Annotated in this window: 58 protein-coding genes and 1 tRNA gene (2 of these 59 cut by a window edge); 36 read left to right on the top strand and 23 right to left on the bottom strand. The window is 71.5% G+C overall.

The features are described from left to right. The 4 genes from AC1MBW_RS00565 to AC1MBW_RS00550 all read right to left on the bottom strand — a co-directional run. Window positions 1–526 carry the beginning of a hypothetical protein gene (locus tag AC1MBW_RS00565; RefSeq protein ID WP_054146513.1) on the bottom strand. It extends 725 nt beyond the left edge of the window, so only the first 526 of its 1,251 coding nucleotides appear in the window; its start codon is at window positions 524–526; the stop codon falls past the left edge of the window. Next, entirely contained in the window at window positions 523–1,680 is a 1,158-nt protein-coding gene (locus tag AC1MBW_RS00560) for a sensor histidine kinase (protein ID WP_054146514.1), read from the bottom strand. Before AC1MBW_RS00560 ends, AC1MBW_RS00565 begins: the two co-directional genes overlap by 4 nt. Before the next feature lie 175 nt (window positions 1,681–1,855). Then, entirely contained in the window at window positions 1,856–3,055 is a 1,200-nt protein-coding gene (metX, locus tag AC1MBW_RS00555; protein ID WP_480025103.1) for a homoserine O-acetyltransferase MetX, read from the bottom strand. Window positions 3,056–3,157: 102 nt separating this feature from the next. Then, the gene (locus AC1MBW_RS00550; protein ID WP_480025102.1) at window positions 3,158–4,489 is read right to left on the bottom strand and encodes a bifunctional o-acetylhomoserine/o-acetylserine sulfhydrylase; all 1,332 of its coding nucleotides are present in this window, start codon (window positions 4,487–4,489) and stop codon (window positions 3,158–3,160) included. Between the two features lie 206 nt (window positions 4,490–4,695). Here AC1MBW_RS00550 and AC1MBW_RS00545 point away from each other — a divergent pair, with 206 nt between their 5' ends. Further along, entirely contained in the window at window positions 4,696–5,472 is a 777-nt protein-coding gene (locus tag AC1MBW_RS00545) for an SDR family oxidoreductase (RefSeq protein WP_480025101.1), read from the top strand. On the opposite strand, the gene AC1MBW_RS00540 is transcribed toward AC1MBW_RS00545, so the two are convergent. After that, complete coding sequence (locus AC1MBW_RS00540) at window positions 5,459–6,049, bottom strand: hypothetical protein (protein WP_480025100.1); 591 nt, start codon at window positions 6,047–6,049, stop codon at window positions 5,459–5,461. The two genes, AC1MBW_RS00545 and AC1MBW_RS00540, sit on opposite strands and share 14 nt — an antisense overlap. 622 nt (window positions 6,050–6,671) lie before the next feature. Between AC1MBW_RS00540 and AC1MBW_RS00535 the strand changes: the two genes are divergently transcribed. From AC1MBW_RS00535 to AC1MBW_RS00510, 6 genes are all read left to right on the top strand, one after another. Next, a complete protein-coding gene (locus tag AC1MBW_RS00535) occupies window positions 6,672–7,634 on the top strand; it encodes a glycosyltransferase family 2 protein (protein ID WP_480025099.1) in 963 nt (320 codons plus the stop codon). A gap of 42 nt (window positions 7,635–7,676) precedes the next feature. Then, window positions 7,677–8,441, top strand: a complete 765-nt coding sequence (locus tag AC1MBW_RS00530; protein ID WP_480025098.1) for a YqjF family protein — start codon at window positions 7,677–7,679, stop codon at window positions 8,439–8,441. Window positions 8,442–8,475: 34 nt separating this feature from the next. After that, entirely contained in the window at window positions 8,476–9,024 is a 549-nt protein-coding gene (locus AC1MBW_RS00525; protein WP_055972081.1) for a phosphoribosyltransferase, read from the top strand. Further along, window positions 9,021–9,764 carry a Type 1 glutamine amidotransferase-like domain-containing protein gene (locus tag AC1MBW_RS00520; RefSeq protein WP_480025097.1) on the top strand — a complete coding sequence of 248 codons (744 nt, stop codon included), beginning with the start codon at window positions 9,021–9,023 and terminating at the stop codon, window positions 9,762–9,764. Before AC1MBW_RS00525 ends, AC1MBW_RS00520 begins: the two co-directional genes overlap by 4 nt. 80 nt (window positions 9,765–9,844) lie before the next feature. Beyond that, window positions 9,845–10,501, top strand: a complete 657-nt coding sequence (locus AC1MBW_RS00515; RefSeq protein WP_054146526.1) for a uracil-DNA glycosylase — start codon at window positions 9,845–9,847, stop codon at window positions 10,499–10,501. A 56-nt stretch (window positions 10,502–10,557) separates the two neighbouring features. Beyond that, window positions 10,558–11,151 carry an N-acetyltransferase family protein gene (locus AC1MBW_RS00510; RefSeq protein WP_480025096.1) on the top strand — a complete coding sequence of 198 codons (594 nt, stop codon included), beginning with the start codon at window positions 10,558–10,560 and terminating at the stop codon, window positions 11,149–11,151. Window positions 11,152–11,154: 3 nt separating this feature from the next. On the opposite strand, the gene AC1MBW_RS00505 is transcribed toward AC1MBW_RS00510, so the two are convergent. After that, window positions 11,155–11,751: a TetR/AcrR family transcriptional regulator gene (locus AC1MBW_RS00505; RefSeq protein ID WP_480025095.1), complete on the bottom strand. Its 597-nt coding sequence runs from the start codon at window positions 11,749–11,751 to the stop codon at window positions 11,155–11,157. A gap of 5 nt (window positions 11,752–11,756) precedes the next feature. Beyond that, complete coding sequence (locus tag AC1MBW_RS00500) at window positions 11,757–12,095, bottom strand: DMT family transporter (protein WP_480025094.1); 339 nt, start codon at window positions 12,093–12,095, stop codon at window positions 11,757–11,759. A 121-nt stretch (window positions 12,096–12,216) separates the two neighbouring features. Between AC1MBW_RS00500 and AC1MBW_RS00495 the strand changes: the two genes are divergently transcribed. After that, window positions 12,217–13,641 carry an amidase gene (locus AC1MBW_RS00495; protein ID WP_480025093.1) on the top strand — a complete coding sequence of 475 codons (1,425 nt, stop codon included), beginning with the start codon at window positions 12,217–12,219 and terminating at the stop codon, window positions 13,639–13,641. Between the two features lie 55 nt (window positions 13,642–13,696). Here AC1MBW_RS00495 and AC1MBW_RS00490 read toward each other — a convergent pair whose 3' ends face one another. From AC1MBW_RS00490 to AC1MBW_RS00470, 5 genes are read right to left on the bottom strand one after another with little or no spacing between them, the layout of a single operon-like run. Further along, the gene (locus tag AC1MBW_RS00490) at window positions 13,697–14,503 is read right to left on the bottom strand and encodes an ABC transporter ATP-binding protein (RefSeq protein ID WP_480025092.1); all 807 of its coding nucleotides are present in this window, start codon (window positions 14,501–14,503) and stop codon (window positions 13,697–13,699) included. After that, a complete protein-coding gene (locus tag AC1MBW_RS00485) occupies window positions 14,500–15,279 on the bottom strand; it encodes an ABC transporter ATP-binding protein (RefSeq protein ID WP_480025091.1) in 780 nt (259 codons plus the stop codon). Before AC1MBW_RS00485 ends, AC1MBW_RS00490 begins: the two co-directional genes overlap by 4 nt. After that, window positions 15,276–16,229, bottom strand: coding sequence for an ABC transporter permease (locus AC1MBW_RS00480; protein ID WP_480025090.1), 954 nt, complete (start codon window positions 16,227–16,229; stop codon window positions 15,276–15,278). Before AC1MBW_RS00480 ends, AC1MBW_RS00485 begins: the two co-directional genes overlap by 4 nt. Continuing rightward, the gene (locus tag AC1MBW_RS00475; protein ID WP_480025089.1) at window positions 16,226–17,179 is read right to left on the bottom strand and encodes an ABC transporter permease; all 954 of its coding nucleotides are present in this window, start codon (window positions 17,177–17,179) and stop codon (window positions 16,226–16,228) included. Before AC1MBW_RS00475 ends, AC1MBW_RS00480 begins: the two co-directional genes overlap by 4 nt. Next, window positions 17,176–18,675 (bottom strand): ABC transporter substrate-binding protein, encoded by a 1,500-nt coding sequence (locus tag AC1MBW_RS00470; RefSeq protein WP_480025088.1) that lies wholly within the window; start codon window positions 18,673–18,675, stop codon window positions 17,176–17,178. Before AC1MBW_RS00470 ends, AC1MBW_RS00475 begins: the two co-directional genes overlap by 4 nt. 285 nt (window positions 18,676–18,960) lie before the next feature. On the opposite strand from AC1MBW_RS00470, the gene AC1MBW_RS00465 reads away from it, so the two are divergent. Next, complete coding sequence (locus AC1MBW_RS00465; RefSeq protein ID WP_480025087.1) at window positions 18,961–19,389, top strand: SIP domain-containing protein; 429 nt, start codon at window positions 18,961–18,963, stop codon at window positions 19,387–19,389. Between the two features lie 13 nt (window positions 19,390–19,402). Next, entirely contained in the window at window positions 19,403–20,347 is a 945-nt protein-coding gene (locus AC1MBW_RS00460; protein ID WP_480025086.1) for a siderophore-interacting protein, read from the top strand. Between the two features lie 73 nt (window positions 20,348–20,420). On the opposite strand, the gene AC1MBW_RS00455 is transcribed toward AC1MBW_RS00460, so the two are convergent. Genes AC1MBW_RS00455 through AC1MBW_RS00445 form a run of 3 tightly spaced genes read right to left on the bottom strand, consistent with a single transcriptional unit; the run spans window position 20,421 to window position 22,992 of the window. Next, on the bottom strand, window positions 20,421–21,242 hold the full coding sequence (locus AC1MBW_RS00455; protein ID WP_480025085.1) for an SDR family NAD(P)-dependent oxidoreductase: 822 nt from the start codon (window positions 21,240–21,242) through the stop codon (window positions 20,421–20,423). After that, on the bottom strand, window positions 21,239–21,595 hold the full coding sequence (locus AC1MBW_RS00450; RefSeq protein ID WP_480025084.1) for a Fe-S oxidoreductase: 357 nt from the start codon (window positions 21,593–21,595) through the stop codon (window positions 21,239–21,241). Before AC1MBW_RS00450 ends, AC1MBW_RS00455 begins: the two co-directional genes overlap by 4 nt. After that, on the bottom strand, window positions 21,592–22,992 hold the full coding sequence (locus AC1MBW_RS00445) for a dihydrolipoyl dehydrogenase family protein (protein ID WP_480025083.1): 1,401 nt from the start codon (window positions 22,990–22,992) through the stop codon (window positions 21,592–21,594). The genes AC1MBW_RS00450 and AC1MBW_RS00445 overlap by 4 nt, the downstream gene beginning before the upstream one ends. A gap of 193 nt (window positions 22,993–23,185) precedes the next feature. On the opposite strand from AC1MBW_RS00445, the gene AC1MBW_RS00440 reads away from it, so the two are divergent. Continuing rightward, complete coding sequence (locus tag AC1MBW_RS00440; RefSeq protein WP_043595102.1) at window positions 23,186–23,356, top strand: CsbD family protein; 171 nt, start codon at window positions 23,186–23,188, stop codon at window positions 23,354–23,356. A gap of 80 nt (window positions 23,357–23,436) precedes the next feature. On the opposite strand, the gene AC1MBW_RS00435 is transcribed toward AC1MBW_RS00440, so the two are convergent. The 6 genes from AC1MBW_RS00435 to AC1MBW_RS00410 all read right to left on the bottom strand — a co-directional run bounded on the left by AC1MBW_RS00435 (window position 23,437) and on the right by AC1MBW_RS00410 (window position 29,574). Next, entirely contained in the window at window positions 23,437–24,273 is an 837-nt protein-coding gene (locus tag AC1MBW_RS00435) for a crotonase/enoyl-CoA hydratase family protein (protein WP_480025082.1), read from the bottom strand. Then, complete coding sequence (locus tag AC1MBW_RS00430) at window positions 24,270–25,097, bottom strand: arginase family protein (protein ID WP_480025081.1); 828 nt, start codon at window positions 25,095–25,097, stop codon at window positions 24,270–24,272. The genes AC1MBW_RS00435 and AC1MBW_RS00430 overlap by 4 nt, the downstream gene beginning before the upstream one ends. Before the next feature lie 13 nt (window positions 25,098–25,110). After that, window positions 25,111–26,217, bottom strand: a complete 1,107-nt coding sequence (locus AC1MBW_RS00425) for a DUF418 domain-containing protein (protein WP_480025080.1) — start codon at window positions 26,215–26,217, stop codon at window positions 25,111–25,113. Between the two features lie 29 nt (window positions 26,218–26,246). Then, window positions 26,247–26,969, bottom strand: coding sequence for a PspA/IM30 family protein (locus AC1MBW_RS00420; protein WP_054147486.1), 723 nt, complete (start codon window positions 26,967–26,969; stop codon window positions 26,247–26,249). A 93-nt stretch (window positions 26,970–27,062) separates the two neighbouring features. Next, window positions 27,063–29,060, bottom strand: a complete 1,998-nt coding sequence (locus AC1MBW_RS00415) for a TPM domain-containing protein (protein WP_480025079.1) — start codon at window positions 29,058–29,060, stop codon at window positions 27,063–27,065. A gap of 106 nt (window positions 29,061–29,166) precedes the next feature. Continuing rightward, entirely contained in the window at window positions 29,167–29,574 is a 408-nt protein-coding gene (locus AC1MBW_RS00410; protein ID WP_480025078.1) for a hypothetical protein, read from the bottom strand. Between the two features lie 50 nt (window positions 29,575–29,624). On the opposite strand from AC1MBW_RS00410, the gene AC1MBW_RS00405 reads away from it, so the two are divergent. From AC1MBW_RS00405 to AC1MBW_RS00395, 3 genes are all read left to right on the top strand, one after another. Beyond that, complete coding sequence (locus tag AC1MBW_RS00405) at window positions 29,625–30,515, top strand: EamA family transporter (protein WP_480025077.1); 891 nt, start codon at window positions 29,625–29,627, stop codon at window positions 30,513–30,515. A gap of 142 nt (window positions 30,516–30,657) precedes the next feature. Beyond that, window positions 30,658–30,873, top strand: a complete 216-nt coding sequence (locus AC1MBW_RS00400; protein ID WP_152970190.1) for a hypothetical protein — start codon at window positions 30,658–30,660, stop codon at window positions 30,871–30,873. 104 nt (window positions 30,874–30,977) lie between these two features. After that, entirely contained in the window at window positions 30,978–31,562 is a 585-nt protein-coding gene (locus tag AC1MBW_RS00395) for a recombinase family protein (RefSeq protein WP_480025076.1), read from the top strand. 90 nt (window positions 31,563–31,652) lie between these two features. On the opposite strand, the gene AC1MBW_RS00390 is transcribed toward AC1MBW_RS00395, so the two are convergent. Continuing rightward, window positions 31,653–31,727: transfer RNA gene (locus AC1MBW_RS00390), tRNA-Arg, on the bottom strand. A gap of 78 nt (window positions 31,728–31,805) precedes the next feature. Between AC1MBW_RS00390 and AC1MBW_RS00385 the strand changes: the two genes are divergently transcribed. Together AC1MBW_RS00385 and AC1MBW_RS00380 are read left to right on the top strand one after the other, a co-directional pair. After that, window positions 31,806–32,513 carry a pyridoxine/pyridoxamine 5'-phosphate oxidase gene (locus AC1MBW_RS00385; protein WP_480025075.1) on the top strand — a complete coding sequence of 236 codons (708 nt, stop codon included), beginning with the start codon at window positions 31,806–31,808 and terminating at the stop codon, window positions 32,511–32,513. 107 nt (window positions 32,514–32,620) lie between these two features. After that, on the top strand, window positions 32,621–33,448 hold the full coding sequence (locus AC1MBW_RS00380; RefSeq protein ID WP_480025074.1) for a gamma-glutamyl-gamma-aminobutyrate hydrolase family protein: 828 nt from the start codon (window positions 32,621–32,623) through the stop codon (window positions 33,446–33,448). Between the two features lie 54 nt (window positions 33,449–33,502). Here AC1MBW_RS00380 and AC1MBW_RS00375 read toward each other — a convergent pair whose 3' ends face one another. Continuing rightward, window positions 33,503–34,129, bottom strand: a complete 627-nt coding sequence (locus tag AC1MBW_RS00375) for a hypothetical protein (protein WP_480025073.1) — start codon at window positions 34,127–34,129, stop codon at window positions 33,503–33,505. 64 nt (window positions 34,130–34,193) lie between these two features. Here AC1MBW_RS00375 and argS point away from each other — a divergent pair, with 64 nt between their 5' ends. The 20 genes from argS to AC1MBW_RS00275 all read left to right on the top strand — a co-directional run. Next, window positions 34,194–35,855, top strand: a complete 1,662-nt coding sequence (gene argS / locus AC1MBW_RS00370) for an arginine--tRNA ligase (RefSeq protein ID WP_480025072.1) — start codon at window positions 34,194–34,196, stop codon at window positions 35,853–35,855. Window positions 35,856–35,938: 83 nt separating this feature from the next. Then, window positions 35,939–36,718, top strand: coding sequence for an LmeA family phospholipid-binding protein (locus AC1MBW_RS00365; RefSeq protein ID WP_480025071.1), 780 nt, complete (start codon window positions 35,939–35,941; stop codon window positions 36,716–36,718). 67 nt (window positions 36,719–36,785) lie between these two features. Further along, window positions 36,786–38,216: a diaminopimelate decarboxylase gene (lysA, locus tag AC1MBW_RS00360; RefSeq protein WP_480025070.1), complete on the top strand. Its 1,431-nt coding sequence runs from the start codon at window positions 36,786–36,788 to the stop codon at window positions 38,214–38,216. Window positions 38,217–38,285: 69 nt separating this feature from the next. After that, window positions 38,286–39,617 (top strand): homoserine dehydrogenase, encoded by a 1,332-nt coding sequence (locus AC1MBW_RS00355; protein WP_054145792.1) that lies wholly within the window; start codon window positions 38,286–38,288, stop codon window positions 39,615–39,617. Beyond that, window positions 39,617–40,699 (top strand): threonine synthase, encoded by a 1,083-nt coding sequence (gene thrC, locus AC1MBW_RS00350; protein ID WP_054145791.1) that lies wholly within the window; start codon window positions 39,617–39,619, stop codon window positions 40,697–40,699. Before AC1MBW_RS00355 ends, thrC begins: the two co-directional genes overlap by 1 nt. Beyond that, window positions 40,696–41,649 carry a homoserine kinase gene (thrB, locus tag AC1MBW_RS00345; RefSeq protein ID WP_054145790.1) on the top strand — a complete coding sequence of 318 codons (954 nt, stop codon included), beginning with the start codon at window positions 40,696–40,698 and terminating at the stop codon, window positions 41,647–41,649. The genes thrC and thrB overlap by 4 nt, the downstream gene beginning before the upstream one ends. A 290-nt stretch (window positions 41,650–41,939) precedes the next feature. Further along, complete coding sequence (gene rho / locus AC1MBW_RS00340) at window positions 41,940–44,231, top strand: transcription termination factor Rho (protein WP_480025069.1); 2,292 nt, start codon at window positions 41,940–41,942, stop codon at window positions 44,229–44,231. A 2-nt stretch (window positions 44,232–44,233) separates the two neighbouring features. Further along, window positions 44,234–45,316, top strand: a complete 1,083-nt coding sequence (gene prfA / locus AC1MBW_RS00335) for a peptide chain release factor 1 (RefSeq protein WP_480025068.1) — start codon at window positions 44,234–44,236, stop codon at window positions 45,314–45,316. Further along, window positions 45,313–46,203, top strand: coding sequence for a peptide chain release factor N(5)-glutamine methyltransferase (gene prmC / locus AC1MBW_RS00330; protein ID WP_480025067.1), 891 nt, complete (start codon window positions 45,313–45,315; stop codon window positions 46,201–46,203). The genes prfA and prmC overlap by 4 nt, the downstream gene beginning before the upstream one ends. A 39-nt stretch (window positions 46,204–46,242) precedes the next feature. After that, window positions 46,243–46,920 (top strand): L-threonylcarbamoyladenylate synthase, encoded by a 678-nt coding sequence (locus AC1MBW_RS00325; RefSeq protein ID WP_054145787.1) that lies wholly within the window; start codon window positions 46,243–46,245, stop codon window positions 46,918–46,920. Continuing rightward, entirely contained in the window at window positions 46,917–48,197 is a 1,281-nt protein-coding gene (locus AC1MBW_RS00320) for an MraY family glycosyltransferase (protein ID WP_054145786.1), read from the top strand. Before AC1MBW_RS00325 ends, AC1MBW_RS00320 begins: the two co-directional genes overlap by 4 nt. Continuing rightward, the gene (locus AC1MBW_RS00315) at window positions 48,194–48,619 is read left to right on the top strand and encodes a Cg1360 family ATP-synthase-associated protein (RefSeq protein ID WP_054145785.1); all 426 of its coding nucleotides are present in this window, start codon (window positions 48,194–48,196) and stop codon (window positions 48,617–48,619) included. The genes AC1MBW_RS00320 and AC1MBW_RS00315 overlap by 4 nt, the downstream gene beginning before the upstream one ends. 182 nt (window positions 48,620–48,801) lie before the next feature. Further along, window positions 48,802–49,608, top strand: a complete 807-nt coding sequence (gene atpB, locus AC1MBW_RS00310) for a F0F1 ATP synthase subunit A (RefSeq protein WP_043594504.1) — start codon at window positions 48,802–48,804, stop codon at window positions 49,606–49,608. Between the two features lie 54 nt (window positions 49,609–49,662). Continuing rightward, window positions 49,663–49,896: an ATP synthase F0 subunit C gene (gene atpE, locus AC1MBW_RS00305; RefSeq protein ID WP_043594505.1), complete on the top strand. Its 234-nt coding sequence runs from the start codon at window positions 49,663–49,665 to the stop codon at window positions 49,894–49,896. A 20-nt stretch (window positions 49,897–49,916) separates the two neighbouring features. Then, window positions 49,917–50,477 carry a F0F1 ATP synthase subunit B gene (locus AC1MBW_RS00300; protein WP_054145784.1) on the top strand — a complete coding sequence of 187 codons (561 nt, stop codon included), beginning with the start codon at window positions 49,917–49,919 and terminating at the stop codon, window positions 50,475–50,477. Window positions 50,478–50,479: 2 nt separating this feature from the next. Continuing rightward, complete coding sequence (locus AC1MBW_RS00295; protein WP_054145783.1) at window positions 50,480–51,274, top strand: F0F1 ATP synthase subunit delta; 795 nt, start codon at window positions 50,480–50,482, stop codon at window positions 51,272–51,274. A gap of 59 nt (window positions 51,275–51,333) precedes the next feature. Then, on the top strand, window positions 51,334–52,971 hold the full coding sequence (gene atpA, locus AC1MBW_RS00290) for a F0F1 ATP synthase subunit alpha (protein ID WP_054145782.1): 1,638 nt from the start codon (window positions 51,334–51,336) through the stop codon (window positions 52,969–52,971). Window positions 52,972–53,015: 44 nt separating this feature from the next. Next, entirely contained in the window at window positions 53,016–53,915 is a 900-nt protein-coding gene (locus AC1MBW_RS00285) for a F0F1 ATP synthase subunit gamma (protein WP_043594511.1), read from the top strand. Between the two features lie 41 nt (window positions 53,916–53,956). Next, window positions 53,957–55,417 (top strand): F0F1 ATP synthase subunit beta, encoded by a 1,461-nt coding sequence (gene atpD / locus AC1MBW_RS00280; protein ID WP_043594513.1) that lies wholly within the window; start codon window positions 53,957–53,959, stop codon window positions 55,415–55,417. A gap of 2 nt (window positions 55,418–55,419) precedes the next feature. Continuing rightward, a protein-coding gene (locus tag AC1MBW_RS00275) for a F0F1 ATP synthase subunit epsilon (RefSeq protein ID WP_043594515.1) crosses the window boundary here: on the top strand, window positions 55,420–55,607 show its 5' portion. It continues 73 nt past the right edge of the window; only the first 188 of its 261 coding nucleotides appear in the window; it begins with the start codon at window positions 55,420–55,422; the stop codon falls past the right edge of the window.

Here is a 55,607-nt window from a genome sequence, read left to right as displayed (position 1 = left end):
TCGAGAGCGCCACCATGACGACGAGCGCCACGAACAGCAGGGCGGTGGCGACGACCACCTCGCGCACGGGCCTGAGGGTGACGATCGGCAGCAGGCCGAAGCCGACGGCCACGCTCGAGGTGGCGTAGGCGCCCACGTCGTGCAGGGGCCAGATGGCGACGAAGTCGAGTGCGACGACGACGGCCAGCACGACCCCGATCACCGCGAACACCCCCGTGGTGAGCCTCTCGCCCCGCACCGTCACGAGCACGGCCGTGCCGATGAAGGTCGCCACGTACAGCAGCCACGAGATCAGGACGGGGGCGACGTCGGGATAGGCCGACAGGTGGCTGAGGAAGAAGGCGAGGCCGTACACGGCCTGGAGTGCGGCGACCACGGCCGCGCCGACGCCGAGGTAGCCGGTGCCGAGCGTCGCGCCGGCCGCGCGCGCCTGGCGCAGCGAGCGCGCGCCGGTCGAACTGATCGGCAGACCGCGGGCGGCCCGGCGGCCCCGGAGGACTCCGAGGGTGTTCTCGTCGATGCTCATCGCGGGGCCTCCAGGACGACGGTGGTGCCCGATCCGGGGGACGAGAAGAGGCGGGCGCTGCCGCCGACCTCGTGCAGCCGGCCGACGACGGACTCCTTGAAGCCCAGGCGTTCTTCGCTGATGCCGGCGAGGTCGAAGCCGACTCCGGCGTCGGTGACCATGGCGCGCACCATCGAGTCGTCGTGGATGATCGTGACGTGCGCCTCGGTCACCCCGGCGTGACGTCGCACGTTCTCGAGGCACTCGGCGAGGGCCAGCAGGAAGGCGTCGAGCACGTGCGTGGGCAGCAGCACCTGGCCGGTGCCGTGCCAGCTCACCTCGAGGCCCATGCGTCCGAAGCGCTGCTTGACCGACTCGAGGGTCTGGCCGAGCGGGGACTCCTCGACGGTCTCGAGGCTGTAGTCGCCCGAGGCCTGCGGCTGGGGGGTGCCGCCGAGACGCAGGTGGCGCAGCAGACGGGCGTCCTCGGCGGCCTGGTCCTGCAGAGCCTGGGGGGTGACGCCGAAGCCCGAGTGGGCGAGCAGGGTCAACGTGGCCAGCACGGTGTCGTGCAGCAGGCGTGCGCCCTGCCGACGTTGCGCCTCGGTCTCGCTGGCCTGGCGTTCGGCCCGGTGGGCGTTGCCGATGCTGTAGATGCGGCGGGCCGCCAGGGGCACGGCACGTCCGAGCCAGAGTCCCGTGACGAAACAGGAGACCCAGCCGAGCAACACGGCCGCGACCGGGAAGGTGAAGAGCGAGCCGGTGGCCAGGGCCACCAGGGCCAGCTCGACGACGAAGGCCACGATCGCCGTGGTCAACCGCGGTCGGCTCGACGAGAGCATCAGGCTGAAGGCGGCGGTCGCACCGCCGGCCAGGGGGATGATCGCGGTGGCGAGCGGGCCGTCGTCGGGGCCGCCGGCGGGCAGCAGGGCCACCACGGTCGCGGCGATGCCCGAGGCCAGCCCGACCGGGACCCAGACGCGGGCGCGCGGCCCGGTGACGAAGAGCAGCGACACGACGAGCAGCGCGACGAGCGGGGCGATGGCCGCGAGGTGCAGGGGGTCGGTGACGCCGGGGATCGCCAGGGCCACGATCGAGACCGCCGCGCAGGCGAGCCCCAGGGTGCTGGTCGTGCTGCTGAGCAGACGATCGCGCTCTTGGGCGAAGATGTCCATGATTCGTGAGTGGCTTCCGACGGTGGCGTCACGGCTGCCGGGTGGCTGGTGACTCCTCATGTTTTCACACCCAGCCCCCTCTCAGGGGGTCGTGCGGGGCCCGAATCGCCGATCGGCGAGGTAACGATCCGGTCGCGACGCCGAACTGTACCCCGTGGTGTCCACCGAACTGGGGTCAGTCGAACAGGCGACGCAACTGGGCGCCCACCGCGTCGCCCTCGATGAGGAATCCGTCGTGCCCGTAGGGGCTCTCGACCACGGCCACGTCGTCGCCGTCGAGCCCGTGCCGCAGGTGTCGTGCGATCACCCTCTGGTCGGACACGGGGAAGAGCCGGTCGCTGTCGACGCCGAGCACGAGCGTCCGGGCCGTGATGCGGTTCAGGGCCGCCGCCACGCCACCCCGGTCGCGCCCGACGTCGTGCGAGTTCATCGCGCCCAGCAGGGTCACGTAGCTGCCTGCGTCGAAGCGCCGGGTGAACTTGTTGCCGTGGAAGTCGAGGTAGCTCTCGACCTGGAACCGCCCCGGACCGCCCAGCGGTGAGATCTCGCTCTGCCAGCTGCGACCGAACCGGGCGTTCAGCTCGTCGGGAGAGCGGTAGTTGAGCAGGGCCATCCGCCGGGCGAGCGCGAGGCCGCGGTACGGGCCGTCGACCGAGTCGTAGTAGTCCCCGCCGTCGAAGGCGGCGTCCATCCGGATCGCCTCGTACTGCACCGTGTTCAGGGCGATCTGGTCGGCGCTCACGACCGGCGGCGCGGCCAGCACGGCGAGCCGGGCGACGCGCGCCGGGTGCGTGATCGCCCATTCGAGGGCGTGCATGCCGCCCATCGACCCGCCGACGACCGCGGCCCACCGCTCGATGCCGAGGCGGTCGGCCAACGCCGCCTGGGCGGCGACCTGGTCGCGGATCGTCAGGTGGGGGAACCTCGACCCCCACTCGACGGCGTCCGGCGCGAACGACGAGGGGCCGGTGCTGCCCTGGCAGCCCCCGAGCACGTTCGGCGCGACGACGAACCAGCGGTCGGTGTCGATCGCGAGCCCCGGGCCGACGACGCCGTTCCACCAGCCGGCCGTGGGGTGGCCGGGGCCGGCCGCGCCGACGACGTGGCTGTCGCCGGTCAGGGCGTGCGAGACGAGCACGGCGTTGCCGCGGTCGGCGTCGAGCTCGCCCCAGGTCTCGTAGGCGATCCGTGGTCGGGGCAGCGTGGCGCCGCTCTCGAGCACGAGGTCGTCCAGGGCTTCGAACGACCGCCCGCCGGGATCGTCGCCGTCGCGCCAGGCGCCGGTGACCGGCGGGCGGCCGAGCATCGCCAGGCGCGTGCGCTCGCTGATGACGCTCGACGGGACGGTGTCCTCGGGTGTGCTCTGCCAGTCCATGTGACGTCCATCCTGGACGAGCCGAGGAGGCGCGGTGCGTTTGTTACGCGCACCGCGCCTCCTCGGGGTTGCCGCGTCCCGCGCGACCTCGTCGCCGGCGTCCTAGCTGCTGCGGAGCGCCTCCCGGGTGACGGCGCGCGCCGCGGCGAAGCCGGCGTCGAGGTCGGCCTTGAGGTCGTCGACGTTCTCGAGGCCGACCGAGAGGCGGACGAGCCCCGGGGTGACGCCGGTCGTCAGCTGCTGCTCGGGGGTGAGCTGCGAGTGCGTCGTCGAGGCGGGGTGGATCACGAGGCTGCGCACGTCGCCGATGTTGGCGAGGTGGCTGAACAACTCCAGCGCGTCGACGAGCGCCCGACCGGCGTCGACGCCGCCCTTGAGCTCGAACGAGAGGACGGCGCCGACGCCGCGCGGCGCGTACTTGTTGGCGGCCGCGTACCAGGGGCTCGTGGGTAGGCCGGCGTAGTACACCGCCGCGACGTCGTCGCGGGAGTCGAGCCACTCGGCGATCTCCTGGGCGTTCTGCACGTGGCGTTCGATGCGCAGGCTGAGCGTCTCGATGCCCTGGATCAACGAGAAGGCCGTGTCGGGGCTGTTGGACGCCCCGAGGTCGCGCAGCAGCTGCACCCGTGCCTTGACGACGTACGCGAGGGCGTCGCCGACCGCCTGCGTGTAGACGGCTCCGTGGTACGACGGGTCGGGCTGCGTGAGACCCGGGAACCGCTCCGCGTTCGCCGACCACGGGAACGTGCCGCCGTCGACGATGAAGCCGCCGATGACCGTGCCGTGCCCGCCGAGGAACTTCGTCGCCGAGTGCACGACGATGTCGGCGCCGTGCTCGAGCGGCCTGATCAGGTACGGCGTCGCGATCGTGTTGTCGACGATCAGCGGCACGCCCTCGGCGTGCGCGACGTCCGACACCTTCTCGAGGTCGAGGATGTTGATCTTGGGGTTGCCGATGGTCTCGGCGAAGAACAGCTTCGTGTTCGGGCGCACCGCACGACGCCACTCGTCGGCGTCGTCCTGGTTCTCGACGAACGTCGTCTCGATGCCGAGCTTCGCGAGCGTGTACTTGAAGAGGTTGTAGGTGCCGCCGTAGATCGACGACGACGACACGATGTGGTCGCCCGCCTCGGCGATGTTCAGCACGGCGAAGGTCGACGCGGCCTGACCCGACGCCACCAGCAGCGCACCCGTGCCGCCCTCGAGCGCGGCGATGCGCTTCTCCACGACGTCGTGGGTGGGGTTCATGATGCGCGAGTAGATGTTGCCGTTCTCGGCCAGGGCGAAGAGGTCCTGCGCGTGCTGGGCGTCCCGGAAGACGTACGACGTCGTCTTGTAGATCGGCGTGGCGCGGGCGTGGGTCGTGGGGTCGGGCTGGGCTCCGGCGTGGATCTGCTGCGTCTCGAACTTCCAGGCGGGCTGGGCGTCGGTCATGGTCTGCTCCTGCGGTCGGGGTGCGTGAGGTGGGGTCCGTGCGCCGGGTGGTCGGCGGGATCGGCGGGGTCTGCGATGACAGCCACGGTACGGACCGTGCCCCCGACCGTCCACGAAGGCGGACACGCGACGTAACGGGGCCGCTAGCGTGGGCCGGGCGCGTCCGCAGCGGACGACGACGACGAACGAGGCAACAGGAGGCACACGTGGCGAAGCGGGTCGTGGTGACGGGAGCCAGCTCGGGCATCGGAGCGGCGACGGTGCGGCTGTTCCGCTCGCGCGGCTGGGAGGTCCTGGCGGTCGCCCGACGCGAGGAGCGGCTCCGCGCGCTCGCGGACGAGACGGGGGCGACCTGGTTCCGGGCCGACCTCACCCGCGACGACGACGTGGCGGCCCTGCGGGCCCACGTCGAGTCGACCGGGCCGCTGCACGCCCTGGTCAACAACGCCGGCGGCGCGTTCGGGCTCGACAGCGTCGAGAACGGCTCGGTCGACGACTGGCAGCGCATGTTCGACGTCAACGTGCTCGGCACCAAGCGGGCGGTCACCGCCCTGCTGCCCTCGCTGCGCGGCGGAGCCGAGGAGGCGCGGGGCGCCGACATCGTCACGGTCACCTCGATCGCCGGTCACGTCGCGTACGAGAACGGCGGCGGCTACAACGCCTCGAAGTTCGCCGAGCACGCCCTCGTCGCGGTGCTGCGGCTCGAGCTGGCGGGGGAGCCGATCCGGGTGATCGAGATCGCCCCGGGCATGGTGCACACCGAGGAGTTCTCGCTCGTGCGGTTCGGCGGCGACCAGGACCGCGCCGACGCCGTCTACCGCGACGTCGAGTCGCCGCTGTCGGCCGACGACGTCGCCGAGTCGATCGTGCACTCGGTCGAGCTGCCGGCCCACGTCAACCTCGACCTGGTGACGATCAAGCCCGTTGCGCAGGCGGCGACCTACAAGGTCGCCAAGGGGGAGCTGAAGGTCAAGAAGGACTGACCGGCCCGGCGGGGCCCGCGGGCCGGGCCTGGCGCAGCGCCGCGAGGTCGCCCTCGACGAGGTCGCGCAGCCGCTCGTGACGTCCGTCGTCGTAGTCGTCGTCCGGGCGTGCCGCCCAGCCGAGCCGATCCACGACGGTCTGGCCGACGTCGTCCCAGGCGCGCGATCGGGCGGCCGCCACGACCTCGGCCACGAAGTCGTCGTCGTCCCGGCGCGCGGCCAGCGCCCGGGCCACGCCCTTCGACGCCGCCTCGCGCAGCTTGAGCGCGTCGACGTCCTCGGGGCGGTAGTCGAACTGGTGCCGGGACTGCCCGTACGACCGGCCGGTCATCCGCCGCAGCCGGCGGACCCGCACGGCGGCCGCGGCCTGCTCGGCGGTCAGGCGGTCGATCTCGTCGCGGGTGACCCGCGTGGCGACGGCCTCGTCGAAGGGCAGATGCTCCTGCAGGGCGCGGCGGATGATCTGGTTGGTCACGGCGACGACCAGGGCGGAGCGGACGATCAGCAGGCCCTCGTCGACGGCGCGCTCGAGCGCCGTGCGCTCGGCGCGGCGGCGCGTTCCGGGGCCGTGGGGCACGGTTCGACGTCCTCTCGTGGTGTGACGGGTGAGGCCCCGACCCTACGGCGTGCAGGGGGCTGCCGACCGGGTGGGTGGCCCGGGGGACGGGCGGACGGACGACGCGTCGCAGGGGTCACGAGCGGGTGGTTCCGACGCGGGGCGACCCGGCGGACGACCGGGCGGACGCCGCCGACGGTGCCCGCGCCTCCTGCCGTCCGGGGCCCCCGGGGCCGCCGAACCGCGCAAAAGGGCGGGCCTCACCCGGGGGGAGCCGGCGCGGGCCGGGTCCCACCCGGACGTCACCCGGACGAGGCCCCCTCGAACGGGGGACGGCCTCGTGTCTCGTCTTCCCAGGAGGCTCCCCGTAGCGTTGTCATGGTCAGGACGCTCCGAACCCGAATCCGGGGCGTGCCTCTGCCGTGGTCGCCCGAATCGACCACCGGCCGACGACGTCGGGCCACCCACTCGACGACGTCACCCGAACACACCCTCCGACGAGGGCCGCCACCCGAACGCGCCGCCCCGCGGCGTGACCGGCGACCGTCGACGACCCCAGAGGAACCCCCGTGACCCTCCGCGTCCGCACACCCCTGCCCGCCGTCCGCCCGGCCACCGTCCGCTCCCCCCGGGGAGGTGTCGCGTGAACCGGCCCGCCCCCCGCGTCAGCGTCGTCGTCTGCGCCGACGAGTCCACCCCGTTCGACGGTCTGACGGCCGCCCTAGACTCCGTCCTCCGCGACGGGGACGTGCACGACGTCCTCGTCGTCGTCGACCGTGCCCCGCGACTCCGCGACCACCTGCGCCACCGCTACGACGACCTCGTCGTCGTCGACAACACCCGCACACCGGGGCTCGCCGGCAGCCGCGACACCGGCATCGAGTCGGCCCGAGGCGACGTCGTCGCGTTCCTCGACGCGGACTGCGTCGCCCACGCCGGCTGGGCCCGGGCGCTCGCCGCGCCGTTCGACCAGGTCGACGTGATCGCCGTGGTCGGCCGGACCGAGGCGACCTGGCCCGGTACGGCCGCGTCGGCACTGCCCGACGACCTGCTCTGGGCCGTCGACTGCACGCCCCGCTCGCGCCCCGACGGCCTCGTGGGGCTCGACGACGTGGCGGGGGCGACCGTGGCGTTCCGCCGCTGGGACCTGCTGCAGGTCGGCGGCCTGGCCAGCGGCGTCGACGCCCGTGACGCCGTGCCCCGTGGAGCCGAGTTCGTCGAGTTGTGCCTTCGCCTGGCGGCGGACGAGCCGGAGGCGCGCATCGTCTCGACCTCGTCGGCCCGCGTCTCGCGCACCGTCGCCCCGAACGAGACCCGCTGGCGGTCCGTCGCGGGGGCCGCGTTCGACCGCGGCGTCGCACAGTCCGCCCTCCGACGCTCGGTCGGCCGTGACGCCGACACGGGAACGGTCCGCGGCGTGACGACCGGTCGTCTGGCCTCGGTCGCCGGGCGATCGCTGCTCGGCCGCCGCCCGGGTGCGTGGCTCCTGGGCGTCGCCGCCCTGGGCCTCGCGGCGGGTCGCGTGCGCGGCGCCCTCGGCGGAGCCACCGTCGGCGTGCCGTCCGAGCACCTCGAGCCGCTGCGATCGGCGACGGTCCGTCACTGACGGCCGGGCCGGCTCACGGGATGCGTCCGTAGCGTGAGCGTCATGGACCAGACCACGCCGGGGGCCGAGCCCGACCCGGTGACCCGCACCGCGCCTCCGTTGCTGCGCCCGCCGTTCATCCGCCAGCACTGGGGCGGCCTGGCCTTCGCGCACTGGCGGGTCGAGCCCGACCGCGTCGCACCGCTGTTGCCGCCCGGCACGCGGCCCGACGTGTTCGACGGATCGACCTGGGTCGGCCTGATCCCGTTCAAGCTGACCGGCAGCGCCTTCGGGCCGCTGCCCGCCGTGCCCTGGGCCGGGGACTTCCTCGAGACGAACGTGCGGCTGTACTCGGTCGACGCCCTCGGCCGTCGCGGGGTGGTGTTCCGCACCCTCGAGGCGCAGCGCCTGGTGTCGGTGCTCGCCGCGAACGTCGGGCTCGGCCTGCCGTACCGGTGGGCGTCGATGCAGGAGTCCCGGGCCGACGGGGTCGTGACGTACCGCAGCACCAGGCTCGGGCCGGGGGCGAACCCGTCGTCGCGTCTGTCCGTCCGACCCACCGACGAGGTGGTCGACGGCGACCCGCTCGCCGAGTTCCTCACCGCCCGCTGGGGCATGCACGTCGCCCGGGGCGGACGCACCCGGTACTGGCCGAACCGGCACGACACCTGGTCGCTGCGCCGGGCCGAGCTGGTCGACCTCGACGACGAGCTGGTGGCCGACGGCGGCCTGCCGGGCGTCACCGACCGTGAGCCCGACTCGCTGCTCTGGTCCGACGGCGTCGACACCGTCTTCGCGCCCCCCGGGGGTGCCTGGGTCCCCGCGTGACGCGTGGGGGCCTGCGCGCGTTACGGTTGTCGGCATGGTCACCCCACCCGACGACAGCCAGGCCGCCCCCGCACGACCCGAGGTCGAGGCTCCCGAGAGGGAGGTGCTGGGCTGGCTCGAGTTCGGTGAGGCCGCTCGCCACCTGGCCTCGGACGTCGTCCAGGCGGGGTTCACGCCCGACGTGATCGTCGCCGTCGCCCGTGGGGGGCTCGTGCTCGCCGGGGCCGTCGCCTACGCGCTCGACACCAAGATGTGCGGCTCGATCAACGTCGAGTTCTACACCGGCGTCGACGAGCGTCTGCCCGAGCCCGTCCTGCTGCCGCCGACCCTCGACGCCCCGTCGCTCGAGGGCAAGAAGGTGCTCGTCGTCGACGACGTGTCCGACTCGGGGCGCACCCTCGTGCTCGTGCGCGACCTGCTCGCCGAGGTCGCCGCCGAGGTGCGCACGGTCTGCCTGTACAGCAAGCCCCGCACCGTGCTCGAACCCGACTTCGTCTGGAAGCGCACCGACCAGTGGATCACCTTCCCGTGGAGCGCGCTGCCGCCCGTGACGCGCGAGGTCGGATCGGGGGCCGGCGAATGAGCATCCACCTCGTGGGCGGCGGCTGGTCACCCGACGACACCGAGCTGTACGACCTCTTCGTGGCCGAGGCCGCCGTCCGAGGTGCCGCCGTCGGCCGGAGCGTGCCGCGCATCGCCGTGCTGATCGTCGTCGCCGACGACTCGCCGTCCGCCGAGTTCCGCGACGGTTACCCGGCCATGCTCGCCGCTGGAGGCCGCTGCGAGGCCCTCACCACGATCGTCGCCGCGGGTGACGAGTTCGACACCCGCGTGCTCAGCGACGTCGACGGCTTGCTCGTGGCGGGCGGGCTCACCCCCGCGTACCTCGACGCCGTCGCGCCGCTGATCGACCAGGTGCGCCTGCTCGTCGCCGACGGGCTGCCCTACCTCGGGTTCTCGGCCGGTGCCATGATCGCCGCCGACCGTGCCGTGCTCGGCGGCTGGCTGATCGGCGACGTCCCGGTCTGCCCCGAGGACGCCGCCGAAGACCTGGACGAGGTCACCCTCGCCGACGGACTCGGCCTCGTCGACCTCGCCATCGACGTGCACGCCGCCCAGTGGGGCACCCTGACCCGACTCATCGCCGCCACCGAGGCCGGCCTCGTCCGCGGCGGCGTCGCGATCGACGAGAACACCGCCCTGGTCGTCGGCGAGGGGGCCCTGGCGGTGCTCGGCACCGGCAGCGTCTGGCGCGTCGAACCGCAACTCGACGACGACGGCGAGATCGTCGGCGTCTCGGTCGGCACGCTCGGGGTCGAGTGACCGACGCGACCGGGTCCGGGCCGGGCCGCGACGACGGCCCCGCCGACACGCACGACCACCGTCGACCGCTCTCGGAGCAGATCGATCCGTCGTGGGCGACCGCGCTCGAGCCCGTGGCCGACCGCATCGCCGACATGGGCGAGTACCTGCGGGCCGAGGTGCGCGCCGGGCGCGGTTACCTGCCCGCCGGCGAGAACGTGCTGCGTGCTTTCCGTCAGCCACTCGACGAGGTGCGCGTCTTGATCGTCGGCCAGGACCCCTACCCGACGCCCGGCCACCCGATCGGGTTGTCGTTCGCCGTCGACCCGCACGTCCGACCGGTCCCGCGCAGCCTCGCGAACATCTACCGCGAGCTCCACGACGACCTCGGCGTGCCCGTCGTCGAGCACGGCGACCTGACCTCGTGGTCGCACCACGGCGTGCTGCTGCTCAACCGCGTGCTCACGGTGCGTCCGGGCGAGACGGCGTCGCACCGCGGCAAGGGCTGGGAGCCGGTCACCCAACGCGCCATCGAGGTGCTGGCCGCACGGGGCGGGCCGCTCGTGGCCGTCCTCTGGGGTCGCGACGCGTCGGCGCTCAAGCCGATGCTCGGTGACGTCCCCTCGATCGAGTCGCCCCACCCGAGCCCCCTGTCGGCGTCGCGCGGGTTCTTCGGCTCGCGACCGTTCAGCCGGGCGAACGAGCTGCTCGTCGCCCAGGGCGGCGAACCCGTCGACTGGACGCTGCCGCCCGCCTGACCCCGTCCCGGCCGGTGTCCGCACCGGGCCGGCGCCCGGCGTGGCAGAGTGGGCCCGTGCTCGAAGAGGAATACCAGCCCCGACGGCGCCTTCCCCGAGCCCTGCGGCCCCCGGCCCCGGTCGAGCCCGGCTTCTCGTTCGAGATCCGCCCTGCGACGCCTGCCGACCTGCCCTACGTGCGCGAGATCTACAACCACTACGTGGCGAACTCGTCGGTCACCTTCGACGAGGACGCCATGACCCTCGCCGAGTGGCGTCGCAAGTACGCCTTCGTCACGAAGCTCGGCATGCCCTTCCTCGTCGCGGTGAACCCGTCCGGCGAGGCTCTCGGCTACGCGGTCGCGACCCCGTGGGGTGGCAAGGCGGCCTACCGCTACACCGTCGAGAGCTCGATCTACCTGCGGGCCGCGTCGACGGGCAAGGGGCTCGGCCGTGCCCTGCTCGAAGCGCTCATCGAGGCCTGCCGGGACGCGGGCATCCGCGAGATGATCGCCGTCATCGCCGACAAGAACGCCGAGGCGTCCATCGGCCTGCACGAGCGGCTCGGTTTCACCGAGGTCGGTCGCATGGGCAGGGTCGGCTTCAAGTTCGGCCGCTGGCTCGGCACCATCACGATGCAGAAGTCGCTCAAGAAGCGCCGCCGCGGCTGAGCCTCAGGGCAGCGGCCCCACGATCTGGCGCAACACGCGTTCGGTCGCGTGCACGGTGGCGGGCTCGCCGCGCCAGAGCATGCGGACGATCAACCCGTCGACCGCGAGGGCCACGACGTCGACCCGGTCGGCCGGGACGCCGGCCCGCCCCAGCACGTGCTCGAGCGACGAGTACCAGAGGTCGGCGTCCTCGCGCAGGGACTCGTCCCGCATGGCGGTGAAGAGCAGCTCGTACTGCGCCCGAGCGGACCCGCGCTCGGTGATCGCGTACCGGACGAGGGTCTCGGCCAGGTCGGCCAAGGAGGCGCGCTCGAGTCGGTCGAACGACCGCACCCAGTCGGTGGTCGCGTGGCGCAGCGCAGCCCGGAGCAGGTCGTCGCGTCCGGCGAAGTAGTACGTGGCCGCCGAGACCGGGACGCCGGCCGCCCGGGCGACCGCCCGGTGCGTCACGGCCGAGGGGCCGCCCGTCTCGAGGACGGCCAGGACGCCGTCGAGCAGCGCGCGCCTCCTGGTCTCGCCCTTCGGAGTGAGGGCCTGGCCGCCGGGGCCCAGGTGCCGATCGCCGGGGGCCCGGTCGTCACCCGACGTCGTGTCGGTCACCGGGGTCAGGCCGCGGCCTCGTGGCGACCGCCGAGCTCGAGCATGGTGACGCCGCCGATGACGAGGACGATGCCGCCGAGCTGGACCAGGGTCAGGGGTTCCTTGAAGAAGATCCAGCTGATGAGGGCGACGAGCACGACGCCGACGCCGGCCCAGATCGCGTAGGCGATGCCGAGCGGAACGCCCTCGGTCAGCGACTGCGAGAGCATCGCGAACGCGAAGACGTAGCCGACGACGACCGCCGCGTACTGCCACCACTTGGCGTCGGGGCCGCTGGTGACCTTGAGGAAGCTCGTGGCGAAGACCTCGCCGACGATGGCGAGCGCGAGGAAGAGGTAACCCATGACGGTGTCCTGTCGAGACGTGCGACGGTCCCGGCGGCGACCTGCGGCCGGGGGAGCACGAATGGGACGAATGTACCAGAAAAGACCGCCGGGGGTCGGGGCCGCGGCCTAGGCTCGACGGGTGTTCGAACTCCACCACCTGAGCGCCCACGAGCAGTGGGACTGGCTGCGCCGCGGCGAGGTCTCGCCCCGTGAGCTGACCACCCACTACCTCGAGCGCATCGCCCGCCTCGACGGCGACATCGGTGCGTTCGTCACGGTGACCGGCGAGGCCGCCCTCGATCGGGCCGACGCCCTGGCCGCCGACGGGCCCTCGGTCGCGCCGCTCTGGGGGCTGCCGCTGGCCGACAAGGACCTCAGCGACCGCGCGGGCGTGCCGACCTGGTCGGGGTCGCGCCTCAGCCGGGGGCGGGTGCCCACGTCGTCGTCCGAGATCACCGAGGTGCTCGACGAGGCCGGCGCGATCAGCCTGGGCAAGACGGCCACGCCCGAGTACGGGCTGACCGCGTACACCGAGACGCTCGTCGGTCCGCCGACGCGCAACCCGTGGTCGCCGGGGACGGGCGCCGGTGGGTCGAGTGGTGGTGCCGCGGCCGCCGTCGCCGCCGGCCTGCTGCCGTTCGCGCCCGGGTCGGACGGCGGGGGCAGCATCCGCATCCCGGCGGCCGCCACGGGCCTCGTCGGCCTCAAGCCCTCGCGGGGTCGGGTGCCGGCGCAGTCAGGCCTGACCAGCCTCGCGGGTCTGCCGGTCGGCGGGGCGCTGGCCCGGTCGGTGGCCGACGCCGCCCTGCTGCTCGACGCGATGGTGTCGCCCGACGGTCGCGAACCGCGCCACCACCAGGCGCTCTGGGCGCCGCCGTCATCCGACGGGGCCTACCTCGGCACGGCCGTGCGGGGCGAGGGACGCTTCCAGGTCGCGGTGATGACGACCAGCCCCTGGGACGACGCGTTCGACGTCCGGGTCGACCCGCGCCTCCTGGGCGTCCTCGGCGAGACCGCCGACCTGCTCGCGACGATGGGGCACGGGGTCGACGAGACCAGCCTGCCGTCGTCGGACTACCCGGCTCTCTTCCGCACGATCTGGCAGGCGGGGGCGGCGGGCATCCCGGCCGAGACCGAGGCCGACCTGGCACTGCTCGAGCCGATCACCCGGTGGTCGGTCGAGCAGGGGCGCCGCGTCACGGCACGCGAGCTGTCGGCGGCGCTCGTGGGGCTGGCAGCGTTCGAGCGCGACGTGATCGAGCGGTTCTCGGCCTTCGACGCCGTCCTGACGCCGACGCTCGCGATGCTGCCGCGCCCGATCGGCTGGTACGACGCCGAGGACGCCGAACGCAACTTCGAGCAGCAGTGTCTGTACTCGCCGTTCACGTCGTTCGTCAACGTGGCCGGGCTGCCCGCGATCAGCCTGCCGGTGGGCGAGGTCGACGGCGTCCCCGTCGGCGTGCAGCTGATCGGGCGACCTGGGCGTGAGGACGTCCTGCTCGCGATCGGCGCCCAGCTCGAACGTCGGCTGCGGTGGCAGCGTCGGCACCCGCCGATGTGGTGAGCCGGGCCGCCACCCGGTGACGAGTCGGCCTGCCACCTGGTGACGAGCCGGGGTCTCAGTCGAGCGTCGGCACCGAGTCCACGAGCGTGCGCGTGTAGTCGTGCCGGGACCGTCGCAGCACCTCGTCGGTGACGCCCTGCTCGACGATGCGGCCGTCGCGCAGCACGGCGACCCGGTCGGCGAGGTGCTGCACGAGCCCGATGTCGTGCGACACGAGCAGCAGTGACAGCCCGCGCTCGTCGCGCAGCTCGCGCAGCAGGTCGAGGATCTGCGCCCGCACGGTGACGTCGAGCGCGCTCATGGGCTCGTCGCCGATCAGCAGCCGCGGCCGGTGCACGAGGGCCCGGGCCAGGGCGATGCGCTGCCGCTGGCCCCCGCTGAACTCGTGCGGCCAGGCCTCGGCGTCGGACGACGAGAGACCCACGCGTTCGAGCATCTCGGCCACCAGGCGGTCGTGGTCGCCCTCGACGCCCAGTGCGCGCAGCGGCTCGGCCACGGTGTCGCCCACGCGCATGCGGGGGTCGAGCGAGCTGTAGGGGTCCTGCAGGACGATCCCCGTCTGCCGCCTCAGCCAGCGCAGTCGGGACGCGCGGTCGGGGGCGACCGCCCGGCCGTCGAACGTCACGGTGCCCGACGTCGCCCGGTCGAGGGCGAGCAGCAGGCGCACGAGCGTGGACTTGCCCGAGCCCGACTCGCCGATCAGGGCGACGCTCTCGCCGGCCGCGACCTCGAGGTCGGCGTCGACCAGCGCGTGGCGCACCGGGCCCGGCTGGAAGGGCGACCGGCGCGGCAGGGTGAAGGTGCGGGTGAGGCCCCGGGCGACGAGCAGAGGAGGCGCGGGTACGGTCGTCGGGTCGCTCACGAGGCCCTCCAGGTCGTCGCCCTCGTGGCCTCGACGAGTCCGCGGGTGACCTCGTGCTCGGGGCGGTGCAGCAGCTGCTCGACGGGGCCGCGCTCGACGACGCGCCCGTGCGACAGCACCGCCGCGTGGTCGGTGATGCGCGAGAGCACCGCGAGGTCGTGCGTGACGAAGAGCAGCGACGTCCGCTGCTCGTCGACGAGGCGCTGAAAGAGCGCGAGCACCTCGGCCTGCGTCGTGACGTCGAGGGCCGTGGTCGGTTCGTCGGCGAGCACGAGTCCGGGGCGGTTGATCAGGGCCATGGCGATGCCGACGCGCTGCCGCTGACCGCCCGAGAGCTGGTGCGGGTAGAGGTCGACGACGGTCTCGGGGTCGGGCAGGCCGACCTCGGCGGCGGCGGACACCGCCCGGGCGCGGGCGTCGCGACGACCGACGCGGCCGTGCAGACGGAGGGGCTCGGCGATCTGCCGCCCGACGGTGACGACGGGGTCGAGGGCCGTGCGGGGGTCCTGGAAGACCGTGCCGACGACGCGGCCGCGCAGGCCGGCCAGCTCGCGCTCGGACGCCCCGAGCAGTTCGCGCCCGTCCAGCCGGATGCTGCCCGTGGCGCGGGCGCCGTCGGGCAGCAGACCGAGGACGGCCAGCGTCGTCATCGACTTGCCCGAGCCGGACTCGCCGATCAGCCCGACCCGCGCACCGTCGGGCACGTCGAGCGAGAGGCCGTCGACGACACGGCGGTCGCCGATGGTCACGGTCAGGTCGTCGATCACGAGGCTCACGAGACGACCCCCGGGGTGGTCGGGGCACCCGGGGCGCCCGGGCCGGTGGTCCGCGGGGGAGCGGCGGGTGGGGCCGGCGTCGACGGATCGACCGGGACGCCGCGTCCCGCCCGGCGGGACCGCAGTCGCGGGTCGGAGGCGTCGCGCACGGCGTCGCCCAGCAGGTTGAGCGCCAGGACGGTCAGCGTGATGGCCAGTCCGGGCCAGACCACCGAGCCGGGGTGCACGCCGATGAACTTCTGCAGGTCGCTCAGCAGACGCCCCCACGAGGCGGTGTCGGCGGGGGCGCCGTAGCCGAGGAACGACAGTCCCGCCTCGGCGAGCACGCTCGTGGCCATCGACAGCGAGAGCTGGACGACGAAGACGGGCGCGATGTTCGGCAGCACGTGGCGACGCAGCACGGCCCCGGTGCCGAGCCCGTTCGCCCGGGCGGCGAGCACGTAGTCGGTCCGCGCGACCTGGCGGATCTCGGACCGGCTGACCCGGGCGATCGTCACCCCGTAGCCGACGCCCACCGCGACGACCACGACGGTGAGCGACCCGCCGAACGCCGCGGCGAGGGCCATGGCGATCAGGAGCGTCGGGAACGCCACGAGCACGTCGATCAGCACGGCGACCGACTCGCGCACCCAACGCGCCGTCAACGAGCCGAGGGCGGCCAGGCCGACCCCGACCACGGTGGCGACCACGCCCGAGGCGACGGCGACCACGACCGTCGTGCCGGTCGCGGCGAAGACGTAGCTGAAGATGTCCCGGCCGACCGAGTCGGTGCCGAAGGGGTGCCCGACCGAAGGCGTCAGCCAGGCCGAGTACGGGTCGGTGTCGAACGGGTCGAGCGGGGTCCAGAACCGGCTGACCAGGGCGGACAGGACGATCAGGGTCGACCAGCCGACGCCGAACGCGCCCTGCGGTCGACGCAGCAGCTCGCGGACGAACGCACCGCGCCTCATCGATCGCCCTCGCGGAGGCGCGGGTCGAGTCTCCGGTGCACGACGTCGATCACGAGGCCGATGAACAGCACGAGCGTGGTCAGCGTCATCAGTTCACCCTGCACCTTCGTCAGGTCGCGGCGGCCGACGTCGGTCACGAGCATGCGGCCGAGTCCTGGCAGCGTGAACAGCTGCTCGATGACGACGGCCGACACGATCAGCCCGGCCACCTGCAGGCCGAGGATCGACACGACGCTGAGCATGACGTTCGGCAGCCCGTGCCGCACGAGGGCCCGCGACCGCGTCATGCCGTTGGCGGCGGCCGTCCGCACGTAGTCCTGGTCGAGGGCCCCGAGCGCCGCCGAGCGCGTGAAGCGCAGCAGCACGGCCCCCTCGACGATGCCGATGGTCAGGGCCGGCAGCACGAGCGAGCGCAGCGCCCGCCCGGGCTCGCTCCAGCCGTCGGCCGGGAAGCCCTGAGTGGGCAGCAGCCGCAGGGTCACGGCGAAGACGCCGATCAGCAGCATGCCCGCCCAGACGACCGGGACGGCCGCCAGCAGCTGGGCCCCCGTGCCGAGGACGACCCCGGAGGCGCGGCCGCGGCGGAGTGCGCTCGTCACGCCGAGCGGGATGCCGATCAGCAACCCGAAGACCAGGGAGAGCGCCGCGAGCGGAAGGGTGACGGCCAGCTTGTCGAGCACCTCGTCGATCACCGGCGTGCCCGTGACGAGCGATTCACCCAGGTCGAGTCGCACCAGCCCGGCGGCCCAGTCGAGGTACTGCACCACGACGGGACGGTCGAGGCCGAGCTGCTGACGCAGGGCGGCCACCTGCTCGGGCGAGCCGGTCGTCCCGGCGATCGCCTGGGCGACGTCGCCCGGCAGCAACCGCAGCGTCGCGAAGATCAGCACGCTCGCGACGGCCAGCCCCCCGACGAAGAGGAGCAGGCGGCCGACGACGAAGCGGGTCACTCCGCCGTGGCCAGGTCAGCCAGGTCGAGGCGGGTCGTGGTCGAGCTCGTCGGGAACCCGGTGACGCCGTCGTGGATCGCCGTCAGCGTGGTGGCCGTGTAGAGCCACTCGGCGGGGGCGTCCTCGGAGACGATCTCCGCCGCCTCCGCCAACTTCTCGTCGGCGACCTGCGGGTCGGTGGCCGCGATCGACTCAGCGTAGAGCTGCTGCACGGGCGCACTGTCGTAGCCCCAGTAGTAGTCCGGGTTCGCCCAGTTCGAGAAGTCGTGGGTCTCGGCGTGGTTCACCATGCTGAGTTCGAAGTCCTTGTTCACGTAGACGTCGTCGAGCCAGGTGCTGAAGTCGACCTGCTGCACCGTCAACGTGACGCCGACGGCCTTGAGCTGCGTCGTCAGCACGTCACCGATCGCGGTCGGGTAGACGTTGGGGTACTCGAGGCTCAGCGCCAGGTCGCCGTCGTGGCCGGCCTCGGCGAGCAGGCTCTTCGCCTCGTCGGGGTCGTAGGCGTCGACGCTCGTGAGGTCCGCGTAGCCGGGGTCGAGCTCGGGGATCGGGCCGCCCTGGTCGACGGCCGACCCTCCGACGGCGGCGATCAGCGCGTCGTTGTCGATCGCCAGCCGCAGGGCCTTGCGGACCTTCGCGTCGGTGAACGGTGCGACGGCGTTGTTGAACGCGAGGGTGTACTTGTCGGTCGTCTTGCCCTTCTCGAGCGTGATGCCGTCCACGCCGTCGAGCTGGCTCGACAGGGTCGCGTCGACCGCCGTCTGCACGTCGACGTCGCCCGAGATCGAGGCGTTGATCGCCGCGGACGGGTCGGTCACGTAGCGGAAGGTCACGCCCGCGACCTTCGCCGGGGTGCCCCAGTAGTCGTCGAAGCGCCCGAGCTGCAGGTTGTCGCCCTGTCGCCAGCTCGTCAGTTCGAAGGGGCCGGTGCCGTTCGCCGTGGTCGACAGGTCGTTCGTCGCCGACTGCTGCAGCACGAGACCGGCTCGCCCCGTGAGGTTGAACAGCAAGGACGAGTCGGGTCGCGAGAGCATGAGCACGACGGTGTCGGCGGCGGGCGCCGTGATGGTCGAGACGGCGGCGAGGTCGGCGTGGTTCGCGAGCGAGGCGTCGTCCTTGACCTGGGACAGCGACCAGACGACGTCGTCGGCCGTCATCGCGGCACCGTCGTGGAAGGTCACGCCGTCGTGCAGCGTGAACGTGTAGGTGAGGCCGTCGTCGCTGACCGTGTGGCTGGCGGCCAGCACGTCGCGGATCTCGTTGTCCTGCGTGCGGCCGACGAGGCCCTGGTAGACGTTGTCGATCAACACCTGGTCGAGTGCGATGCCCGCCGTGGTGCGGATGTCGAGGTCGCTCGGCTCGAGCACGAGACCGACCGTGACGGTCGCGTCGGGGTCGGGGGTGCCCGACCCGTCGGGGGACGAGGCGGACGAGCAGCCCGTCACGACGAGCAACAGCGCGGCGACGGCGGCGGAGAGGGGGAGGGTGCGCACCTGGTGGGGCCTTCCGGGGATGGCCGTGGCGGATCGTCCACGGCGACGAGGGACCGGGGGCGCGGGAGAGCCCCTCGGTCGTTCGGCGGGGGAGTCCCGGTCGCTGCTGAACCGGTCCACGCGATCCGCCACCGTGTTGCTGTCGGACACGGCACGGCCCCTTGTGCCGGGCGTCGCTGACGGACTCCCGAACCCGACAGAACTTACCATCACGGCAGCGAGGTCGCTGTCAATCGAGAGACCCGTGTGGCGGATGAGGCAAGCCTTACCTATATTGAAGGGGACATGCTCCTCGTAGACCAGAACCCGCCCCTGCCGCACGACGCCCTGCGCGTCCTGTTCGCCGCAGACGCGACGTCGATCCCCGTCCTGCGAGAGATGCTCTCGGTCCTGCCGATCTGCGCCCGGGGTCAGGTGTTCGTCGAGGTCGAGAGCGCCGACGACGTCGTGCCGCTCACCTCGCCGGGTCGCGTCACGGTCACCTGGCTCGCCCGTGACCGCCGCTCGGGCGTCCCCGGCACCAGCACCGCCTGTGCCCCCGGCCAGGCCCTCGAGCGGGCGGTCCGGGCCTGGCTCGGCGAGATGTACGTCGAACCCGAGACCGTCGCGACGGGTGAGCACGTCGTCTGGATCGGTGGCCCGCCCTCGTTCGCCTATGACCTACGGCACGACCTGCACGAGCTCTTCCACGTCGGCACCCCCGCCGACGCCTGAGCGGCGCCCCTCGATGACGATCACGTCCACCGCCACCGCCACCGTCGAGCGCCCGGCGAAGCCGGCCCACCGTCCCTACCGCGTCCGGGTCGCGGCCGTCCGTCGCCTGGCCCCGTCGTTCGTGCGCATCACGTTCACCGGTGACGACCTGGGCGACTTCGGCGTCGACGGCCTCGACCAGCGCATCAAGGTCGTCCTGCCTCTCGAGGCCACGGGCTACGACACGTTCCCGACCGAGGACTGGTACGCCTCGTGGCGCGCCCTGCCTCCCGAGCAGCAGAACGTCTTCCGCACCTACACAGCGCGAGCCGCCCGCCCCGCGCTGCGCGAGGTCGACGTCGACTTCGTCTGCCACGGCGACACCGGCCCCGCCTCGGCCTGGGCCGGTCGCGCCCGGGTCGGCGACGACCTCATGTTGATCGGTCCCGACGCGACGAGCGGCGTCACGGGCAGCGGGGTCGAGTGGTCGCCGGGTGACGCACGCACCGTGCTGTTGGCCGGCGACGAGACGGCGGCCCCGGCGATCTGCTCCATCGTCGAGGCGTTGCCGGCCGACGCCAAGGGGTGCGTCTTCATCGAGGTCCCGACCGCGGCCGACGAGCTCGACCTCGTCGCGCCTCCCGGGGTGGACGTCCACTGGCTGCCCCGTCGCGACGCGACGTCCGGCCACGGTGAGGCCTTGGTCATCGCCGTCCGTCGCTGGACGGCCCGCTACGTCACCGCCTGGCACCACGGCGTCGAGGTGAGCGAGGTCGACGTCGACCACGACCTGCTCTGGGACGTCCCGCAGGGCGACGATCCGCACGGTGCCGCCGTCAGCTCCGACCTCTACGCCTGGTTCGCGGGCGAGGCGGGGGCGATCAAGACGCTCCGTCGCTTCCTCGTCAGCGAGGTCGGCATCGACCGGCGCCAGGTCGCCTTCATGGGCTACTGGCGGGTCGGCAAGTCCGAGTCCTGACGCGAGGCCCCCGAGAACGCAGGAGGCGCGACCACCTCGGTCGCGCCTCCTGCGCTTCGCTCCCGGGTCGCGCCTAGACCTCGGCGGGCAGGCCGACGAGCTCGGAGCTGCGCTCCCAGAGGGCCTCGGCGAGCAGCGGGTCGGTCGTCTGACGGTGCAGGCGGCCGTGTGGCTTCATCTGGTCGAAGTAGGTGCCGCTCTCGACCGCGATCGTCGTGGGCCCGGCGAGCTGGACCAGCGGCACGGCACCGGCCGAGGCCGAGATGCCGTAGTTGCCGTTGGTCAGCACGTTCGCGACCCGCATGGAGCGCGAGTCCGAACCGAACCCGGTGACCACGATGCCCGGGTGGAACGAGAACGCCTCGAGCCCGGTGCGCTTCGCGAGCTCGCGGATGAAGAGGACGGTCTCGATCTTGGTCGTGCCGTACTGGCGCCACCCACCGCCCCAGCGACGCTTCGACCAGTTGAGGTCGTCCAGCCGCACGTGGCCGAGCAGGTTGGCCGTGCTCGCCGTCGAGACGACGCGGCCCCCGCTCTCGACGAGGCGGGGCAGGAGCAGCCGGGTCAGGAGGAACGGCGCGAGGTGATTCGACTGCAGGGTGCGCTCGAAGCCGTCCGCCGTGACGCCCCGTTCGCTGACGAGACCGCCGGCGTTGTTCGCGAGGGCGTCGATCCGCGGGTAGCGGTCGAGCAACCGGTCGGCGAGCGACCGGACGTCGTCGAGCCGGTCGTAGTCGACCAGGAAGGCCGTCCCGCCCACCTCGTCGGCGACGGCCTGCGTGCGCTCGGGGTTGCGTCCGACGACGCCGATCTCGGCACCGCCCTTCGCGAGTTCGCGGGCGGCCTCGCGGCCGATGCCGCTGCTCGCCCCGGTGATGATCACGGTGCGGGTCATCGATATCCGCCCTTCTCGAGGCCGGCCTCGATCTCGAATCTGTTCGACAGCGGTTCGCTGCCGGCCAGGAAGTACAGTACGGGCATCAGCATGCCGTACGTCTGCCACTGACGGACGTGCACGGCCTCGTGTTCGAGGACGCGCGGCCCGTCGTTGTCCCGGGTGAGGTACACGCGACCGATGCAGGTGCCGCCGCGCCTGAACGCCCAGCGGGGCAGTCCGCGGCACACGATCAGGTCACCGACCACGCGGACGCGTCCGACGCTGAGGGGTACCCCGACCGCGAGACCGACGGCCGTCGCCCAGGCGCAGCCGAGCCTCGAGATCGGGGAGTCGATCAGCGGATTCCTCACGGACGGCCGTACGCGTCCAGCAGTCGCAGCCAGACCTCGCTGACCGTGGGGTACGAGGGGACGGCGTGCCAGAGCCGGTCGATCGGCACCTCGCCGACGACCGCGATCGTGGCGGCGTGCAGCAGGTCGCTGACGTCCGGGCCGACGAAGGTGGCGCCGACGATCACCTTGCGGGTCTCGTCGACGACCAGGCGCGCCTGACCCTCGTACTCGTCCGAGTGGATCGCCGAACCGGCGACCGCCGCGAGGTCGTAGTCCACGACCCTGACGTCGATGCCGCGCTTGCCGGCGGCGTCGGCGGTGAGGCCGACGCTCGCGACCTCGGGGTCGGTGAAGGTGACCTGCGGCACGGCCGCGTCGTCGGCCGTGGCGACGTGGGCACCCCACGGCTCGGCCTGCACCGGCTTGCCGAACGCGCGGGCGGCGATGACCTCGCCGGCGGCACGGGCCTGGTACTTGCCCTGGTGGGTCAGCAGCGCGCGGTGGTTGACGTCGCCCACGCCGTAGAGCCAGTCGGTGCCCTTCACGAGCATGGTGTCGTCGACGTCGAGCCACTCGCCGGGGGTCAGCCCGACGTTCTCGAGGCCGAGGTCGGAGGTCCGAGGCACGCGGCCGGTCGCGACGATGATCTCGTCGGCGAGCACCGTGGAGTCGTCGTCGAGGGTGACCTCGACCGTGTCGTGCTCGGTGCGCAGCACGTTCGAGGGCGAGACGCCGAGGCGCACGTTGACGCCGAGTCCACGCAGCGAGTCGGCGACGAGTTCGCCGGCGAAGGGCTCCTGCCCGCCGAGCAGACCGCTGCGCGCGATCAGGGTGACGGTCGAGCCGAGCTGCTGGTACGCCGTGGCCATCTCGGCCGCGACGACGCCGCCGCCCACGATGACGACGCTCTGCGGCATCGACTTCACGCTGGTGGCCTCGCGGCTGGTCCAGGGCTTCGCCTCGGCGAGGCCGGGGATGTCGGGCAGCAGCGCCGACGATCCGGTCACCGCGGCGACGGCGTACTTCGCCTGGTGCACCTCGCCGTTCACCGTGACCTCTTTGACGCCGGTGATGGTGGCGTGGCCGCGGATCAGGTCGATGCCGGCACCCTCGACCCAGTCGGCCTGGCCCGAGTCGTCCCAGTTGCTGGTGAACGAGTCACGGCGACGCAGCACGGCGGCGACGTCGACGTCGCCGGTGACGGCCTGCTTGGCCCCGTCGAGCGACTTGGCGGCACGGACGACGGCGCTGGACCGCAGGAGCGCCTTGGACGGCATGCAGGCCCAGTACGAGCACTCGCCGCCGACGAGCTCGGCTTCGACGAGGCCCACCTTGAGGCCGTTGCGGGTGGCGTAGTCGGCCACGTTCTCGCCGACAGCGCCGGCTCCGATCACGATGAGGTCATAAGTCGTCATGGCCCCGACGCTAGTCTCCCCACGACACGTGTTCCCAGGCGGTGCGCCCGGGGGACATGGCCGTTTCGTGAATCACTCCTGGGTCTTTCCTGAACGGCCTGAGCTAGATCCGCGAGGCGCGGGTAACGTCCTCGACATCAGCGCACCACCGCGATCCTTGCGGCGGAGCGCGTCAACCTACGAGGAGGCACACATGGGACTCGACGACAAGATCAAGAACGCCGCTCAGGACATCGCCGGCAAGGCGAAAGAGGCTCTCGGCGACCGCAAGGGCGACGACGAGCTGAAGGCCGAGGGTCAGAAGGACCAGGCCGGTGCCTCCGCCAAGAAGGTCGGCGAAGACGTCAAGGACGTCTTCAAGTAGGCCGATCCGCCTCGTTCTCGAGCCCGTCCATCCTCCGGGGTGGGCGGGCTCTTTCGTGTGCCCCGGCCGAGGAGGCGCGGTCAGCGTCCCGTGAACTCGGCGGCGGTCCGCGAGACGAAGGCCTCGAACCCGATCCGGGCGTCGTCGGAGGCGAGCAGCCGCACGAGCTCGGGCTGCAGTCGGGCCTCGGCCGCGGCATCGCCCTCGCGCACCGCGAGCCGGGCGTTCGCCAGCGTCGCCTGGACGGCCAGGGGAGCCTGCGCCGCGATCCGTCGGGCGAGGTCGAGGGCGTGGTCGAAAGCCGACCCGACGTCGACCAGGTCTTGCACGACTCCGATGCGCCGCGCCTCCTCGGCGTCGAGGAGGTCACCCGTCAGCAGGTAGCGCATGGCGTCGCCCCAACCGACCCGGCGGGGGAGGCGGATGGTCGCGCCGCCGAACGGGAGGATCGCCCGGCTCACCTCGATCTGACCGAAGCGGGCGTCGCGGCTCGCCACCACGACGTCGCTCGCCAGGGCGAGTTCGACGCCCAGCGTCAGGCAGGTGCCCTGCACGGCCATGACCACCGGCTTGCTCACCTGGCGACCGTGCACCTGCCACGGATCTAGGCCGCCCTCGGGGACGACGTCGAGGCCCTCCGCGGTCACCGCGGGCACGACGTCGCCGAGGTCGAGGCCGGCGGTGAAGTGGTCGCCGTGGGCGAAGAGCAGCCCGACGCGCAGGTCGGGGTCGCGGTCGAGCTCGCCGTAGGCCAGGGCCAGCTCGCGCAGCATCCGGAGGTCGGCGGCGTTGCGCTTCTCGGGACGGTCGAGGCCGATCAGCAGCACGTGGCCGTCGCGGTCGACCGTCACGCGCGGACGGTCGCCGCCCGAGGCGGCGAGGTCTGCCGGGTCGGCGTTCGTCGGGCCGGCGCTCATCTCGACAGGGCCCCGAGGATGCGCAGGATCGCGCCCATGTCGTCGGAGGCCGCCGCGGCGTCGACCGGTGCGAACGAGCACAGGCCGGCACCGACGAGGGTGAACCGCTCCTTCAGGGCCGTGATCGTCTCGATCAGGACGCTCAGCTCGAGGCCGAACGGCTGGGGGTCGAGCAGGCCCTCGATCACTCCCGGGTCGAGCACGTCGAGGTCGACGTGCAGGTAGACCTCGGTGGCCCCCGAGGCCTCGACGGCGGCGACCACCTCGGTGGGGTCGAAGTCGAGCGACGACACCGTGGGGACGTGACGGCTCTCGATGTAGCGGTCTTCGGCGTCGTCGTAGCTGCGCGCCCCGGCGAGCACCACCCGGGCGGGGTCGAGCGGCTCGGGCGTCGGGCCGGGGCCGATGGTCGGGAGGTCTTCGGTGGCGTCGCCGATCAGAACCCTCAGCACCATGCCGCTGAAGGCACCGCTCTCGCTGCTGCGAGGGCTGTGGAGGTCGGGGTGGGCGTCGAACCAGACGACGGCGGTGCGAGGGGTGACGGCGTGACGGACGGCCGCGAACTCGACGCCGCAGTCGCCGCCCACCACGATCGCGGGGGAGTCGTCGGTCCGCAGCTCGCGTCCGACCGACTCGGCGATGGTGAGCACCGAAGAGAGCCGGTGCACCCGCGTCCCGAGAGAGTCACCCGCACCCACCGGGACCTCGACCACGGTGGTGGCCGTCGACGGCAGGTCGCCGAGGATCGCGTAGGCGCCCTCGGCGAGCCGCATCGCGCGCGACGACGGAGAACCCTGCCACTGTGGAACCACGACGAACCTCACGGGCGTCAGTCTGTCACGGGCGGGTGCCCGTGCTCCAGGTCCAGGGGCGACTCAGTGCACCGACGGCGCGCTCGAGGGGCCCCCGCCCGACGAACCGTTGCCAGAGGGTGGCGTAGACGAGCGTGAGGACGACGGCGCCGACCAGGTGGCCCAGGGGCAAGCCGTAGGCGGCGGTCGGGTCGGACAGCCGGTACACGGTGAACAGCGGTGCGGTGATCAGCACGTGTGCCGTGTAGACGGTGAGCGGTTGAGCGCCCGTGGCCGCGAGGGGTCGCAGGACGGCGCGGACGACCGCAGCCGCGCCTCCTCGTCCCTGGCCGTGGGGCGTCACGGGACGACGCGCGGTGGTGGCGAGCAACAGCAGCCCGAGCACGGCGGCGGCGACGCCGCCCGAGCCCACGATCTCGGCCGGCATGCCCTCGTGGTCGGCCGGGTCGAGCCAGGGGACCGAGGAGGCGCCGGGCAGGAAGCGCGCCGAGTACCCCACGATGGCGGCCGACGTCCCGACGACGAGCAGCGTGACCTGGGTGCGGGTGCGGGTCAGGTCGGAACGCGCCGCGGCGAGACCGACGAGCAGGAACGGCGTCCAGACCAGAGCCGGGTAGGCGCCGACCAGCAGGGCCTGGGTCGCGAGGCCGGCGGCGCCGGACAGCGCGGTGTCGCCGTAGGCGTCGACGGGGACGAACGAGGCCAGCCACGGGGCCACGACGGCGAGCAGCGCGGCGGCCGCCAACAGTACGGCTCGGGGGGCGTACAGCAGCCCCAGCGCCAGGACGAACATGACGCCGTAGTACGGCAGGATCACCAGGAGGTAGGGGTTCCAGGCCTGCAGTGCGAGGCCCAGCACGATCAGCAGGCCGGCCCGGATGGCGATGCCGCCGACGATTCGCCCTCGACCGCCGCGGGGCGTCGGTCGGGCGCCGCCCGACACGAGCCCGAGCGAAACCCCGGCGAGGGTCGCGAAGAGGATCGCCGACCGCCCGTCGAAGACGCGCTCGTCGAGCAGCAGGCGAGGCCACATGTGGGCGGCGAACATGCCGATCACGGCGAGGCCGCGGGCGACGTCGACGCCCATCAGGCGGGGTGCCGCCCGGCGCGCCGGCACGGGCGGGACGTCCACCGGTGCCGGCGTGCGAGGCAGCGGCTGGCTCACTTGTCGAGCGCGCCGAGCTTGAGGGCGGCGAGGCGTGCGTCGACCTCGGTCTGCTCGCCGAGGTCGTCGAGGCTCTCGAACTGCGCGTCGAGGCTCGAGGCGGCGAGCTCTTGACGACCGAGCATCTTGGCCTCTTCGCGGCGGACCTTGTCCTCGAAGCGGCTGATCTCGCTCGTCGGGTCGAGGATGTCGATGCTCTGGACGGCGTCGGCGACCTTGGTCTGCGCCTCGACGGTCTTCGAGCGTGCGTTGAGCTCGTCGCGCTTGGCGGCGAGCTGGTCGAGCTTGGACCGCATGCCGGTGAGGCCCGTCTTGAGCTTGTCGACGACGTCGGTCTGGGAGGCGATCTGCGGTTCGGCGGTCTTCGCCTCTTTCTCGCTCTGCAACTGCTTGCCGAGGGCCACGCGGGCGAGGGCGTCGAACTTGTCGGCGTCGACCGTGTTGCCCGACGAGCGCAGTTCGTCGGCCTTGTTGCTCGCGGCCAGTGCCTTGCGCTCCCAGTCCGCGGCGGCGGCGACGTCCTCGGCGTGGTCCTGCTCGAGCAGGCGCAGGTTGCCGATGGTGGTCGCGACGGCCTCCTCGGCCTCGGCGATGCTGTTGGTGTAGTCGCGGACCATCTGGTCCAGCATCTTGCTGGGGTCCTCGGCCTGGTCGAGCAGGCTGTTGATGTTCGCGCGGGTCAGTTGCGCGATGCGTCCGAAGATCGACTGCTTTGCCATGGTGCGTCCTTTCGAGAGGTGGTGCCGTGGGGTGGTGCTCGTCGTACTCGTGGTGCTGCTCGTGCGGGCGGGGCGGGGCGGGGACGGGCGGGTCTAGAACCGGCCGCCGCCGGAGCTGCGGCCGCCTCCGCCGCCACCCCCGCCGCCGCCGAAGCCGCCTCCGCCGCCCCCGCCGAAGCCGCCGCCTCCACCACCGAAGCCGCCGCCACCGCCGCTGAAGAGTCCACCGAGCAACATGCCGGTGACGATGCCGCCGAGGTCGGCCCCGGCCGACCCGCGGGTACCGACGCCACCCCCGAACGGGCTCGCCTGCTGGTAGGACGAGACCTCGGCCTCGGCGCCGGCCGCTGCGGCCTGCGACAGTTGGACGGCCTGGTGGGCCTCGAACAGAGCGGCGTCGCGGTCGGACGTCGCGAGCGACACTGCGGTGGCCAGGTGGCGCTCGGCCTCGGACAACCGGGTGCGCGGCTGCGGGCCGATGCCGCCGCGACGTGTCTCGATGAAGTCGCGGGTGGCGCTGATCTGGCTGCGGGCGGTCAGCAGCGCCTGGTCGAGGGCCGCCTGGGCCCGGCGCTGCTTCTCGGTGTCTTCGCGCACGGCGGCCAGCACCTGGTCGATGCGGTCGTTGGCGGCACCGAGCGAGGCGACGACGGCGAGCGGGTCGTCGGTCGTCGTCTCGGCCAGCGCGACGGAAGCCCGTGCGGCTGAGACGGAGCCGGCGATGTCGACGCCCTGCGGGGCCGAGCCGTCGGGCAGACCTTCGGCCGTCGCGATGTCCCGCCGCAGGTCGAGGGTCATCGCCGAGATCGTGCTTCCCGCCGTCCGCAGCGACTCGGCGGCCCCGTCGACCGCGTTCAGCAACTGGTCGACCTGCGCCAGGGCCTGACGGGCCTCACGGACGGCGATGACGGCCTCCGAGGTGGAGGACGACGCCATCGCGGTCGCCGCCGTGCGGGTCCGCTCGTCGGCGAACTCGAGCAGGCGGTCGGCCTGGTCGTCGTTCTGGTCGATGGACGCGACCGCCCGTGCCGAGTAGATCGTGGTCAGCTCGCCGATGACGGTGCGGGCCCTCGCGAGCCGGGCCCGTCGGGTCTCGATCTCGCCGGGGAGGGCCGCCACGTCGCGCGGAGCCCGACTCTCGGCCTCGCGCAGCTCGTCGAACGCGGCGGACTGCTCGGCGAGCGACGCGTCGGCCGCCTCGCACAACTCGATGATGCGGGTGGTCCACTCGCGGCGTTGCTCGGGGGAGTCGGGGACGGAGTCGTCGAGCTTCTGCTGCAGCGCGAACGCCTCGCGAGCGTGCACCCGGGCCGCGTCGAGTGCCTCGGCGAAGGGCCGGGCCGCGTCGTCGCCGAACTGTGCGGCGGCGAAGCCGACCTCGTGCGCGCCCGCGGTCAACTCGTCGTCGAGGGCGACCAGCACGCGTGCCGCGCGCTTGTCGAGTTCGTCCTGATCCGCCTTCTGCACATCGAGCTCGCGGCGTCGTCGTCGTGCCCGGCGGACCACGAACACCACGGCGACGACCGCCGCGACGAGGACCAGCACGAGCAACGCCCAGAGCACCCAGCTGAGGTCGGGGCCGGCCTCGTCGCTGCGGATGCCGTCGGCCAGGGCGACGGCGGCGCCGGCCCAGTCGCCGTCACGCAGCTCGGGCACGACGACGTCGGTCTGGAGCGCCTGTCGGTCGGATTCCGGGATCACGGACGTGTCGGCCGAGAGGTCGTAGAGCTGGTCGTCGACCGCCACCGAGAGCAGGACGTCGTTCGTGCCGAGCTGGTTCAGGGACGCCGTGGCCTCACCCCAGGCCGTGCGGTCGGCGGGGGAGGAGAACGAGTCGACGTAGACGACGAAGAGGTTGACGCCGGTGTCGGTCGAGAGCCGGTCGAGTGCGTCGGTGACCTCGGTCTCGTCCGCACTCGACAGCACGTCGGCCTGGTCGACCACGTAGCCGCCCGAGAGGTCGACCGGCTCCACCGCCTGGGCGGGGACCACGCCGAGGGCGATCGCAGCGACCGAGGTCAGCATCGCCGTGGACACGGCGGTGACCACTCGGCTCGTCGGTCGTCGGCCGGTCGTCGATCTCGTGCTCACGACGCTCCCCTCGCTCGTTGCGGGGGAGTCTATCGACGGCCCCCGTCAGACTGCCCGCGTCGCGGTGCGCACGGATCGGGCGACGACGAACCGGTCACGGGACGGGTCAGGCGACGAAGAGCAGAGCGACCGACGCGACGGCGCAGACCGCCCCGACCGCGTAGAGCACGACCCCCACGGTGCGGGGCGCCCGTCCGTCGTCGTGCGGCGGGTGGACGCGGGCACGGTGCGGGCGGTCCGGGTCGTAGTGCACGGTCAGCTCGGTCTCGAGCGGCGTCGTCACCGGGACGTCGCCGAACTGCGTCTCGTGCAGCTGCCCGTCGACGTCCATCCACCGGGCGGTCGCGGCCCGGGCCCAGTCGGGCGGCGGGATGACCACTCCGACGGTGCTCTCGAGGCGGGTGGCACGGCGCCGCAGCACCCAGCCGGCCAGGAGGAAGGGCGTGCCGACGATGAACCCGAACCAGCCGAAGAGCTCCACCACCGGCGAGATGACGGAGAAGGCGTCGCTCATGCCACGATCGTACTGTGCCGCCGCACACCCCGTGACGAACCCGGAGCCCCGTGAACCCCAGCCCCCTCGGCCGTGTGCCGTCGCCCTTGCTCGCCGTCGCGGCGATCGTCTCGGTGCAGTTCGGGGCGGCTCTCGCCAAGACGCATTTCGAGGCCCTGGGGCCCCTGGGTGCCGCTGCACTCCGCCTCGCGTTCGGCGCGACCCTGCTGGTGCTGGTCTTCCGCCCGCGCCCGTGGCGGTGGCCCCGCCGCACCTGGCTCGGAGTGCTCGTGCTGGGTCTCGCCCTGGCCGGGATGAATTCGCTCATCTACCTCGCGATCGACGTCGTGCCGCTCGGGGTCGCGGTCACCCTCGAGTTCCTCGGCCCGCTCGTCGTCGCACTCGTGCAGACGAGGCGGTGGTGGGACGCGGCCTGGGCCCTGCTCGCCCTCGCCGGGGTCGTGTTGCTCGGCTCCGACTCGACCGGCGCGATCCCGATCGCCGGTGTGCTGCTCGCCCTCGGTGCCGGCGCGTTCTGGGCCTGCTACATCCTGGCCAACGCGTCCCTGGGTCGGGGCCGCGACCCCATGGGGGCCCTCGCGACCGCCATGCTCGTCGCCGCCCTCGTGGTCGTCCCGTTCGGAGCGCACGACGCGACGGTGGCCGTCCGGGCCGACCCGCGCCTCCTGCTGGTCTTCCTGGTGGTGGCGGCGCTGACCTCGGCGATCCCGTACGCCCTCGAGTCGGTGGCGCTGCGGCGACTGCCGACCCGGGTGTTCGGGGTGCTGTCCAGCCTGGGGCCGGCGGTGGCCGCCCTGGCCGGGCTCATCGTGTTGGATGAGGCGCTCGGGGTGCGCGAGGTGGTGGCCCTGGCCTGCGTGACCGCGGCGAGCGTCGGGGTGACGGTCGCGGCCGGTCGTCGGCGGCGTCGCGGGGCCCTGCCCGAGGCCCCGGCGGCCTGATCGGACGGCGCCGGTTCCGCCGCTGTCCGCGGAGCGAACGAGACGACGAGCCTGACAACTCCGCAAGGTCGTGTACCCCATGTGCGGGGTACGCTACGATCACGGCCCACCAGACGGGCCGGAGAACGAAGAAGGAGACATCATGGGTGCTGTCTTGGAGCGAACGTCCCGGGCCGAGGTCGTCCCGCTGGGCGACGGATTCCACCGCGTGTCGACGCCGACCGCCGGGGTGATCGGGTTCGTGCACGAGAACGACGGTCTCTTCGAGGTGCTGCGTGGTCGAGTCCGGTCCGCCGTCCGACGTGAGGGTTCGTACCGCACGCTCGACGTCGCGGTGATCGCGCTCACCTACAGTTGAGCACGACGATCCACTGACGGACGCCCTCGGGCGACCGTCCTCGAGGCCTCGCCGTCGGCGGGGCCTCGCCTCTCTGTCCGCCCCCTCTCGTCGGAAGGCCGCCCGTGACCGTCGTCGGGTACGCCCGCATCTCGCGAGACGACCCGTCGTCCGACCGGCAGACGGAACGCCTCCGGGCCGGCGGGTGCGACCGGGTGTTCGTGGATCACGCCACCGGCACCAGGCAGTCCCGCCCCGAGTTCGCCAAGGCCATCGGCAGCCTGCGCGAGGGCGACGTCTTCGTCGTGACGAACGTCGACCGCATCGGCCGCTCGGTCGCCGAGCTGGTCGGCGTGATGGCGACCCTCGACGCGCTCGGCGTCGCCTTCCGCTCGATCGACGAGCAGATCGACGAGCTCAACGCCTACGGCCGCTTCTTCTTCCGCGTCACCGCCGCCCTGGCCCGCTTCGACGAGCAGGTCGGCGGCGAGCTGCACCGCGCCGAGACCCGCAAACGGCAGGAGGCGCGGGTCGCGCAGACCGCGAAGCCCCCGGTCTCGAGACGCCGCCTCGACGCGGCCCGCCAGCTGCGCGCCGAGGGAGCGAGCATGCGACAGGCCGCCGAGCACGTCGCCGTCCCCGAGCGCGTCCTGCGCCGCGAACTGGAGCGCGACGACGCCGACCGCGCCCGCCGCCAGCAGACCGACTGATCGAGCCCGACATCGGCATGGCCTCGGGTTCCGAGGCTGTCGCGAGGGGAGGACCGTCGCGAGAGCGACGCTGCCGCGAGAGCGGAGATGTGGTGCCCCCAGGCAGATTCGAACTGCCGCCCCTGCCTCCGGAGGGCAGTGCTCTATCCCCTGAGCTATGGGGGCCCAGGAACGTCGTCCAGGTTAGCAGCGAATCGGTCCGGCCTGGGACGACCTGACGGTGTGGGGGTGCATCGTGGGGGAGTGACCCAAGACGACCGCACCGACCGAGCCCGCCCCGACCGCACCGACCCGAGCGGACCGACCCTGCGAGATCGCCTCCGCTCGGCCAAGGTCTTCCACCCCGAGCTGCCCACCTTCGACGTCGACGACGTGGCCGACGACGCCGTCGACCAGTTCGTCTCGTGGCTCGTCGAGGCAGTCGACCAGGACGTCGCCCAGCCGCACGCCATGGTCATCTCGACCTCGTCGTCCGACGGCGACGTCACGGCCCGCACCCTGCTCCTCAAGGACGTCGACGACGGCGCCCTCTGGTTCGCCACCTCGTCGATCAGCCCGAAGGGTCGGCAGATCGCCGAGAACCCCCGGGTGGCCCTCACCCTCTACTGGCGTGAGCAGGGCCGTCAGGTCCGCGTGCTCGGTCGGGCGACGCCGGGCCCTCGCGGCGTCAGCGAGAAGGACTTCACCGCTCGCCACCCCGACTCCCGCGCTGTCGCGATGACGCAGCCGCAGAGCAGTCCGATCACCGACGAGGCCGAGACTCGTCGTCGCCTGGCCGAGGCCAAGGCGGCCATCGAATCCGACGACACCCTCGTGCCCGACGACTGGACGGCCTGGCGGGTGGACCCCACGTCGATCGAGTTCTGGCAGGCCACCACGGGCCGCGACCAGGTGCGCCTGCGGTACGACCGCGACGGCGACGGCTGGACCCGCGCCTCCTTGTGGCCCTGAGCGCCACGGCGGGCGTCGACGGCGCAACCGCGACCGAGGCCGCGTCGCGGACGTAACGCGGCGACACGCACCTAGCAGGCCTTCGGCCGCGACGGCAGCATGGTCGCATGACCTCGCACCGCGCCCCGTCGACCCGCCCGAGCGACCCCGCCGTCGCCTCGATGCGTCTCGCCGTCGTCGAGGTCACGAGGCACCGGCCGCAGGCCCCCGAGTACCACGCCTACGTCGACGACATGAATGTCCGGGTGAGGGCGACCGCCGAGGCCGCGGGCTGGCAGGCGACGCGCTTCGCCGCGGGCGACCTAGGCACCGACGACCTGCTGCGGCTGACCGTCGACGCCGACGCGATCGTCGTGCTCGGCGGTGAGGACCTCTCGCCCCACTTCTACGGAGGCGTGACCGGCTACCCGGGGGAGGGTCGCCACGACCCCGTGGCCGACGAGGCCCAACTCGCCGTCGTCCGCCGCGCGGTCGCCCGCCACACCCCGCTGCTGGGCGTCTGCCGCGGCCACCAGGTGATCAACGTCGCCCTCGGTGGAGACCTCGTGCAGCACTTGGACGACCACGACGGGCTGCACCGCACCCCCGAAGCCCCGGTCGACCAACTCATGCACCCGCACGCCGTCGGGCTCGAGCCCGGCAGTCGGCTCGCTCGGGCCCTCGGCGCCGAGCCTGTCGTGCAGAGCGCGCACCACCAGGCCGTCGGCCGCCTGGGCCGGGGCCTTCGCGTCGTCGGCCGCGCCTCCGACGGCACCGTCGAGGCCGTCGAGCACGACTCGGCCCCGGTCGTCGGCGTGCAGTGGCACCCCGAAGACAAAGGAGCCCCGGTCGGTCAGCTCGAGGCGTTGTTGGAGTCCCTGGCCGCCTCCGTCGAGGCGGGGCGCCTCGCCGCGACCGCCGCGTCGCGAACGGACGAGGAGGCGCTGGTCGCCTAGGTCGCGCCCCTCACCCGAGCGCGCCTCCCGCCCTCGGGCCTCCCGCCCTCGGTCTCAGCCGACCTGCTCCAGTGCGGAGAGCACGGCCGACACGACCGGCTCGGCGTCGCCGGGTTCGAGGAACGTCGTCGAGCGGGCCACGACGAAGGCCGGGGACGAGAACGCCTCGGCCGTGCCGATCTCGCCGGGGGTGTCGAAGTAGCCCTCGACGCCGAAGGTCGGCACCGAGTTGCTGGTGGCGACGAGCTCGTTGGCCAGTTCGTCGAGGCTGTCCGGGTCGAAGTGCGCGACACCGACCGTGACGGTGGCACCGGCGGAGTCATGCCACGTGCACGTCGTGCCGTCCGCGTCGGCCACCTGCTGCAGGGCCTCGCCGTCGCGGCTCTCGTCGCCGCTCGCGCTCTCGTCCGGCACGACCGCCAAGCCCGGGTACCAGGCCCCGAGCGAGCCGGTGTCGAGCAGGTCGTCGCAGTCGATCGTGAACGGAGTGCTCACGAGGTCGGGCGTCGGCGTCGCGGTCGGCGTCGCGCCGGCGGTCGCGGACGCCTGCGCACCCGACGTCGGCGTGGCGCTCGGTGCGGCCTGCGACGGGCCCGTGCAGGCCGTGAGGGACAGGGCGAGCGCACCCGTCACTACGAGGGTGCGCAGGACGACGGGGGAGCGGGTCGTGGCAGGGCTCATCCCTCCATCATCACCGACGACGGGCTCGTCGACGGCCCCCGGGCTGCCGGTAAGATCGACCCTCGTGACTCCCGCCGAACTCTCCACGTCCCTGCTCGCCGTCGTCCAGGGCGTCCTCGAGCGCCGAGGCACCGTCGACGTGCCGGTGACCGAGGGCGACGTGGCGCTCGAGCGGCCGAAGAACCGCGACCACGGTGACTGGGCCTCCAACGTGGCGATGAAGTTCGCCAAGCGCGTCGGCACGAGTCCGCGCGAGCTCGCCACCGAGATCGCCGCCGAGCTGGCCGAGGTCGACGGGGTCGCCGACGTCGACGTCGCGGGCCCCGGATTCATCAACATCCGCCTCGACGCCGCCGCCGCGGGTCTGCTCGCGCGCTCCATCGTCGAGCAGGGCGAGGCGTACGGCCGCGGCGACTACTACCGCGGTGTCACGATCGACCTCGAGTTCGTCTCGGCCAACCCCACCGGCCCGATCCACCTCGGCGGCGTGCGCTGGGCCGCGGTGGGCGACAGCCTGGCCCGCGTGTTCCAGGCCCAGGGTGCGCTCGTCACCCGCGAGTACTACTTCAACGACCACGGCGGGCAGATCGACCGCTTCGCACGCAGCCTGCTGGCGAGCTCGCTCGGCGAGCCCACCCCGGACGACGGCTACGGCGGGCAGTACATCGCCGAGATCGCCGCCCGCGTCCTGGCGACCTTCGACGGCGACGTGCGCGACCTGCCCCGTGACGAGGCGCAAGAGCTGTTCCGGTCGGTCGGCGTCGACTTCATGTTCGCCGACATCAAGTCCTCGCTGCACGACTTCGGCGTCGACTTCGACGTCTACTTCCACGAGAACTCGTTGCACGAGTCGAAGGCCGTCGAGCGCGCCGTCGCCCGCCTGCGCGAACTCGGCCACGTCTACGAGTCCGAGGGTGCGACCTGGCTGCGCACCACCGAGTTCGGCGACGACCGCGACCGCGTCATCGTCAAGAGCGACGGCGAGGCCGCCTACATCGCCGGCGACCTGGCCTACTACCTCGACAAGCGCGAGCGCGGCTTCGAGCGCAACCTGATCATGCTCGGCGCCGACCACCACGGCTACGTCGGTCGCATGATGGCGATGTGCGCGGCGTTCGGCGACGAGCCCGGCGTGAACCTCGAGATCCTCATCGGCCAGATGGTCAACCTGTTGCGCGACGGCGAGCCGATGCGCATGTCCAAGCGAGCGGGCACCGTCGTCACGATGGAGGACCTCGTCGACGCCGTCGGCGTCGACGCCGGCCGGTACTCGTTGGTCCGCAGCCCGGTGAACAGCTCGATCGACATCGACCTCGACCTGCTCACCAAGCGCAGCAACGACAACCCGGTCTTCTACGTCCAGTACGCCCACGCCCGCACCCGCGCGGTCGCCCGCAACGCCGAGGCGGCCGGGGTCACGCGTGACGCGTTCGACGCCTCGCTGCTCACGCACGAGACCGAGAGCGCCCTGCTCGGAGCCCTGTCCGAGCTGCCGCGCGTCGTCGTCCAGGCCGCCGAACTGCGGGAGCCGCACCGCGTGGCCCGCTACGTCGAAGAGCTCGCCGGCACCTACCACCGCTGGTACGACACCTGCCGCGTCACGCCGCTCGGCGACGACGAGGTCACCGACCTGCACCGCACCCGCCTGTGGCTCAACGACGCGGCTGGCCAGGTCATCCGCAACGGGCTCGGCCTGCTGGGCGTCTCGGCACCCGACCGCATGTGACCTCCCACGTCGCGCCTCCTCGGACTCGACCGCAGGAGGCGCGGCGTGAGCGATCCTCGCCGCCCGGCTGACAAGATGGCCCGATGAGCGACATCGACTCCGACTTCTTCGAGGCCAAGCCCGTCGCCCGCCGCCGGGGTCGGGGCTTCGGCATCTTCCTCTTCGTGCTGGTCGGTCTCGTGGTGGTCCTCGGCATCCTCGCCGTGGTCGCCGACCTCGTCGTCCGGACCGTCGCCGAGGACCAGGCCGAGAAGCAGATCTCGCAGCAGCTCGGTGACGCCGCCGGCCCCGTCGACGTGCAGATCGGCGGCTTCTCGATGCTCTGGCAGCTCGTGCAGGGCACCGTCGACCAGGCCACCATCTCGTCCGCCGGCTCGTCGGGTGGGCTCTCGTTCGACTTCGACGTCCGGGACGTCCCGACCGACCTGAGCGGTTCGACCGGCGCGATCACCGGCACGGTCACCGCCGACGCGGCGACCGTCAACGGTCTGGCGGCCGTGCAAGAGAGCGGAGGAGCGATCTCGTTCGGCGACGGGCAGGTCACCTACGCCCGCGACTTCACGATCCCGCTCGTGAACACGGTCGTCCCCGTGGACGTCGTCGCCACGCCCTCGATCACGAGCGAGGGCCGGGTCATCTCGCTCACGCCGACGACGGCGTCGCTCCGGGACACGTCGGTGTCGCTCGACCTCGCACCCTTCATCGGCGGCTACGCCTTCGACGTGTGTGCGGCGCAGTACCTGCCCCAGGGCACCACCCTGACCGGCGTCGACGTCACGTCGTCGGCGGCGACCCTCGACGTCACGTCGCCGGGCCTGCCGATCTCGTCCAGCGGCATCGGCACCAAGGGCTCCTGCTCCTGACCTCGCCTACGCCGTCGAGGGCGTCCCGACCGTGGCCGTCACGCCCGCCGGCGGTGGGTAGGCTCTGATGTCGTTCCCCGTCCTTCGAACCCCCGAGGTCCGCGTGTCCCCGAACCCCCTGGCCCCTGCCTGGCTCGTCGAGCCGACCGACGCCGACGCCCTCGATCCGGCGGTCTGGTCGGCCACGGCCCAGCGGTCGCCCGACGGCGAACTCGTGCTCGGCGGCGTCACCGCCTCCGACCTCGTGGCGTCGTTCGGCACCCCGCTGTACGTCCTCGACGAGGACGACGCCCGCACCCGGGCCGTCGAGGCCGTCCGCTCGTTCGAGCGCGAGGCCGCCCGCATCGGCACGACGGCGACGGTCTACTACGCCGCCAAGGCGTTCCTCTCGGCCGAGGTCGCCCGCTGGGTGGCCGAGGCGGGCATGGCCGTCGACATCTGCACCGGTGGCGAGTTCGCCGTCGCCCGGGCCGCAGGTGTCGACCCGGCCCGCATGGGGTTCCACGGCAACAACAAGTCGCTCGCCGAGATCGATCGCACCGTCGAGGCCGGCATCGGCACCGTCGTCCTCGACAACGCTGCCGAGGTCGGCCGGGTCGCCGCGGCGGCCGAGCGTCACGGGCGCGTCCAGCGCGTGCGCCTCCGGGTCAACTCGGGCGTGCACGCCTCCACCCACGAGTACCTCGCCACCGCCCGTGAAGACCAGAAGTTCGGCGTCCCGCTCTCCGAGACCGCCGAGATCGTCGGCTCGATCCGACGGCAGCCCTCACTCGAATTCGTGGGACTGCACTCGCACATCGGTTCACAGATCTTCGGTTCGGACGGCTTCGCCGAGGCCGCCCGTCGCCTGCTCGCCGTGCACGCCGACCTGCTCGCGACCGGCCCGGTCCCCGAGCTCAACCTCGGCGGCGGTTTCGGCATCGCCTACACGAGCGCCGACGACGCCCGCCCGCTCGACGACCTCGCCGTCGCCCTGGTCGACATCGTGCAGGCCGAGTGCCTCCGCCTCGGCGTCGACGTGCCGCTCCTCGCGGTCGAGCCCGGGCGCGTCATCGTGGGCCCCGCCGGCACCACGCTCTACGAGGTCGGCACCATCAAGGACGTCACGGTCACCTCCGACGAGGGCACCGCGGTGCGACGGTACGTCAGCGTCGACGGGGGCATGAGCGACAACGCACGGACGGCCCTCTACGCGGCCGACTACTCCGTGCGCATCGCGAACCGCACCTCCTCGGCTCCGCCCGCGCTCGTGCGCGTGGCCGGCAAGCATTGTGAGAGCGGCGACCTCGTCGTGCTCGCGGACTACCTCCCCGGCGACGTCGCCCCGGGCGACCTGCTCGCCGTGCCCGCCACCGGCGCCTACTGCCACAGCCTCGCGAGCAACTACAACCACGTCGGGCGTCCCCCCGTCGTCGCCGTCCGTGACGGCCGGGCCCGCGTGATCGTCCGGGGCGAGAGCGAGGCCGACCTCCTGGCCCGCGACGCCGGCCTCGACTGATCGACCCGCGCCTCCTGACCTCGTGCGAGCACCGCACCCCGACGACGAAGCACCCGAGAACGGACTGACATGATCGAATACCGCAACGTGAGGGTCGCCCTGCTGGGCGCCGGCTCGGTGGGGTCGCAGGTGGCGCGGCTGCTGCTCGAGCAGGGCGACGACTTCGCCGGGCGCGCGGGCGCCGGACTCGAGCTCGTCGGCATCGGCGTGCGCGACGTCGACGCGCCCCGCGACGTCGACCTGCCGCGCGAACTGTTCACGACCGACGTCGAGTCGCTCATCGTCGGTGCCGACATCGTCGTCGAGCTGATCGGCGGACTCGAGCCGGCCCGCAGCTACGTGCTGCAGGCCCTCAACTCGGGGGCCGACGTCATCACGGGCAACAAGGCCCTGCTCGCGAGCCACGGCACCGAACTCTTCGACGCCGCCGAGCAGGTCGGCGCGCAGGTCTACTACGAGGCCGCGGTGGCCGGGGCCATCCCGATCATCCGCCCGTTGCGCGACAGCCTCGCCGGCGACCGCGTCCAGCGCATCATGGGCATCGTCAACGGCACGACCAACTTCATCCTCGACCGAATGGACACCGACGGCTCGAGCCTCGAGGACGCCCTCGCGACGGCCACGGCCCTGGGGTACGCCGAGGCCGACCCCACGGCCGACATCGAGGGCTACGACGCGGCTCAGAAGGCCGCCATCCTGGCCAGCCTCGCCTTCCACACGGCCGTCCCCCTCGCCGCCGTGCACCGCGAAGGCATCACCTCGGTCACGCACGACCAGGTGGTCGCCGCGCGCAAGGCCGGGTACGTCGTGAAGATCCTCGCGATCTGCGAACGCCTGGTCGACGACGACGGAGTCGAGGGCGTCAGCGCCCGCGTCTACCCGGCGCTCGTGCCGTTGAGCCACCCGCTCGCGGCCGTGCACGGAGCCAAGAACGCCGTCTTCGTCGAGGCGGAGTCGGCCGGCGACCTCATGTTTTACGGTGCCGGCGCCGGGGGAGTCGAGACGGCGTCCGCCGTGCTGGGCGACCTCGTCTCGGCCGCTCGACGGCACGTCATCGGAGGCCCCGGCGTCGCCGAGTCGACCCACGCGAACCTGCCCGTCCTGCCGATCGGCCGTGTGTCGACCCGGTACCAGATCACGCTCGACGTGGCGGACCAGCCGGGTGTGCTCGCCGAGGTCGCCGGGGTGCTCAGCGACCACGGCGTGAGCGTCCACAGCGTCGAGCAGACGTCGGGTGCGACGCCGGGCGTCACGGTCGAGGGTGACGCCGTGGCCACCGCTACGCTGATCATCGGCACCCACCGGGCGCGCGAGTCCGACCTCGCCGCGACGGTGACCGCCCTGAAGAACGCCACGGTCGTGAACTCCGTCACGAGCGTGCTGAGAGTCGAAGGAGCCTGATGGCCCACCAGTGGCAGGGTGTCCTGCGCGAATACGCCGACCGTCTCGACGTCACCGACGCCACCCCGATCGTCACGCTGGGCGAGGGCGGCACGCCGCTGATCCCGGCTCCGGCCCTGTCGAACCGCACGGGTGCCAAGGTCTACGTCAAGTACGAGGGCATGAACCCGACCGGTTCCTTCAAAGACCGCGGCATGACGATGGCCATCTCGAAGGCCGTCGAGCACGGTGCCAAGGCCGTCATCTGCGCCTCCACGGGCAACACGTCGGCCTCGGCCGCCGCCTACGCCGCCCACGCCGGCATCACGGCCGCCGTGCTCGTGCCCGAGGGCAAGATCGCCATGGGCAAGCTCAGCCAGGCCGTCGCGCACGACGGCCAGCTGTTGCAGATCCAGGGCAACTTCGACGACTGCCTCGACATCGCGCGCGACCTCGCCGCGAACTACCCGGTGCACCTGGTCAACTCGGTCAACAACGACCGCATCGAGGGGCAGAAGACCGGTGCGTTCGAGGTCGTCGACGTGCTCGGCGACGCCCCCGACTTCCACTTCATCCCGGTCGGCAACGCCGGCAATTACACCGCCTACACGCGCGGCTACCGCGAGGACCTCGAGATCGGTCGCGCCACCAAGCTGCCGCGCATGTTCGGATTCCAGGCCGCCGGCTCCGCGCCCATCGTCGCGGGTGAGGTCGTCAAGGCCCCCGAGACCATCGCCAGCGCGATCCGCATCGGCAACCCCGCCTCGTGGCAGCTCGCCCTCGAGGCGCGCGACCTGACCGACGGCTGGTTCGGCGCCATCACCGACGAGGCCATCCTCGCCGCGCAGAAGATCCTCTCGGCCGAGGTCGGCGTGTTCGTCGAGCCCGCGTCGGCCATCAGCGTCGCCGGTCTGCTCGAGCGAGCGGACGCCGGGGTCATCCCCGCCGGCGCCACCGTGGTGCTCACCGTCACCGGCCACGGCCTGAAAGACCCCCAGTGGGCCCTGCGTCGCGCCGACGGCAGCGACGTGCAGCCGACCGTGGTCGCGAGCGACACGGCCCGGGTGGCCGAGGTGCTCGGTCTCGCACCGGCCTCTGCATGACCTCCGGGGTCGTCGGGCGCTCGGTGCTGGTCAAGGTCCCCGCGACCTCGGCCAACCTCGGTCCCGGCTTCGACACGCTGGGCCTCGCGCTCTCGCTCTACGACGAGCTCGAGGTCACGGCTACCGATGAGCCAGGGGTCTCGGTCGAGGTCACGGGCGTCGGGGCCGGTCAGGTGCCCACCGACGGGTCGAACCTCGTCGTCCAGGCCGTCGCCGCGGCGTTCGCCTCGGTCGACGTCCCCTTGCCCGGGCTTCGCCTCCGGGCTCGCAACGCCATCCCGCACGGCCGGGGACTCGGGTCGTCCGCGGCCGCGATCGTCTCGGGCATCATGGCCGCCAAGGGGCTCCTCGAGGGCACGGTCGAGCTCGACTCGGCGGCGTTGCTCGCCCTGGCGACCGAGATGGAGGGGCACCCCGACAACGTGGCGCCGGCGCTGTTCGGCGGCCTCACGATCGCGTGGATGAACTCGCACGGTCCGTCGCACAAGCGCCTGCTCGTGCACCGTGGGGTCTCGCCCGTGGTGTTCGTGCCCGAGTCGACCCTCTCGACCAAACTGGCCCGCAGCCTGCAGCCCGCCTCCGTCCCGCACGAGGACGCCACGTTCAACGTGTCGCGGTCGGCGCTGCTGGTGGCGGCGCTCGTGCAGAGTCCCGAGTTGCTGCTCGCGGCCACCGAGGACCGCCTGCACCAGAGCTACCGCGCCAGCGCCATGCCCGAGACCGACGCCCTCATCCGCATGCTCCGTGACGCCGGGCTCGCGGCCGTCGTCTCAGGTGCCGGTCCCTCGCTCCTGGTGCTCGGCAGCGACCCGGCACAGCGCCTGTTCGCCGCCGAACTGGTGCGCGAACACGCCGTCTCGGCGTGGCGTCCCTTGATGCTGGCCGTCGATCTCAAAGGTGCTACAGTGGTGCCGCACCCGGTAGAAAACTCAGATTTCCTGGGCATCTAGCTTCGTCCCCGCCGTTCTTCGTGGGGGCTTCCGCGTGGGGTCACAAGTCTTCGAGTCCCCGGGTCGCACATCCCGTAGTGCACATCTAGCAGTGTTCGTCTGCCGATCTGGTCGGCGCGCACCGCACCTCCCAGGCCTCCTGCTCATCCCGAGCAGCTGCTCGTTCAGGGCAGAACCGGCACAGGGTCGCCCCCTCGGGGCGAACCCGATCAGTGCAGGTCCGAGGCCACGAGGTGTGACCAGCTCTGCCCCGCCGATCAACGCGGGGGAGCGAAAGGAACCCATCACTCGTGACTGACGTCCAGAACGGCGCCGCTGCGCCGTCCACGCCCGAACTCACCGCCATGCGCCTGCCCCAGCTGCAGGCCCTCGCCTCGTCGCTCGGCATCAGCGGCATCTCGAAGCTGCGCAAGGGCGACCTCGTCGCCGCCATCGCGGCGAAGCAGGGCGAGGGGGCCGCCGTCGAGGTCGCCCCCCAGCCGACGCTCGACGGGGTCGTCGACGCCGGCGTCCCGGCCTCGGTCGAGACCGCTGTCGCCGAGGGCGCCGCGGCTGCCGTGGTCGAGGCGGCCACCGAGCCCGCCCAGGCACCGACCCGCGCCCGCCGCGGCTCGCGTCGGGCCACGTCCGCGGCCGGGGCTCCCGAGTCCCGTACCGCCGGCGAGCACGTCAACGCCGGCGAGACCGGTGTCGCCCCTCTCGTCGAGGTTCCCGCCACCGAAGCCGCCACCGTCGAGGCCCCCGCCGCCGAGCAGGCTCCGACCGAGCAGGCTCCGACCGAGCCGGTCGCCGCCTCCGAGCGCCCGTCCCGCCGACGTGGCTCGCGCCGCGCCTCCGACGCGTCCGTGGCCGCCGACGCGGCGCAGCCCGGTGCGTCGGTCGAGGCCCCGGCCACCGACGAGTCGGCGTCCACCGAGACGGCTCCGACCGCGTCCACCGACGAGGTCGGCTCCGACCAGCAGGGCCAGAACGACCAGCAGGTGTCCGACCCGGTCCAGTCCGAGCAGCAGGGCGGCGACCAGCAGAACGGTGGCCAGCAGGGTGGCGGCCGCCGCAGCCGCAACCGCAACCGCGGCAAGGGTGGCCAGCAGCAGGCCCAGGCAGACCAGAACGGTGGCCAGCAGAACGGCGCTCAGAAGGCCGATGCACAGCAGAACGGCCAGCAGCGTGGCGACCAGCAGCAGAACGGCCAGCAGCGCAGCGAGCAGCAGCGCGCGGACCAGAAGGCCGAGCAGCAGGCCCAGCGTGAGGCCGGCGAGAAGAACGACGCCGCCCGCGGTGAGCAGTCCGGCAACGGCCCGCAGTCCGGCGGACAGAACGACGAGGGCGGCCGACAGGGTCGTGGCCGTCAGCGTGACCGCAAGCGTGGCCGTGGTGGTCAGAACGACGACGTCGAGCCCGAGATCGGCGAGGACGACGTCCTCATCCCCGTCGCGGGCATCCTCGACGTCCTCGAGAACTACGCCTTCGTGCGCACCACGGGCTACCTGCCCGGTGCGAGCGACGTCTACGTCTCGCTCGGCCAGGTCAAGAAGTACCACCTGCGCAAGGGCGACGCGGTCGTCGGCGCCATCCGTCAGCCCCGTGAGGGCGACCAGGGCCAGGGGCGCCAGAAGTACAACGCGATCGTCCGGATCGACTCGATCAACGGCCAGCCCGTCGACGAGGCGGCCAAGCGCGTCGAGTTCAGCAAGCTGACCCCGCTCTACCCCCAGGAGCGCCTCCGTCTCGAGACCGAGCCCCAGAAGCTCTCGACCCGCATCATCGACCTCGTGTCGCCGATCGGCAAGGGGCAGCGCGGTCTCATCGTCTCGCCGCCCAAGGCGGGCAAGACCCTCGTGCTGCAGTCGATCGCCAACGCCATCGCGATCAACAACCCCGAGGTGCACCTCATGGTCGTGCTCGTCGACGAGCGCCCCGAAGAGGTCACCGACATGCAGCGCACGGTCAAGGGCGAGGTCATCGCCTCGACCTTCGACCGTCCCGCCGAAGACCACACCACGGTCGCCGAGCTGGCCATCGAGCGCGCCAAGCGCCTCGTCGAGCTGGGCCACGACGTCGTCGTGCTGCTCGACTCGATCACGCGTCTCGGCCGGGCGTACAACCTGGCCGCACCCGCGTCGGGTCGCATCCTCTCGGGTGGCGTCGACTCGTCCGCCCTGTACCCGCCGAAGCGCTTCTTCGGCGCGGCGCGCAACATCGAGAACGGCGGTTCGTTGACCATCCTCGCGACCGCCCTCGTCGAGACCGGTTCGAAGATGGACGAGGTCATCTTCGAGGAGTTCAAGGGCACCGGCAACATGGAGCTCCGCCTGTCGCGCCACCTGGCCGACAAGCGCATCTTCCCCGCCGTCGACGTGAACGCCTCGGGCACGCGACGTGAAGAGATGCTGCTCAGCCCCGACGAGGTCAAGATCACCTGGCGCCTGCGCCGGGCCCTGGCCGGACTCGACCAGCAGCAGGCCCTCGAGATCGTCCTGCGCAACCTGCGCGAGACGCAGTCGAACGTCGAGTTCCTCGTCCAGGTCCAGAAGTCGGTCCCCGCCTCGAACGGACACGACTCCGGCCACAAGGAGCACTGAGCGTGTTCGAGTCGGTGGCCGTGCTGCTGGCCGAGCACGACGACCTGCAGACGCAGCTCAGCGATCCGGCCGTCCACGCCGACGCCGCCCGGGCCAAGAAGATCAACCGCCGCTACGCCGAGCTCAGCCGCATCGTGGCTGCCCACTCGGCGTGGCAGCAGGCGGGTGAAGACCTCGAGGCCGCGCGCGAACTCGCGAAAGAGGACGAGGCGTTCGCCGACGAGGTGCCCGGCCTCGAGCAGGCGCTCGACGAGTCCCAGGAACGCTTGCGGCGCCTCCTGATCCCGCGCGACCCGGACGACGGGCGCGACGTGATCATGGAGATCAAGGGCGGGGAGGGCGGGGCCGAGAGCGCCCTGTTCGCGGCCGACCTGCTGCGCATGTACCTGCACTACGCCGAGTCGAAGGGCTGGAAGTCCGAGATGATCGCGAGCGACGACTCCGACCTCGGCGGCTACAAGAACGTGCAGGTCGCGCTCAAGTCGAACGCGTCCGACCCCTCGCAGGGCGTCTGGGCGCACCTCAAGTACGAGGGCGGCGTGCACCGCGTGCAGCGGGTGCCGGCGACCGAGTCGCAGGGGCGCATCCACACCTCGACCACGGGCGTGCTCGTGTTCCCCGAGGTCGACGAGCCCGAAGAGGTCGACATCAACCAGAACGACCTCAAGATCGACGTCTACCGGTCGAGCGGCCCCGGCGGACAGTCGGTCAACACGACCGACTCCGCCGTCCGCATCACCCACCTGCCCACGGGCATCGTGGTCGCGATGCAGAACGAGAAGAGCCAGCTGCAGAACCGCGAGGCCGGCATGCGCGTCCTGCGGGCCCGCATCCTGGCCCGTCAGCAAGAAGAGCAGGCGGCCATCGCGTCGGACGCCCGCAAGAGCCAGATCCGGGGAATGGACCGGTCGGAGCGCATCCGCACCTACAACTTCCCCGAGAACCGCATCGCCGACCACCGCACCGGCTACAAGGCGTACAACCTCGACGCGGTCATGGACGGTGCGCTCGACCCCGTGGTCGAGTCGTGCATCCAGGCCGACGAAGAGGCGCGTCTCGCCGAGATCGGCGACACCGCGTCGTGACCGACGCGATCGCCACGGCCTTCGACGGCGTGACGACGGTCGACGCGGCCCTCCGGGTCGCATCGGCCGTCCTCGCCGACGTCGGGGTGCCGTCGCCCGACGTCGACGCCGAACTCCTGCTCGCGCACGTCACGGGCCTGGCCAGGGGAGCCGTCCGGGCGAGGGCCGTCACCGCGGCGCCGTTGACGACGGACGAGCAGGAGGCGCTGGTCGCCGTCATCACGCGCCGCGCCTCCCGCGAGCCACTGCAGCACATCACGGGGCGGGCGTCCTTCCGACACCTCGAGCTGCACGTGGGGCCCGGCGTCTTCGTCCCGCGGCCCGAGACCGAAGGCGTCGCGCAACTGGCGATCGACGCCCTCCGCGCCGTGCCGGACGCGTCACCCGTCGCCGTCGATCTCGGAACCGGCAGCGGTGCCCTCGCGTTGGCGATGGCCTCCGAGGTGCCGACGGCGAACGTCACCGCCGTCGAGCTGTCTCCCGAGGCGGCGGTGTGGACCCGTCGCAACATCGCCGCGGTGGGCGTCGACAACGTGCGCCTCGTCGAGGGCGACCTCGCCGACGCCCTTCCCGAACTCGACGGCACGGTCTCGGTCGTGGTGTCGAACCCGCCGTACGTGCCCGTGGGCATGATCCCGCGCGACCCCGAGGTGCGCCTCCACGATCCCTCTCTCGCCCTGTACGGCGGCGAGGACGGCCTCGACCTCGTCCGGGCGCTGTCCCTCACCGCCCGACGACTCCTGCGCCCCGGGGGAGTGCTGGTCATCGAGCACGGCGAGCTCCAAGGAGGCGCGATCCGCGACCTCCTGACGGCCGACGGATGGCGGTCCCCGGCCACGCATCCCGACCTCACCGATCGCGACCGGGCCACGACGGCGGTGCGCTGACCGGGTTCTCCCGGTCCGTCGCACTATCATCGTCAGGTCATGGCCACTTTTCACGACTGCTCCGTCGACTCCGAACTGCTCGCCGGCATGCGCATGGCGCGCGGTGCCATCGGGCGAGGCGAGCTCGTCGTCCTGCCGACCGACACGGTGTACGGCGTCGCGGCCGACGCGTTCGATCCGACCGCCGTCCAGCGCCTGCTCGACGCCAAGGGTCGTGGCCGTCAGTCACCGCCTCCGGTGTTGATCAAGGGGCAAGAGACCCTCGCCGCGCTCACCGACCGGGTGCCCGAGGTCGTCCGTCCGTTGCTCGACGAGTTCTGGCCCGGCCCGCTCACGGTGATCTTCCGTGCGCAGGCGTCGCTCAGCTGGGACCTCGGCGAGACGCGCGGCACCGTCGCCCTGCGCGTGCCGAGCCACCGGATCGCCCTCGAGCTGCTCGAAGAGACCGGCCCGCTCGCGGTGTCGAGCGCCAACCTCACCGGCCGACCCGCTGCCGAGTCGGCGGGCGACGCGCGTCGCATGCTCGGCGACTCGGTGTCGGTCTACCTCGACGACGGCCCCGCGGGCACGTCGTACGAACACCGGGTCGGCGCCAACACGGGGTCGACGATCGTCGACGCCACGGGGGGTGCCGACGGGGTTCTGCGCATCGTGCGCCACGGCGTCCTGTCCGACGCCGACATCATCCGCGTCGTCGGGGTCGACGCCCTCGCGTGAGGTACTACCTCCTCGCGCTGGCGATCTCGGCGGCGGTCAGCTTCGTGCTGTCCGTCGTCGTCTGGCGGGTGGGTCTCAAGTACCGCCTCTATCCCAAGATCCGCGAGCGTGACGTCCACCAGACGCCGACGCCACGACTCGGGGGCATCGCGATGTGGGCGGGCATCGTCGTGGCGCTGCTCGCGGCGTGGTTCGTCTTCCCGCTGATCTCGGGAGTCGACTACTTCCGTCTCGTCTTCGCCGACGCGGGGCCTCCGTTGGCCATCATCGGAGCCGCCACGATCATCGTCGTCATCGGAGTCGTCGACGACCTGTACGACCTCGACTGGATGACCAAGCTCGCGGGTCAGATCATCGCCGCCGGCGTCCTCGCCTGGCAGGGCGTGCAACTCGTCTCGCTGCCCATCGGCGGCAGCCTGGCCATCGGCTCGCCGTACATGTCCCTCGTTCTCACGGTCCTGACGATCGTCCTCGTGATGAACGCCGTCAACTTCATCGACGGTCTCGACGGCCTCGTGGCCGGTGTCGCCATCATCGCCAACGGCGTCTTCTTCGTCTACAGCTTCGTCATCTCGATCACCATCGGCCAGACCGAGTACTTCAACCTCGCGGCCCTGCTCTCGGCCGTGCTCATCGGAGCCTGTCTCGGCTTCCTGCCGCTGAACTGGCACCCGGCCAAGCTCTTCATGGGCGACGCGGGCGCGCTGCTCACCGGCCTCGTCATGGCGACGAGCGCGATCTCGGTCACCGGGCAGATCGATCCGGCCGGGATCTCCCGGACGGCCCTGCTGCCGGCATTCATCCCGATCATCCTGCCGTTCGCGATCCTCGTCGTGCCGTTGCTCGACTTCGGCCTGGCCGTCCTCCGACGACTGAGCGCCGGCAAGTCCCCGTTCACCGCGGATCGCAAGCACCTGCACCACCGCCTGCTCGACATGGGGCACTCACACTTCCAAGCCGTCCTGATCTTCTACGCCTGGACGATCGTGGCGGCCGTCGGGGGTCTCATGTTCCTCTTCGTCAAGCCGACCTACCTGGTCGCCGTGTTCCTCGGCGTCGGGTTGGTCGCCTGCACCGCTGCCACGTTGTCGCCGCTCAGCCGCCGCAAGAGGGTCGAGATCGCCGTCCAGACGACCCGCACGGATGAACTCTCGACGACGGAGTCCGACCGGTTCGACCCGCTCGACGCCGCCTCGGACGTCCTCGATCCGCACGACACCGACACCGCGGCCGAGGCCGTGGTGCCCGAACTGACGAACCCGAAGGACCACCCATGAACGCCAGCTCGATCTTCACCCAGATCCTGAAGTACACGGGCCTGCTCGCCCTCGTCATCGCCGTGGTCGGAGGGGGGCTCGGCTACCTCTTCGCCGGCACCGACGGCCTGTGGAGCGCCCTCGTCGGGGTGGGGCTCGCGATCCTCTTCGCGGCGATCACGGCCGCGAGCATGCTGGTGGCGATCCGGTTCACTCTCGGGGCGTTCTTCGGCATCGTGATGGGTGCCTGGTTGCTCAAGCTGGTCATCTTCATCGTGTTGCTCGTCGTGCTGCGTGACCAGCCGTTCGTGAACGACGTGGTGCTCTTCCTGGCCCTCGTCGTCTCGATCATCGGCACGCTCGCGGTCGACGCCCTCGTGGTCGTCCGGGGGCGCCTGGCGTACGTCAGCGACGCGGCGCTGCCCCCTGCTCCCCAGGACTGACGGTCATGCGTGCACACGGTGAAAATACCTCGACCGATTCGTGCAAGCAACCATTACCTTGATAGGGTTGGCAGCGTTCCCCGGCCGCGTCTCCAGCGTGCACGGATGACAAACCCCACCAATCGTCGCGACACTTCAGGGTGCTCGCCCCGACACAGGAGATAGCGCTGATAGCGAACGCTGTGAACCTGCTCTCCGCTGCCGAAGCCGGCCACGGGGACGGGGGATTCCACGCCCCGACTCTTGACGAGTTCTTCCCTCCCGCCATCTTCTTCGAGGGCACCCCCTTCGAGCTGAACCGCATCATGCTGGTCCGCCTCTTCGCGATCGCCGTCATGTTGCTGCTGTTCTGGCTGGCCCTGCGCAAGGGACGGCTCATCCCGTCCCGTGGGCAGAGCATCGCAGAGCTGGGCCTCGACTTCGTCCGCATCCAGATCGTCGAGGAGATCCTCGGCGAGAAGCTCGGACGCAAATACCTGCCGTTGCTGGCGGCGATGTTCTTCGGCATCTTCGCCATGAACATCACGGGCATCATCCCGGGTCTCAACATCGCGGGCACCTCGGTGATCGCCATGCCGCTGCTCCTGGCGGTCGTGGCGTACATCATGTTCATCTACGCGGGCTTCCGTGAGGCCGGCGGAGCGACGTTCCTGCGCAACGCCCTCTTCCCGCCCGGTGTGCCGTGGGTCATGTACATCCTGCTGACGCCCATCGAGTTCATCAACATCTTCATCGTGCGGCCGATCTCGCTGGCCCTCCGACTCCTCTTGAACATGATGGTCGGCCACCTCCTGCTGGTGCTCTGCTTCGCGGCGACGCACTTCTTCTTCTTCAGCATGAGCGGGGGCTTCATGGCCTTCGGCGCTCTCACCCTCATCGGTGGCTTCGTGATGACCATCGTCGAGATGGCCGTCGCCGTGCTGCAGGCCTACGTCTTCACGCTCCTCGCCTCGGTCTACATCCAACAGGCCGCGGCGAAAGAACACTAAATACAGACGACGCACGTCATCCGACGTGCATCGCCCAACCGGAAGGAAACACAAGTGGACACCACCACGATCCTCGCTGAGATCAACGGCAACATCGCGACCGTCGGCTACGGCCTCGCTGCGATCGGCCCCGGCATCGGTATCGGCATCGTCGCGGGCAAGACCGTCGAGGCCATGGCTCGCCAGCCCGAGCTGGCCGGCCGCCTCCAGGTCACGATGTTCCTCGGCATCGCGTTCACCGAGCTGCTGGGCTTCATCGGCCTCGCCGCCGGCTTCATCTTCTCCTGATCAGTTAGGACGACACACCGATGATCGAGACGATCCTCGCGGCCGAGGGTGGTGCGCCCGAAGGCGCCGCCATCTTCTTCCCCGCTGGTTACGACATCCTCTGGTCCTTGGTCGTCTTCGTGGTCATCGCCGCGTTCTTCGGGCTCTTCGCGATCCCCAAGTTCCGCAGGATCCTCGACGAGCGTGCCGAGCGCATCGAAGGCGGCATCAAGCACGCCGAGGCCGCACAGGCCGAGGCTGCCAAGGCCCTCGACGAATACAAGAAGCAGCTGGCCGACGCTCGTGCCGAGGCGGCCCGCATCCGTGAGGCCGCGCGCGCCGAGGGCAACGAGATCATCGCCGAGCTCAAGCAGCAGGCGCAGGCCGATGCCGACCGCATCACCGCCTCTGCCCACGCGCAGATCGAGGCCGAGCGTCAGGCCGCCGTGGCCTCGCTCCGGTCCGAAGTCGGCTCGCTGGCGATCGACCTCGCGTCGGGCGTCATCGGTGAGTCGCTGAGCGACGATGCCAAGGCCTCGGCCGTGGTCGACCGCTTCCTCGCCGACCTCGAGGCGGACGAGAACGCTAAGGCGGGCAACTGACGATGGGTTCCATGTCCCGAGAAGCACTCGGTTCGGCGCGGTCGGTCCTCTCCGACCTCGGCGGGTCGGTCGACCTGACGACGGGTGAGCAACTGCTCGACGCCGGCCGGGTCGTCGGCGGCTCCGTTCAGCTGCAGTCGTACCTCGCCGACCCCGCCGTCGACGTCACGACGAAGAAGCAGCTGCTCGACCGGCTCTTCGGGTCGTTCTCCGAGTCGACACGAGCGGTGCTCGTGTCGGTCGTCGGCAGCCGCTGGTCGTCGTCCGACGATCTGCTCGCCGGCATCGAAGAGGTCGCCTTCCGGGCGATCGCGTCGACCACCCCGGCCGACAGCAGCATCGAGAACGAGTTGTTCGCCTTCGACGCCGCCGTTCGCACGGACGCGCAACTCGAACTGGCCATCGGCTCCAAGCTGGGCGACCCGGACGCGAAGGCGGCCCTGGTCCAGCGTCTCCTCGGAGGCAAGGCCAGCCCTCAGACGATCGCCATCGCCATGCACCTGGTGCGACAGCCTCGCGGTCGTCGCATCGGCGAGTTGTTGCGTCATGCGGCCGACGTCGTCGCCGACCAGTCCGACCAACTCGTCGCCACCGTCACGAGTGCCGTCCGTCTCGACGAGGCCCACGTCACACGACTGCAGCACGGTTTGGCCAGGCAGTTCGGGCGTAGCCTGCGCATCAACCAGGTCATCGATTCCGCCGTCGTCGGCGGTCTCCGGGTCCAGGTGGGCGACGAGGTCATCGACGGCACCGTCGCGACCAAGCTCAGCCTGCTCCGCCTGCAGCTCGCCGGCTAGTCACGCTCTCACACACAGACTCGAGGCCTCCCGAAGCCTCGCTACGAATAGGAATCACAATGGCAGACATCAAGATCAGCCCGGATGAGATTCGCGACGCGCTGAAGGACTTCGTCTCGTCGTACGACCCTTCGAAGGCCTCGACCACCGAGGTCGGCCACGTCACGGACGCAGCCGACGGCATCGCTCACGTCGAGGGGCTCCCCGGCGTCATGGCCAACGAGCTCATCCGCTTCGCGGACGGCACGCAGGGCCTGGCCCAGAACCTCGACGAAGACGAGATCGGCGCCATCGTGCTCGGCGAGTTCTCCGGCATCGAAGAAGGCATGGAGGTCACCCGCACGGGTGAGGTCCTGTCCGTCCCCGTCGGCGACGGCTACCTGGGTCGCGTCGTCGACCCGCTGGGTGCTCCCATCGACGGTCTCGGCGACATCGCCACCGAAGGACGCCGCGCCCTCGAGCTGCAGGCTCCCGGCGTCATGCAGCGCAAGTCGGTCCACGAGCCCATGCAGACCGGCATCAAGGCGATCGACGCCATGATCCCCGTCGGACGTGGCCAGCGTCAGCTCATCATCGGCGACCGCCAGACCGGCAAGACGGCCATCGCGATCGACACGATCATCAACCAGAAGGCCAACTGGGAGTCCGGCGACGAGAACAAGCAGGTCCGCTGCATCTACGTCGCCATCGGCCAGAAGGGCTCGACGATCGCCTCGGTCAAGGGCGCCCTCGAAGAAGCCGGAGCCATGGAGTACACGACGATCGTCGCCGCTCCCGCCTCGGACCCCGCCGGCTTCAAGTACCTCGCCCCGTACACCGGTTCGGCCATCGGCCAGCACTGGATGTACAGCGGCAAGCACGTCCTCATCATCTTCGACGACCTGTCGAAGCAGGCCGAGGCCTACCGTGCCGTCTCGCTCCTCCTGCGCCGTCCGCCGGGACGCGAGGCCTACCCGGGTGACGTCTTCTACCTGCACTCGCGTCTCCTCGAGCGTTGCGCGAAGCTGTCCGACGAGCTGGGCGCCGGTTCCATGACGGGTCTGCCCATCATCGAGACCAAGGCCAACGACGTGTCGGCGTACATCCCGACCAACGTCATCTCGATCACCGACGGTCAGATCTTCCTGCAGTCGGACCTCTTCAACGCCAACCAGCGTCCTGCGGTCGACGTCGGCATCTCGGTGTCGCGCGTCGGTGGTGACGCCCAGGTCAAGTCGATCAAGAAGGTCTCGGGCACCCTGAAGCTCGAGCTCGCCCAGTACCGTTCGCTCGAGGCCTTCGCGATGTTCGCGTCCGACCTCGACGCGGCGAGCCGCCGTCAGCTCGCACGTGGTGCTCGTCTGACCGAGCTCCTCAAGCAGCCGCAGTACTCGCCGTACCCGGTCGAGGACCAGGTCGTCTCGATCTGGGCCGGTACCAACGGCAAGCTCGACGAGGTCCCCGTGCCCGACATCCTGCGCTTCGAGCGGGAACTTCTCGACTACATGGGTCGCAACACGTCCGTGTTGTCCGATCTCCGTGAGAAGAACGTCCTGACGGACGAGATCGTCGCAGCTCTCGAGAGCGGCATCGACTCGTTCAAGCAGGAGTTCCAGACCGGTGAGGGCAAGCCCCTCGCTTCGGTGGGACGCGAAGAGTTCGAGGCCACCGACGCCGACGACGTCAACCAGGAGAAGATCGTCAAGACGAAGCGCTGACGCGCCCGTTCGACGTTCACGACTGACGAGACAACAGGAGAGTAATGGGAGCCCAACTCCGGGTCTACCGGCAGAGGATCCGCTCTGCGCAGACGACCAAGAAGGTCACTCGCGCGATGGAGCTCATCTCGGCCTCGCGCATCCAGAAGGCGCAAGCCCGGATGAAAGCCTCCGGGCCGTACTCGCGGGCCATCACGCGTGCGGTGTCGGCCGTGGCGACGTTCTCGGACGTCGACCACGTGCTGACCACCGAGCCCGAGACGGTCGAACGTGCCGCGATCGTCGTGTTCACGTCCGACCGCGGTCTCAACGGTGCGTTCAGCTCGAACACGTTGAAAGAGAGCGAGCAGCTCGCACAACTGCTGCGGAGCCAGGGCAAAGAGGTCGTCTATTACCTCGTGGGTCGCAAGGCCCAGGGGTACTTCGCCTTCCGACGTCGTGACGCCGAGCAGGTGTGGACCGGCAACACCGACCAGCCCGAGTTCGCCACGGCGAAAGAGATCGGCGACGCGGTCGTGTCCAAGTTCCTCACCGAGGCGGCCGAGGGCGGCGTGGACGAGATCCACATCGTCTACAACCGCTTCGTGAACATGGTCAGCCAGGTCCCCGAGGTCGTCCGTCTGCTTCCCCTCGAGGTCGTCGAGGGCATAGAAGAGCCCGGCGAGGACGAGGTCCTCCCGCTGTACGACTTCGAGCCCGACCCGACCGAGGTCCTCGACGCCTTGTTGCCGGTCTACATCGAGAGCCGCATCTTCAACGCCATGCTGCAGTCGGCCGCTTCCGAGCACGCCGCCCGTCAGAAGGCCATGAAGGCAGCCAGTGACAACGCCGACACCCTCATCCGCGACTTCACCCGCCTGGCCAACAACGCGCGCCAGGCCGAGATCACGCAGCAGATCTCCGAGATCGTGGGCGGCGCAGACGCCCTCGGGTCGGCCAAGTAGAGCTCTGCACCACAGCATCATCATCCGAAGAGAGAGAAGCCATGACTGACACCGCAACCGCACCGGTCGCGACCGAGTCGGCTCCCGGCGTCGGGCGCATCGCCCGGGTCACGGGCCCCGTCGTCGACATCGAGTTCCCGCACGATGCCATCCCCGGCGTCTACAACGCGCTGACCACGAAGATCACCATCGGTGACACGACCACGCAGATCACGCTCGAGGTCGCCCAGCACCTCGGCGACGACCTCGTCCGTGCCATCGCCCTCAAGCCCACCGACGGCATCGTCCGCGGGCAAGAGGTCATCGACACCGGCGCCCCCATCTCCGTGCCCGTCGGTGACGTCACCAAGGGCAAGGTCTTCAGCGTCACGGGCGAGATCCTCAACCTCGAGGGTGACGAGACCGTCGAGATCACCGAGCGTTGGCCGATCCACCGCAAGCCCCCGAAGTTCGACCAGCTCGAGTCGAAGACCCAGCTCTTCGAGACGGGCATCAAGTCCATCGACCTCCTGACGCCTTACGTGCAGGGCGGCAAGATCGGCCTCTTCGGTGGTGCGGGCGTCGGCAAGACCGTCCTCATCCAAGAGATGATCCAGCGTGTCGCCCAGGACCACGGCGGTGTGTCGGTGTTCGCCGGTGTCGGCGAGCGTACCCGTGAGGGCAACGACCTCATCGCCGAGATGGACGAGGCGGGCGTGTTCGACAAGACCGCCCTGGTCTTCGGCCAGATGGACGAGCCGCCGGGAACCCGTCTCCGCGTCGCGCTCTCGGCCCTCACCATGGCCGAGTACTTCCGTGACGTGCAGAAGCAGGACGTGCTGCTCTTCATCGACAACATCTTCCGCTTCACGCAGGCCGGTTCCGAGGTCTCGACCCTTCTCGGTCGCATGCCCTCGGCCGTGGGTTACCAGCCCAACCTCGCCGACGAGATGGGAGTGCTCCAGGAGCGCATCACCTCGACGCGTGGTCACTCGATCACCTCGCTGCAGGCGATCTACGTGCCGGCCGACGACTACACCGACCCGGCCCCCGCGACGACCTTCGCGCACCTCGACGCGACCACCGAGCTGTCGCGCGAGATCGCGTCGCAGGGTCTCTACCCCGCGATCGACCCGCTGACGTCGACCAGCCGCATCCTCGACCCCCGTTACCTGGGCCAGGCTCACTACGACACGGCCATCCGGGTCAAGGCCATCCTGCAGAAGAACAAAGAGCTGCAAGAGATCATCGCCATCCTCGGTGTCGACGAGCTGTCCGAAGAGGACAAGATCACGGTGTCGCGTGCCCGTCGCATCCAGCAGTTCCTCTCGCAGAACACCTACATGGCGAAGAAGTTCACCGGTGTCGAGGGGTCGACCGTCCCGCTGAAGGACACCATCGAGTCCTTCACCGCCATCGCCGACGGCGAGTTCGACCACGTCGCCACGCAGGCGTTCTTCAACGTCGGTTCCATCTCGGACGTCGAAGAGAAGTGGGCTCAGATCCAGAAGGAGAACGGCTGATCGTGGCTGCTCTCACTGTCAGCGTCGTCTCGGCCGACCACGAGGTGTGGTCGGGCGAGGCATCGTCGATCGTCGCTCGCACCGCCGAGGGTGAGATCGGAATCCTTCCCGGTCACGAGCCGATCCTTGCCATCCTGGCCTCAGGCCAGGTGAGGGTCCGGTTGTCCGACGGCACCACCGTCGAAGCGAC

This window comes from Frigoribacterium sp. AP1 (assembly GCF_056680555.1).
Note: the sequence above shows the minus strand (reverse complement) of the source record. Positions and strands in the feature narration are given on the sequence as shown.

Coding starts and splice junctions, on each gene's coding strand:
- AC1MBW_RS00560 (WP_054146514.1), bottom strand. CDS start 1,680: ATGGACATCTTCGCCCAAGAGCGCGATCGTCTGCTCAGCAGCACGACC.
- metX (WP_480025103.1), bottom strand. CDS start 3,055: ATGGACTGGCAGAGCACACCCGAGGACACCGTCCCGTCGAGCGTCATC.
- AC1MBW_RS00550 (WP_480025102.1), bottom strand. CDS start 4,489: ATGACCGACGCCCAGCCCGCCTGGAAGTTCGAGACGCAGCAGATCCAC.
- AC1MBW_RS00530 (WP_480025098.1), top strand. CDS start 7,677: ATGGACCAGACCACGCCGGGGGCCGAGCCCGACCCGGTGACCCGCACC.
- AC1MBW_RS00525 (WP_055972081.1), top strand. CDS start 8,476: ATGGTCACCCCACCCGACGACAGCCAGGCCGCCCCCGCACGACCCGAG.
- AC1MBW_RS00520 (WP_480025097.1), top strand. CDS start 9,021: ATGAGCATCCACCTCGTGGGCGGCGGCTGGTCACCCGACGACACCGAG.
- AC1MBW_RS00500 (WP_480025094.1), bottom strand. CDS start 12,095: ATGGGTTACCTCTTCCTCGCGCTCGCCATCGTCGGCGAGGTCTTCGCC.
- AC1MBW_RS00480 (WP_480025090.1), bottom strand. CDS start 16,229: ATGAGGCGCGGTGCGTTCGTCCGCGAGCTGCTGCGTCGACCGCAGGGC.
- AC1MBW_RS00465 (WP_480025087.1), top strand. CDS start 18,961: ATGCTCCTCGTAGACCAGAACCCGCCCCTGCCGCACGACGCCCTGCGC.
- AC1MBW_RS00460 (WP_480025086.1), top strand. CDS start 19,403: ATGACGATCACGTCCACCGCCACCGCCACCGTCGAGCGCCCGGCGAAG.
- AC1MBW_RS00455 (WP_480025085.1), bottom strand. CDS start 21,242: ATGACCCGCACCGTGATCATCACCGGGGCGAGCAGCGGCATCGGCCGC.
- AC1MBW_RS00445 (WP_480025083.1), bottom strand. CDS start 22,992: ATGACGACTTATGACCTCATCGTGATCGGAGCCGGCGCTGTCGGCGAG.
- AC1MBW_RS00440 (WP_043595102.1), top strand. CDS start 23,186: ATGGGACTCGACGACAAGATCAAGAACGCCGCTCAGGACATCGCCGGC.
- AC1MBW_RS00435 (WP_480025082.1), bottom strand. CDS start 24,273: ATGAGCGCCGGCCCGACGAACGCCGACCCGGCAGACCTCGCCGCCTCG.
- AC1MBW_RS00420 (WP_054147486.1), bottom strand. CDS start 26,969: ATGGCAAAGCAGTCGATCTTCGGACGCATCGCGCAACTGACCCGCGCG.
- AC1MBW_RS00410 (WP_480025078.1), bottom strand. CDS start 29,574: ATGAGCGACGCCTTCTCCGTCATCTCGCCGGTGGTGGAGCTCTTCGGC.
- AC1MBW_RS00400 (WP_152970190.1), top strand. CDS start 30,658: ATGGGTGCTGTCTTGGAGCGAACGTCCCGGGCCGAGGTCGTCCCGCTG.
- AC1MBW_RS00380 (WP_480025074.1), top strand. CDS start 32,621: ATGACCTCGCACCGCGCCCCGTCGACCCGCCCGAGCGACCCCGCCGTC.
- AC1MBW_RS00375 (WP_480025073.1), bottom strand. CDS start 34,129: ATGAGCCCTGCCACGACCCGCTCCCCCGTCGTCCTGCGCACCCTCGTA.
- AC1MBW_RS00365 (WP_480025071.1), top strand. CDS start 35,939: ATGAGCGACATCGACTCCGACTTCTTCGAGGCCAAGCCCGTCGCCCGC.
- lysA (WP_480025070.1), top strand. CDS start 36,786: ATGTCGTTCCCCGTCCTTCGAACCCCCGAGGTCCGCGTGTCCCCGAAC.
- AC1MBW_RS00355 (WP_054145792.1), top strand. CDS start 38,286: ATGATCGAATACCGCAACGTGAGGGTCGCCCTGCTGGGCGCCGGCTCG.
- thrC (WP_054145791.1), top strand. CDS start 39,617: ATGGCCCACCAGTGGCAGGGTGTCCTGCGCGAATACGCCGACCGTCTC.
- thrB (WP_054145790.1), top strand. CDS start 40,696: ATGACCTCCGGGGTCGTCGGGCGCTCGGTGCTGGTCAAGGTCCCCGCG.
- AC1MBW_RS00325 (WP_054145787.1), top strand. CDS start 46,243: ATGGCCACTTTTCACGACTGCTCCGTCGACTCCGAACTGCTCGCCGGC.
- AC1MBW_RS00315 (WP_054145785.1), top strand. CDS start 48,194: ATGAACGCCAGCTCGATCTTCACCCAGATCCTGAAGTACACGGGCCTG.
- AC1MBW_RS00300 (WP_054145784.1), top strand. CDS start 49,917: ATGATCGAGACGATCCTCGCGGCCGAGGGTGGTGCGCCCGAAGGCGCC.
- AC1MBW_RS00295 (WP_054145783.1), top strand. CDS start 50,480: ATGGGTTCCATGTCCCGAGAAGCACTCGGTTCGGCGCGGTCGGTCCTC.
- atpA (WP_054145782.1), top strand. CDS start 51,334: ATGGCAGACATCAAGATCAGCCCGGATGAGATTCGCGACGCGCTGAAG.
- AC1MBW_RS00285 (WP_043594511.1), top strand. CDS start 53,016: ATGGGAGCCCAACTCCGGGTCTACCGGCAGAGGATCCGCTCTGCGCAG.
- atpD (WP_043594513.1), top strand. CDS start 53,957: ATGACTGACACCGCAACCGCACCGGTCGCGACCGAGTCGGCTCCCGGC.